Genomic DNA, 57,671 nt, shown 5'->3' with positions numbered 1-57,671 from the left:
CGGCATAGAAACGACCGGTAATGATTTTTCCTTCAAGGAAACTGGTGTCGGCACCGGGTTCACGCAGCAGATTATTGGCGGCGATCATCGCCTTGGCCGTCAGGTAGCCGCCGATGGCAACACCGAACATGCGCAGGTAATTCACGGCACCGGCCGCGACGGCCGTCATGTCCGCCTTGCCGGTGTCCAGCAGCCATTTCGATGCCGTTTCGACGGCGTCGATGGCATCAGTCAGGTTGGCCGCCATGGTGGCAAGGTCATCACCCGGCTGGGCGGCGGCCTCTGCCGCGACGGCACGCATATCCTTGATCAGGGTGAACGCCGCCTCACCCCCGTCACGAAGCACCTTGCGGAAGGCCAGGTCATTGGCCTGGATGCCGTTGGTCCCCTCATAGATGGGGGCGATGCGGGCATCGCGATAATGCTGGGCGGCACCCGTTTCCTCGATGAAACCCATGCCGCCATGGATCTGCACGCCCAGGCTGCTCAATTCCACGCCCAGGTCGGTACACCAGGCCTTGGTGACGGGGGTCAGCAGGTCGTTCAAGGCTGCCGCGGCCTTGCGCGCACCCTCGTCGGGGTTGGTGTGGCCATTGTCCAGGGCTGCCGCCGTGAAATAGACCAGGGCGCGGGCTGCCTCGATCTGGGATTTCATGGTCATCAGCATGCGGCGTACATCGGGATGCTTGATGATGGCCACCGGTGCCGGATCCTTGCCGGTCAGCGCCCGGCTCTGCACGCGGCCCTTGGCATAGTCCACCGCCTGCTGATAGGCGCGCTCGGCGATGGAGACGCCCTGCAGGCCCACGCCCAGGCGGGCATTGTTCATCATCGTGAACATGTACTCGATACCGCGATTCTCCTGACCGACCAGGTAGCCGATGGCACCGCCATTGTCGCCATAGGCCATGACGGCCGTCGGGCTGGCATGGATGCCCATCTTATGTTCCAGGCCGGCGCAGCGCAGATCGTTGCGCTGCCCCAGGCTGCCATCCTCGTTCACCATGAATTTCGGCACGACGAACAGGCTGATGCCCTTCACGCCCGGCGGGGCGGTCGGGGTGCGCGCCAGCACCAGATGGATGATGTTGTCGGTGAAATCATGCTCGCCATAGGTGATGAAGATCTTCTGGCCTGTGATCAGCCAGGTCCCGTCATCCTGCGGCACGGCCTTGGTCCGTACCGCACCCACGTCGGAACCGGCCTGCGGCTCCGTCAGGTTCATCGTGCCCGTCCATTCGCCGCTGATCAGCTTTTCCAGATACAGCTTCTTCTGCTGGTCCGATCCATGGGCCTGCAAAAGTTCAACCGCGCCCTGGTTCAGCATGGGGCACAGCGAAAAGGACATGTTGGAGGAGGCCCACATTTCCTGGATGGGCAGGGCCAGCGTCCAGGGCAGCCCCTGGCCGCCATATTCGGGGTCGAAGGGAACGGCGTTCCACCCACCCTCGGCATATTTCCAATAGGCGTCCTTGAAGCCGCTGGCGGTGCGCACGACGCCATTGTCCAGCTTGGCGCCTTCCTGGTCGCCGACGCGGTTCAGCGGGGCCAGCACATCGCGCGCCAGCTTGGCCGCCTCGTCCAGCACCTGGTCGGCGAGGTCGGGCGTAACCACGTCGAACCCCGGCAGGGTGGCCACCTGCGGCAGGCCGACGACATGGTTCAGGGTGAAACGCATGTCCTGAAGGGGCGCGTTGTAAGCGGTCATTTCGCCTTATCCTCCCAAGAAGGGTTCAACAAACAAGCAGAATCCCGGCAGCGGGCATGGGCACAAGATTGCGCCAAACATCCTTCACGGCAAGCCTTGCCGTTTAATATGTCCGGTCAAAATTAGTTGCGTCCCGCAGCGTGGTTATTTTGGGCATTACGTTAACGTAATAGGAAGCGATTGTCATCGCCTTCCGCGCGTGCAGGCGCCGATCACGCAGGGCCGGGCAGGTTGGCACGCTGATTGCTTTCCCAAACCAGCAACGGCAGATCAGTACCAGTGGAGTTCGCCCCGTGACCAACAGCCTCGCCATCCTGAACCAGGGCCGCCCCGCCGAAACCCAAGGTGCGGCACGCCATGCGCCGGCGCAGGTCGTTCGTGCTGTCCAGCAGGCCAGCGCGGCGACCGGGGTCAATTTTGCCTATCTGATGGACAAGGCGGGGGTTGAAAGCGGCTATCGCACCGATGTGAAGGCCGCCACCAGCAGTGCCACGGGGCTGTTCCAGTTTACCGAAGGAACCTGGCTCAGCATGATCGAACAGCACGGGGCCAAGCACGGCCTGGGTGTCTATGCCGACAAGGTGTCACGCGGTGCCGACGGGCAGGCCCGGGTATCGGACCCGGCCACCCGGCGGGAAATCCTGAACCTGCGCAAGGATCCGCGGCTTTCCGCCATTTTCGCCGCTGAACTGGCCAATGACAACAAGCGCTATCTGGAAGGGGAACTGGGCCGGCCCGTGGGCAATACCGAGCTGTACATGGCCCATTTCCTGGGGGCCGGCGGCGCCTCCCGCTTCCTGAAGGCGCTGGACCGCAATCCCAACCAGCCGGCCGCCAGCCTGCTGCCCGATGCCGCGAAAGCAAACCTGAACGTCTTCTACGACGGCACGCGGCCCAAGTCGGTCGGTCAGATATTCGACCGGTTTGCGGCCAAGTTCGATGACAGCCCGGCACAATTTGCCGATAGCAGCGTGCTTGGCACCATCCAGGCGGCCGATACCTCCTCCCAGCCCTGGCTGACGGGCATGCGGTCGGCCGTGTCGGGCAAGGAACCGATCTCCACGTTCACCATCATGATGCTGGACAGCCTGGCCCTGCCGTCCGAAGACGAGGAGGAGCGCAAGCGGTCCACCGGCAACGGCGCCCGTGGCGGCAACCGGGAAGAGGAGGCCAGGCGCCAGGCCGGCGGCAATTCCCAGGTGGGGCCCAGCATGACGGGTGGCGATCTGGTTGCGGCCTGATTTTAAGCCGCCGGTAAGCGGATCATCACCGCCCGCCAGATTGCGGCCGGACCGGGCGAGGGGCAGCGTCTTTCCGTTGACCGGAAACACGCACTAGACGGCACGACTGCCACCGCCGAACAGGATACCGGACCCCAGGACGAAGCCGGCATCGTACCAAAGCCCGTCATTGGGGAACGCATACATCCTTATATCCAGGAACAGGCTGCCGATGAAGGAAAGCGGCGCCAGGAACCCATGTACGACGCCCCAGAGCAGGCCGGGCAGGGGTTGCACCACGTCCGGGGATGGCTGGTTGGCGCAGGCCGTGACGGACAGGGCCAACAGCAGCAGCATGGCGGCGCGCATCACCGGTTTCGCATCGAATTTCATGGGGTGTGGTCCTTCCTCAGCGCAAGGGGCAATCTTCTCCGGGTAACACCTGCCATTGCCCGGCCGTTCCTTGGGCCCATTTTGGGGACAGGCCCATTTTGGGGACAGGCATGGTGACCGGAAAGCAAAAACCCCCGCCGGTTGACCGGCGGGGGTTTTGGAATGGTGGCACTGGGGTGATTTGAACACCCGACCAAGGGCTTATGAGTCCCCTGCTCTACCGCTGAGCTACAGTGCCTCAGGTCCGTCATCCGGCTTACCGTCGAACGGGAGCCGCTATTTATGAAAATGCGCCGACCCTGTCAACAGCCATTTTCAAGAAATATCGTCGATCCGCATCAGCCGTTCCAATTCCGCGCGGTAGCGGCCCAGCCGCGTGCCGTCATGGCCGGGCCAGCCTGCCCGGCGGGCAGCATCTTCCGCCTCTGGCCGGCCGCGGGCCCAGCAGGACACGGCCGTGACCTTTCCGGTGCCGTCCATCCAGCAGAATTCGTAGAGCGCGGGGGAGGCTTCCGACATGCTTCCTGGGTCTCGTCAACGCAAAGCGCCTGGCAACACAATGCTGTGCCGGGTGGACGCTGTCCACGACCCTAAGGTTGTGCTGTCGGCACATGCCAGTTCTGGTAGGCAAGCGGTGCAGTGACCACAAGACTTTGATAGGTTGCTCACGGTAGAATGGGGTTCCTGTCCATGCCCTGCCGGTTGGTCTTCCATGTTGCGCCTTGTCCTGACACCGCTGCGCTGGTTCTTCCGCTTCGTGCTGTATGGCGTGGCCATTGCCACGCTCCTGATCATGCTGGCCCCTTTCGCCTTCGACATACCGGGACGGGCGGAACGGGTCCTTCAGGCAGTGAATGACAGCGGGCTGCGGGGGATGCGGGTGCATGCCCTGCCAGAGACGGTGCGGGGCTTCCCGCCGGAACTGGAGATACGCAACCTTCGGGTGACGACGCAGTCGGGCACGGCGACGGCCATGACGGCATCGGTGGTGCGTGTGGGTGTGAACCTGATCGAAAGCATCACCCGGGGACGGGTTGTGCTGGTTGCCATGGTGCAGAACCCTGTCATCTTCGCAGACCAGCCATTGAACCTGGGCGCCATCGCTACGGCAATCAGTGCCGCTACGGGCCTGCAAACGCAGATCCAGCTTGTCGGGGGGGAGGTGATCAATCCCGCCAGCCATACTGTTGTCGCCTTGGGTGACGACACCTTGACCAATATCGGCAGGCCCCGTGACGACGACCGGCAGGTGGCGGAACTGGTGGGACAGGATGACCGCGGTGCCGCCTCTGCGCTGGGGGGCGGGGGGGGAACCACGGTCGGCGCCGGCACGGTTGCCGGCATCGCTGCGGGTGTGGGTGGGGTCATCGCCGGCACGACCGGTGGCGGCGGGACGAACCCAGGCGGTGGCACGAACCCCGGCGGCGGGACGGATCCCGGTGGTGGGACGAACCCCGGTGGTGGCACGAATCCCGGCGGTGGGACGAACCCCGGCGGTGGAACGAACCCTGGTGGTGGCACGAACCCTGGCGGTGGCACGAACCCAGGCGGTGGAACGAATCCGGGCGGTGGGACGGACCCCGGTGGTGGAACGAACCCCGGTGGTGGCACGAATCCCGGCGGTGGGACGAACCCCGGCGGTGGAACGAACCCCGGTGGTGGAACGAACCCCGGCGGTGGCACGAACCCCGGTGGCGGGACGAACCCCGGTGGCGGGACGAACCCCGGTGGCGGGACGAACCCCGGTGGCGGGACGAACCCCGGCGGTGGGACGAACCCCGGCGGTGGAACGAACCCCGGTGGCGGGACGGACCCCGGTGGCGGGACGAACCCCGGTGGCGGGACGAACCCCGGTGGTGGCACGAATCCCGGCGGTGGGACGAATCCGGGCGGTGGGACGGACCCCGGTGGTGGAACGAACCCTGGTGGCGGGACGAACCCCGGCGGTGGGACGAACCCCGGTGGCGGGACGGACCCCGGTGGTGAGACGGACCCCGGCGGTGGCACGAACCCCGGTGGTGAGACGAACCCCGGCGGTGGCACGAACCCCGGTGGCGGGACGGACCCCGGTGGCGGGACGGACCCCGGTGGTGAGACGAACCCCGGTGGTGGGACGAACCCCGGTGGTGAGACGGACCCCGGTGGCGGGACGAACCCCGGCGGTGGCACGAACCCCGGTGGCGGGACGAACCCCGGCGGTGGCACGAACCCCGGTGGCGGGACGAATCCGGGCGGTGGTACGAACCCCGGTGGTGGTACGGACCCCGGCGGTGGCACGAATCCCGGTGGTGGTACGAACCCCGGTGGTGAGACGAACCCCGGTGGCGGGACGGACCCCGGTGGCGGGACGGACCCCGGTGGTGAGACGAACCCCGGTGGTGGGACGAATCCGCCTATGTGTACCTGCCCGTGCGGATTCTAGACGTGCATCGCGGCCCTGCCCAACTTTGATGGGCGGGGATCAGGGGGTGCCCCGATGGCGGCGTGCGACACGGTCCAGGAACAGACACAGCGCCACGACGGGAACACCGACGGCCGCCGTCCCCGCAAAGAACAGCGCATAGGCCGACATCTGCCCCACCAAGGGTTCCATCGCTTCCACTGCCTGACCCGAGAAGCCCTTCAGCACCTTGCCCAACACGGTATAGAGCGACGAAAGCAGCGCATATTGCGTGGCCGTGTACCCGATACTGGTCAGACTGGACATATAGGCCGTCAGCGCCACGCCCGCAAAGCCGGTGGCGATGTTGTCGACGATGATGGCCACCGTGAACACGCCGATGTCCGGCCCGGCCATGGCCATGGCCGAGAAGGCGAGGTTGGAGAAGGGACCGAGGATGGCACCCAGGATCAGCGTGCGCCGGAATCCCAGCCTGACCGAGCTGATCCCGCCCAGGGCAATACCGGCAACCGATGCCCAAAGGCCGACCGACGCGCGCACCGTGCCCACCACCTCCTTGGTCAGGCCGAGATCGACATAGAAAGGGTTGATCATGGGGCCGATCAGGAAATCACCCAGCCGGTACAGCATGACGACCGCCAGCATCAGCATGGACAATTGCCCATGTGTGCGCAGGAAACTCGTCAACGGCCCGATGAAGGCATCGACAAACCCGGCCCGCGTCCAGAGCGGGGCGGTGGTGACGCCCCCGGCCGGCACCTGACGCACCGGTTCGGTCGCCATCAGCGTGGCGGCGATGCCCACCGCCATCACGGCCCCGGCAACCCCGTAGGAGGATTGCCAGCCGATCCCGGCTGCCAGCAGCAGGATCAGGCTGTCGGTCGCCAGCATGGCCGCCCGGTAGCCGATCTGATAGGAGGCCGACAACAGGCCCTGTTCCTCGCCATTGGCCGCACTTTCGATGCGCCAGGCATCCACCACGATATCCTGCGTGGAGGAGGCGAAGGCCGCCAGCAGCGCGAATCCGCCCAGTGCCCAGAGGTCGCCCCCGCCCGGCCCCACACTGGCCATGCCCAGCAGGCCGGCACCGATGATGAGCTGGGCCAGCAGCATCCAGCTTCGCCGCCGGCCCAGGCGGCCGGGCAGGGGGGCGTCCATCCGGTCCAGGATGGGTGCCCAGAACATCTTCAGTGAATAGACGATGCCGATCCACGACAGGAACCCGATGGTCGCCAGATCGGCCCCTTCCTCTCGCAGCCAGAATCCCAGCGTATTGCCCGTCAACAGGAACGGCAGACCGGAGGAGAAACCCAGCAGCAGCATCACCAGGACCTTCGGCCGCCCCAGGGCCCGCATCACCTGCCGCCAGCCGGCGGCGGCGGGCGGTGCTTTCGGCGGCGTCTGGGCGCTGGTCATCGGCAAATCCTGCTGGCAGTCGAAGGGCTTCGGCGCGAGTATAGGCAAGCTGCGGTCTGGCCGCGCGGCCTATTTGCGCACGAACATTGCGCAAAACGCAGGTTGATTGGACTGGAAAATACCCCCCCGAGTCGCTTACAAAAGTCGACCCGTGGGTGAGAGCCCATTGCGGGGAACCCAAAATGCTGATGCCCGCCGGCAAGGGAGCCATGGCCGGGACGGGATTAGAGAGAAGGATGAGGTAAGGATCATGCCAACGGATACGCAGAAGGTGGGGACCGCCGGGCGCTGGACGCCTGATAGCTGGCGCGCCAAGCCGATCCGGCAGGTTCCCTCATATCCCGACGAAGCCCGGTTGAAGGCCGCGGAAGCCAAGCTGGCGGCCTATCCGCCGCTGGTTTTTGCGGGCGAGGCGCGGCGCCTGAAGGAACATCTGGGCAAGGTGGCGCGCGGGGAGGCCTTTCTGTTGCAGGGGGGCGACTGCGCGGAAAGCTTCTCTGAATTCCATCCCAACAATATCCGCGACACGTTCCGCGTGCTTTTGCAGATGGCGGTCGTGCTGACCTTTGGCGCCGCCACGCCGGTGGTGAAGGTGGGCCGTCTGGCCGGCCAGTTCGCCAAGCCGCGCTCGGCCGACACCGAGGTGATCGAGGGTGTCGAACTGCCCAGCTATCGCGGCGACATCATCAACGGCTTCGATTTCACGGCCGAGGCCCGCGTGCCCGATCCCGAACGCATGGTCCAGGCCTATAACCAGTCGGCCGCCACGCTGAACCTGCTGCGTGCCTTTGCCCAGGGCGGCTATGCCGACCTGCACAAGGTGCATCAGTGGAACCTCGGCTTTGTGGAGAAGAGCCCGCAGGGCGAGCGCTACCAGGATCTGGCCAACCGGCTGGATGAGGCGCTGTCCTTCATGGCGGCCTGCGGCATCACGGGCGACAACATCTCCCAGATTCGCGAAACGGAACTGTTCACCAGCCATGAGGCGCTGCTGCTACCCTATGAGCAGGCGCTGACCCGCATCGACAGTACCACGGGCGAATGGTACGACGTGTCAGCCCATATGCTGTGGATCGGCGACCGCACCCGCCAGGCCGATGGCGCGCATGTGGAATTCCTGCGCGGGGTGAAGAACCCGGTGGGCCTGAAATGCGGCCCCAGCATGGACGGGGATGACCTGATCCGCCTGATCGACACGCTGAACCCGCTGGACGAGGCGGGGCGCCTGACCCTGATCGTGCGCATGGGGTCCGACAAGGTCGCTGACAAGCTGGCCCCGCTGGTGCGCAGGGTACAGCGCGAGGGGCGGACCGTCGTGTGGTCCTGCGACCCGATGCACGGCAACACCATCAAATCTTCCACCGGTTACAAGACGCGCCCGTTCGACCGGGTGCTGGCCGAGGTCCGTGGCTTCATGGATGTCATCCGGGCGGAGGGGGCGCACCCCGGCGGCGTGCATTTCGAAATGACTGGGCAGGACGTGACGGAATGCACCGGCGGCGCGCAGGCCATCACCGACCATGCGCTGGCCCTGCGTTACCATACGGCCTGTGACCCGCGCCTGAATGCCAGCCAGTCGCTGGAACTGGCCTTCCTGATCGCCGAGGGGTTGAAGGCTGTGCGCATGGGGCAGCCGCGCCCGCGCGTCGCGGCGGAGTAACCCTGACCTTTCGGGAATAGTTGGGGGCGACGGCCTGTCCGGCCGTCGCCCCTTTTCTATTTCAAACCGGCCTTCGCATCGCCAGTTCGGCTGCGCGGTGTCCGGACAGGATGGCGCCCTCTATGGTGGCCGGCAGGCCCGTGGCGGTCCAGTCGCCAGCCAGGATCAGGTTGCGGCCCTGTGCCGGGCCGGGCCGCCGCCGGTTCTGGGCTGGTGTGGCGGCAAAGGTGGCACGCCTTTCCTTGACGATGCGGCAGGGTGGAACCGGTGCCGGCGGAAGGTCCAGGACCCGTGCCGCTTCCGCCCACAGCAGACGGGCGAGATCGTCGTTCGGCCGGTCCATGTGGACGTCGGCGGCGCTGACCGTTGCCGACAGCACATCGCCGCGCGCGAACAGCCATTCCGTCACGCCGCCGACCAGTCCCACCAAAGGCATTCCCGCTGGAAGGCGGACAGGCGCACCCAGGCGAAAATGGGCATTCAGGATCGCATGAAAGGCATCGGGGACCGGAATGTCCGGCAATAATGCGCCCGTGGCATCGGCCGGAAGGGCCAGGATGACACAGTCCGCCCGGTCCAGGGCCACCTGCCGGCCGTCGGTGAAGCGAAGGGCTGCGATCGTTCCATCGCCGGCCCGCTCGACCGCCCGCAGCCGATGGCCGAACCGCACTGCCGCGCCGGACCGGGCCAGCACGGTCAAGGCAGGGCCGACCAGTGCCCCCGACAGGCCGCCGGGCCCGGCGATGAACGGCCGGCAGGCATCGCTTCCCCCAAGCAAAGTGCGGCGGAGGACACCCCATAGCAGACGGGCCGATGCCGTATCCCACGGTGTGTTCAGGATCGAGACAGCCAACGGTTTCCAAAGCCGGCGGGTGATCACATCATCGGCCCGCAACATGTCGGCCACGGTGCGCGACGGCCCTGCCAAGGCCAGTGCCAGGACGCCCAGATGATCGATCGGTCCTGCACCCGCCACCCGCCGCGCCGGGTCGGCAAGCCAGAACGGGATCCGGCCCGCGCCCGGACGTAGGGTCCATGCGCTGCCGTCCGCCAGATCCTGGAACGGCAGCGCCACGGGATCGATAGCCAAAAGCTCGCCAGCCCCGCCAATGCGCGCCAGATAGGTCATGCATTCCTGGTTCGCGCCCAGGATCAGGTGGTTGCCATTGTCGATGATCCTTTCCAGCAGCGTGTCGTGCCAGCTTCGGCAGCGACCGCCGGCGTGGTCCGTCGCCTCGTAAAGGATGACCGTATGACCGGCCGTGGCCAGACGGGTGGCGCAGGCCAGCCCGGACAGGCCGGCCCCGACGACGTGGGTGACGCCGGAAAGGCTCACAGGCGCGGCGAACGGCCCAGGGCGCAGGCCAGGGCCACGCCGATCTTCTCCACCCCGCTCAGACGGGTGCGTTGTCCCAGCACATCCGGCGACCAGCCGCGCTGACGCAGGCGGACCAGCAGCCGGTGATACAGCATCATCATGGCGAACGCCGGCCACAGGCGACGATTCGGTTTGCCGATCAGGGACAGGGCCTGTTCAAAGGCCGCCTGGGTGCGGTCGGCCAGGGCATCGCAGACCACGGGCAGGGCGGGATGGGTCAGCACCGATTGGGGGTCGGCCTGCACCATTTCCACATCGATGCCGGCGTCCTCCAGCATCTCTTCGGGCAGATAGCATCGGCCATCCTTCGCATCCTCTTCCACGTCGCGCAGGATGTTGGTCAGTTGCAGCGCCTCTCCCAGCGCCAGCGCGAAGGCATCGGCGCCGGCATCGCCGCGCCCGAACACACGTATCGACAATAGCCCGACAGCACCCGCCACCCGCCGGCAATACTGGGCCAGCGTGCCAACCGACGGCGCGCGGATGGGACCATCCACATCCATCATCATGCCATCGATCACGGCATGGAATTCGGCCTGGGGCAGGTTGTACCGGCGCATGGCGGCTGCCAGGTCGCGCAGCCGGCCGTGATGGCGGCCAGGGCCAGGCAGCCCGTACATGGCATCGATACGGCGCATCCAGTCGATCAGCGCGCCGCGCTTCACATCCTGCTTTTCCTGGCCGTCGGCGATATCGTCCACGGCGCGGCAGAAGCCGTAGATCGCGAACATGGCACGGCGCCGCCGCTGCCCCAGCAGGCGAAGGGGCCAGTAGAAGGTGGAGGTGCCGCAACTGCCCGCCCTGGCCAGGCTGCTTTCCGGTGTCAGGCGCGGCGGCCGGCGCGACATGCCGCGCAGCACGCCGGTCAGAACGGCGGCCAGCCGGCCCACCGGTCCCACCTGCACCTTGCCGGCCAGCGGGTCGCGGCGGCGCAACTGGCGCGACAGGGCCATGGCCATCTCAACGATCACTGCCGCTTCCAGCCGCAGGCCGGGATTGGCGATCTGGCGGGGCAGGGACCCCGCCCGGCGCAGCAGCGAGTCGACATTGTCCAGCGTGCGATCGATGACGGCGCGTACCGGCGGCGTCGCCTCCATCTCCACCAGATGTTCCACCGACCCGCCGGCTTCCTTGAACCAGTCGGTCGGCAGATAGCAGCGCCCCAGTTCGACCCAGTCGTTCCGGCAATCCTGAATGTGGTTGAGGATTTGCAGGGCTGTGCAGAGCGCATCAGAGGCCGGGGACGCCGTGATCCCCTCGCCGTGCAGTTCAAGCAGGAACCGGCCGACCGGATTGGCCGAATAGCGGCAGTAAAGCACCAGATCCTGCCAGGTCTTGCAATGGCTGCCCATGGCGTCCCGGCGGAAGGCCTGCAGCAACTGGCGCGCATGGACACCGGAGACGCCGGTGGCCGTCAGCGTCGCCTTCAGTGTCAGGGCTGGTGCCAGCCAGGGCTGGTTGCCGATGCCGCTGACCAGCGCCCGTTCCAGCGCGTCCATTTGTGCGATCTTCATGTCGGGTTCGACATGGGGGTCGTCCGCGATGTCGTCGGCCAGCCGGGCGAAGGCATAGAAGGCGAGAACATGTGGCCGGTAGGGGGCCGGGATCAGACGGGAGGCAACCGGGAAATTCTCTCCCTCCATCCCCTTGCGGGCGGTGGGTTCGCCCGGTTTTGCCGGGGTCTGGACGGACAGGTGGAAGTCGGCCATGGGAGGAACGGGCCCTGTCTTCGATCGGGACGATAGTTTGCCACGTCCAGCATAGTTGTAGAAGTGGCGATAATGCGGCAAACGCCCACGCCCCCCGTCATGCCGATCAAAGAAAACCCCGCCAGCGGCCTGCCGGCGGGGTTTTCTGGCACACCAAGGCTTTCCTGCCGGAAGCCCTCATAGCCTGCATCCCGGCGGGCTCGCCCACCGGGATGCAGGCTATCATCAGATGACGGCGCCGGCCTTGATCTTGGCCAGACGGTCGTTCACGGCGTCCCAGCTCACCACGTTCCACCAGGCGGCCAGGTAATCGGCGCGGCGGTTCTGGTACTTCAGGTAATAGGCGTGTTCCCACACGTCATTGCCGAACAGGACCGGTGTGCCGTTGAACAGCGGCGTGTCCTGGTTGGGCTGGGCGACGATGGCCAGCTTGCCGGCGGTGTCGGCCGTGACGAACACCCAGCCGGAGCCGAACTGCTTCGTGCCGGCTTCGTTGAACTTCTTCTTGAAATCCTCGAACGAGCCGAAATCGCGGGTGATGGCCTGCCCCACCTCACCGGTCGGGTCGCCACCGCCGTTCGGCCCCATGATGGACCAGAACATGGAATGGTTGGCGTGGCCGCCGCCATTGTTGCGCACGGCGGTACGGATGCCTTCCGGCAGTTCGCCCAGACGCTTCAGCAGGTCTTCCAGCGACAGGCCCTGCAATTGGCTGTGGTCGGCAAGCGCATTGTTCAGGTTGGTGATGTAGGTCTGATGGTGCTTGCCATGGTGCAGGCCCATGGTCTGTGCGTCGATATGCGGCTCCAGCGCCGCGGTGTCGTATGTCAGTGCCGGCAGGGTGAAGGCCATGGTGATGGCTCCTGTTCTCTCGAAGGGTTGAAGCCGCCCCTGACGCGGGGGCAGCCGGACACGGGGATGAGGAATACGACCGCCAAGGGCACGGGTCAACCCGAACGACCCCTGAATATTCGGTCTACCAACCATATGGAACCGATATGCTTTCCGGCAAAGACAGGAAGGCCTATAAGGCGGCATACCTTTGGATTGGACGAGTATCATGGCGACCCCCGCCTTGTCCGCCTGCGCCGAGGCGGTCCGCAAGCATGACAATGACCGGTTCCTGACCGCGCTGTTCGCCCCCGCCGACCGGCGGGAGGATCTGTTCGCGCTCTATGCCTTCAACCACGAGGTCGCCAAGACCCGAGAGGTGGTGACCGAACCCATGTTGGGCCAAATCCGTCTTCAATGGTGGCGGGAGAGCATCGAAGGAGCATTCCAGGGCGCCCCGCGCCGGCATGAGGTGGTGGAACCGCTGGCCGCCGCCATCGCCCGCCACGATCTTGAACGCCGGCAGTTCGACCTGCTGATCGACGGTCGGGAAGCGGACATGGACGACGAGGCGCCGGCCGACATGGAATGTCTGGTCAATTATGCACAGGTCACGGGTGCCCCCGTGGTGGGGCTGGCCTGCCAGGTGCTGGGCGCCCGCGACCCGGCGGCGATGGAGGCGGCCCGGCTGGTGGGTACCGCCTGGGCGCTGACCGGCATCCTGCGTGCCACGCCCTTCCTGGCGCGGGGACGCCGTTCGCGCCTGCCGATGACGCTGATGATCGATCATGGCGTGACCGAGCCCGCGCTTTTCGAACTGAAACCGGAGCCGGGTCTCGCCAAGGTTGCCGCAGAGGTCGCAGAAAGCGCGCGCGCTCTGCTTGTCCGCGCGCGCGCGTTGCGGCGCGAGGTGCCGAAGGCCGCCCTGCCGGCCCTGTTGCCGGCCATCCTGGCGGATCATTATCTGGGACGGCTGGCCAGGGCCGGCCATGATGTGATGTCTTCCACGCTTCTGCGTCCCACACTGGGCCGTCCCCTGTCGGTGGGGTGGGCCGCAACCGTGGGGCGCTGGTAGGACAGGCGGGCGGGCGCGGGGCTTCCCCCTTTGTAAGCACGCTGCGGCACGAATGACCCGGACCGCCGGGCATGTTATGTCAGGGCCATGATGAACGACGTTGCCGAACAGCCCCACATCCTTGTCGTCGACGATGACACGCGCCTGCGTGAGGCGCTGCGCCGCTATCTGGGCCAGAACGGCTTCCTGGTGACGGCGGCGGCGGATGCGGCGGATGCCCGCGCCCGTCTGGCGGGCCTGGTGTTCGACCTGATCGTGCTGGACGTCATGATGCCGGGGGAAAGCGGGCTGGACCTGTGCCGTCACCTGTCGGCCCAGGGTGATACCCCCATCCTGCTTCTGACCGCCCGTGCGGAGGCGGAGGAGCGCATCCAGGGGCTGGAAGCCGGGGCCGATGATTATCTGGCCAAGCCGTTCGAGCCGCGCGAACTGGTCCTGCGCCTGCACGCCATCCTGCGCCGCCGGGCCCGCCCCGCCCCGGATAGCGGGACGGAGAAAGCCATCCGCCTGGGCCGGTTCCTGTTCGATCCGGCGCGGGAGGAATTGCGGTCGGGGGATGAGGTGGTGCGCCTGACCACGATGGAGGCGGGCCTGCTGCGCGCCCTGGCTGCCGAGCCCGATGTGGTGCTGAGCCGCGAAACGCTGGTGGAAAAGGCGGGGGCGGATGCCGCCAACGCCCGCACGATCGATGTGCAGGTCACCCGCCTGCGCCGCAAGCTGGAGGATGATCCGCGCGAACCGCGTTATCTGCAGACCGTCCGGGGCGAAGGTTACGTGTTGAGGCCTGATTGAGCGAAGCGCTGCGCCGATTTTGGAACCAACGTCCCCGGCCGATGCGGCTGTTGAAGCGCTATGTGCCGGCGACGCTTTTCGCGCGTTCGCTGCTGATCATGATGACGCCCGTCGTGCTGGCCCAGGCCATCGCCACTTTCGTCTTCTATGACCGGCACTGGGATACGATGACGAACCGGCTCGCCAACAGTGTGGCCGGCGAGATCGCCTTCGTCATCGAGCAACTGGGCCGCGACACCGACGAGGTGGCGCAACAACAGACGCTGGCCATGGCGGCCCGCAACACCGACATCCTGTTCACCTGGACGCCGGGGGAGCAGTTGCCCCCGCCCCCGCCGCGCCTGCGCGGCGCGCTGGAGGAGACATTGGGCCAGGCGCTGGACGACCGGGTCCGCCGGCCCTGGCGCATCAACAGCAATGTCGCCCATAAATGGATCGAGATCCGGGTGCAACTGCCCGACGGGGTTCTGTCGGTGCTGTCGCCGGAACGGCGGCTGTACAGCTTCACCAGCTATCTGTTCATCATCTGGATGCTGGGCAGCTCGCTGGTGCTGTTCTCCATCGCCACCTTGTTCATGCGCAACCAGATACGGCCCATCCGCCGGCTGGCCATTGCTGCCGATGCCTTCGGCAAGGGGCGCGACATCCCCGATTTCCGGCCCGAGGGCGCGCTGGAGGTGCGGCAGGCCGCCCATGCCTTCCTTCTGATGCGCGACCGCATCCGGCGCCAGATCGCCCAGCGGACGGAAATGCTGGCCGGCGTCAGCCACGATCTGCGCACCCCCCTGACGCGCATGAAGCTGCAGCTTGCCATGATGCCCGACATGGCGGAGGTGGAGGAATTGAAGGCCGATGTGGCCGAGATGCAGGTGATGATCGACGGCTATCTCTCCTTTGCCCGCGGGGATGGGGAGGAGGAACAGCGCAACATCGACCTGTCGCTGCTGCTGGCCGAGATGGCCAGCAATGCCCGGCGCGAGGGGGCGCGGCTGACGCTGGACCCGATGGTGACACAGGGCGACCCGGTGGTACTGCCCTTGCGGCTTCTGTCGGTGCGGCGCTGCCTGTCCAACCTGATCGGCAATGCCGCGCGCTATGGCCGCCATGTCTGGCTGAGCCTGGAGCGCAAGGGCAGTTTTGTGGAAATCCTCATCGATGATGACGGGCCGGGCATTCCGCAGGAACAGCGCGAGAATGTCTTTCGGCCATTTTACCGGCTGGAGCCGTCGCGCAACCAGAAGACGGGCGGCGTCGGCCTGGGCCTGACCATCGCCCGCGACATTGCGCGCCGGCATGGCGGCGACGTTCTGTTGCGCGACAGCCCGCAGGGTGGCCTGCGCGCCGTGCTGCGACTGCCCCTGTGATGCCCGGCTATATCCCGCTTCCATTCCCGGCTGATCCCCTCTCTGGACGCGGTCCCCCATCCGCCCCTATAAACGGGGGCACAGACTGAACCCCTATCCATCTGGTTTTCCATGCACGATATCCGTTCCATCCGCGACAATCCCGCTGCCTTCGATGCCGGCCTGGCCCGGCGCGGATTGGAACCGCTTTCCTCCCGCATCCTGGAACTGGATCAGGAGCGCCGCGCCTGCCAGACACAGTTCCAGGAATTGCAGGCCCGCCGGAACGAGGCGTCGAAGCTGATCGGCAGCTACAAGAAGGAAGGCAGGGACGCTCAGCCCCTGCTGGACGAGGTCGCCGGCCTGAAGGAGAGCATGCCGCGGATCGAGGAGCGGGAACGCCAGCTTGCCACCGAACTGGACGGCATCCTGGCCGGTATTCCCAACCTGCCGGCCGCCGACGTGCCCGAGGGCAAGGACGAGCATGACAATGTCGAAATCCGCCGCGTCGGCACGCCGGCGGATATCGCCGGCGCGAAGCAGCATTTCGAACTGGGCGAGGCGCTGGGCCTGATGAGCTTCGATGCCGCGGCCAAGCTGTCCGGCGCGCGCTTCACGGTGCTGCGCGGCAAGCTGGCCCGGCTGGAACGGGCGCTGGGCGATTTCATGCTGGACATCCACACGAACGAATACGGGTTCGAGGAGGTGTCGCCGCCGCTGCTGGTGAAGGATGACGCCGCCTTCGGCACCGCCCAGTTGCCGAAATTCGCAGAGGACCTGTTCCAGACCACCAACGGTTTCTGGCTGATCCCCACCGCAGAGGTGCCGCTGACCAATCTGGTCAATGATGCCATCCTGGATGCCGAGGAACTGCCCCTGCGGCTGACGGCCCGCACGCCCTGCTTCCGTTCCGAGGCGGGATCGGCCGGCCGCGACACGCGCGGCATGATCCGCCAGCACCAGTTCTACAAGGTGGAAATGGTTTCCATCACGCGGCCCGACCAGTCGCAGGCCGAGCATGAGCGCATGACGGATGCGGCGGAAACCGTGCTGAAGCGCCTGGGTCTGCCGTTCCGCACCGTCACGCTCTGCACGGGCGACATGGGATTCGCCGCGCAGAAGACCTACGATATCGAGGTCTGGCTGCCGGGGCAGGGGGCCTATCGCGAAATCTCCTCCTGCTCCAACTGCGGGGATTTCCAGGCCCGCCGCATGAAGGGCCGGTTCCGCGCCAGGGGGGAGAAGGCGACGCAGTTCCTGCACACGCTGAACGGGTCGGGCGTGGCGGTCGGTCGCTGCCTGATCGCCGTGCTGGAGAATTACCAGCAGGCCGACGGGTCCATCCTGATCCCCGACGCGCTGGTGCCCTACATGGGCGGGGTGGAGCGGATTTCGGCCCATGGTTGAGCCCTTCGATTTCAGCGATGCCCGCATCCTGATCAGCAATGATGACGGCATCCATGCCCCCGGCCTTGCCGTCCTGGAGAAGATCGCACGCCAACTGACCGATGATGTCTGGGTGGTTGCGCCGGAACTGGAACAGTCGGGGGCCAGTCACAGCCTGACCATGCACCGGCCCCTGCGCCTGCGCGAACTGGGACCCCGGCGGTTCGCCGTCGATGGCACGCCGACCGACTGCGTGCTGCTGGCCATCAACCACCTGCTGGCGGACAAGCGTCCGACCCTGGTCCTGTCCGGCATCAACCATGGCAGCAACCTGGGCGAGGATGTGACCTATTCCGGGACCGTTGCCTGTGCCATGGAGGCGACGCTGCTGGGGGTGCGCGCCATCGCCATGAGCCAGCGCCTGCCCCAGGATGGCCCGCCCAACTGGGCCGTGGCGGAAGCCTATGGCGCCGATGTGGTGCGAAAGATCATGTCGATGGCCGATTGGCCCCGGCTGGTCCTGATGAATGTGAACTATCCCGACCGTGCGGTGGCCGATGTCACGGGTATCCAGGTGGTGCGCCATGGCAACCGCAAGGTCGGGGATGAACTGGACGAGCGGGTCGATCCGCGCGGCCGGCGTTATTTCTGGATTGGCCCCGTGCGGGGGGACGCGGATGTACCCCATGGCACCGATGTGCATGTGGTCAACCATGGCGGCATCGCGGTGACGCCCATCTTCCTGGACCTGACCCATTATGGCTGCCTGGAGGGGCTGAAGGGGGCGTTCGCATGACAAGCGGCGCGGCGCGGAAGATCAGGCTGCTGATGCTCCTGCGCCGCCAGGGGGTGACGGACGTGAATGTGCTGCGGGCGATCGAGCTGGTGCCGCGGGAATTCTTCGTGCCGCGCCCTTTCCGCGATCAGGCCTATGAGGATACGGCGCTGCCCATCGGCAATGGACAGACCATCAGCCAGCCACAGGTTGTGGGCCTGATGACCCAGGCCCTTGAACTGGGCGACCGGCACAAGGTGTTGGAGATCGGAACCGGCAGCGGCTATCAGGCCGCGATCCTGGCCCGGATTGCCCGGCGGGTCTACACGATCGAACGCCATCGCCCGCTGGCGCAGGAGGCCGAACAGCGTTTCACGGCGCTTCGCCTGCACAATATCACGGCGCGGGTCGGCGATGGCATCAAGGGATGGCCGGAGGCCGCCCCGTTCGAGCGGATATTGGTTACCGCCGGTTGCATAGGCAACCCGCCCCCCGATCTTGTGGACCAATTGGCGGTGGGCGGTATTATGGTCATCCCGCTGGGGCCGGATCATCGCGCGTTGAACGTCGTGCGCATCCGGCGCGACGAGACTGGATTGAAGCGAGAGACATTGTGGCCTGTCAGGTTCGTTCCCCTGCTGCCGGAGATCGCTCCGGACCCGGTGTCGGCATGACGGGCCGTCGGCATCGGACATGGTTGCTGGCGGCAATCCTGGCGGGCCTGCCGCTGGCCGGCTGTTCCACCCAGGGGGATTTGCCGACCCCGGCCATGCGCGCCCCCGCCGCGCCCGCCAACAGCATTTTCGTGTCGCGTGGCGATACGCTTTACCGCCTCTCTCAGCAATATGGCGTTCCGCTACGCGACCTGATCGAGGCGAACCGCCTGGCCCCGCCCTATCTTGTCCAGCCCGGTCAGCGTCTGACCCTGCCGGTTCCCCGCACCTATGCCGTGAAGCCCGGCGACACGCTCTATGGCTTGTCGCGGCAATTCCGCGTCGATATGTCGGAAATGGTGCGGATGAATAATATCCAGCCGCCCTATACCCTTCATGTCGGGCAGAATCTGCGGCTGCCGGGGCAGAGCCCCATGCCGGCCGCCCCCGTTGCGGCTCCGCCGCCATCCGTTTCGGCCCCCCCGCCATCCACCACCACGGCCTGGGTTGCCCCGCCACCGCCTGCCCGCAAGCCCGAGCAGCCGCCGGCCACATCCCTTCCTGTCGAACGGTCGCCCCGTCCGGTCGTTACGGCGCCCCCACCGCCCGTTACGACGGCACCGGTTCCCCCCGCCCCGGCACCGGTGACAGGCGCCGGCAGCGCGGCCGGCCGCCGCAGCATCGAGGCGGAGAGCCTGCCCCCGCCCCCCGCCGCCGGTCCGGCAACATCCGTTTCCCCGCCGCCGGCGGCTGCACCGGTCGTGCCCCTGCCTGCCGTGCCCCCGCCTGCCGTGATAGAGGCGCCGCCAACACAGATCGCCGCGGCTCCCACCACGCCGCCGCCCCGTCCCGATACCCCGCCGCCGCGCGCCGGCAGCCGGTTCCTGTGGCCGGTCAAGGGGCCGGTCGTATCGGGTTTCGGGGAGAAGCCGGGCGGCCTGCGCAATGACGGGATCAATATCGGGGCGGCACGCGGCACGGCCGTTGCCGCGGCGGATGCCGGCATCGTCGCTTATGCCGGCAATCAGTTGAAATCCTTCGGTAACCTGGTGCTCATCCGGCATGAGGGCGGCTGGGTCACCGTCTATGCCCATCTGGAGGATGTCGCTGTGGAGCAGGGACAGCGCGTGACGCGCGGGCAGGGGATCGGCACGGTCGGCCAGACCGGCAATGTTCGCTCGCCGCAACTGCATTTCGCCGTGCGCAAGGGCGAACAGGTGCTGAACCCGCTGGATCAGTTGGAACGCTGAAGCGGGGGCTGGCTGATCGGGTGCAGGTGGGGGGCGGTCCGCCCTTTCTTGTACGTCTCAGCCGCGGGGCCGGTATCAGCCCTTTTCGGCAGCGTGACGGATGAACTCGGCAAAGGCGTCGGCGGGCATCGGCCGGGCAAAGAGATAGCCCTGGCCCTCTTCCACCCCCAGCCGTTTCAGGATTTCCCACTGGGCCGGAGTCTCGATGCCTTCTGCGACCACCTTCAGGTCCATGGCCTGGGCCATGGCAACGATGGCTTCCACAATGTGACGGGTGCTCTGGTCCCGCTCCATGTCCATCACGAACTTGCGGTCGACCTTCAGGCAATCCAGCGGCAGTTCGCGCAGATAGGAAAGGGACGAATAGCCCGTGCCGAAATCGTCCAGGGCCAGGGCCACGCCCCGGTCGGCGATCCAGCGCATCTGCTGCAACGCACCTTCCAGGTCGTCGGGCAGGATGGTTTCCGTGATCTCAAGCTGGAGCAGATGTGGCGGAATGCCGCTTTCGGCCAGCAGCACATCGATCAGGGCCGGCAGATGGCCCCAGCGGAATTGCCGTTCCGAGACGTTCACGGCAATCTGGGTGGGGGGATAACCGGCATCCAGCCAATCGCGTATCTGCTTGATCGCCGTGCGCAGCACCCATTCGCCGATGGGTACGATCAGCCCGGTCTCTTCGGCGGTGGGCACGAAGATACCCGGCGCCACCATGCCGCGCCTGGGATGGCGCCAGCGCAGCAGCGCCTCCCCGCCGACGGGCTGTCCGCCCTTGATGGCGACCTTGGGCTGATAATGCAGAAGAAGCTGGTCGTCGCGGATGGCGGCCCGCAACTCATCCTCCAGGTCCAGCCGGTCCTTCAGATCGTCGCGCATCGAGCGCACGAAATGCAGATAATTGGCCGTACCCGATTTCATCGCGCATTCAAGTGCCACACAGGCATTGCGGATCAGGGCAGGCCCATCGGTGGCATCGTTGGGCGACACGGCGACGCCGATCTTTGCCGATACGAAAAGCTGCTGCCCCCCCACGATGATCGGGTCGCCCATTGCATTGGCGATGGCCGATGCCGCGAACAGCGCCTTGCCGGCATGCTCCAGGCCCGGCAGGAACAGCGCGAACTGCGTCTGTGCGAATCGGCAGATCAGGTCGTTGGAACCGCAAATGGGCGTCAGGCGCTTGACCAGCGTGGCCATCGCCTTGTCCAGCGCATCCTGCCCATGGACCCGGAAAAGCTGGGTCATCCGGTCGATCTCGACGACCAGCAGGCCGGCGATCAACTGACCTTCATGGGATTGCAGGATTTCCGTGACGCGGTTTACGAAAGGCCGCATCTCCCACACGCCGGTGACGGCGTCACGGGGGACAGGGTCGGCAGCCAGGATGCCATCCGGCGTCATAATCTGGGGCAATGTCACGACGGCCTAATTCTGTGGTCCCGGCAAAAACTGGATGGATCAACCGGCCAAAGCCGGCTATGCCGCCCCGAACAGGCGACGAAGCACGCATCTTCAGCCACTGGTCCGGCGCTGCACCAGGAGAAGCGCACGCGCTTTCCCAAATGCAAACCCGACAGCACTTGATATGATTGCACAAACCCATCGGACTTGGAACGCATCATTGATGCCACGCGGCATTTTTCACCCCTGTCGAGGGGCGGCCGATCGTTCGTATCTTTTATGTAAATGGGTATTATCTGGGGAAGCCGGTCGATGGATTTCGCGTTTGGAAAGGCACTTGCGGCGTTGACGTCACCGGCCAATCTGCTGCTGCTGTTGGCGTTGGCGGGTGTGCTGGGCATGGGCCGGCGATGGGGGCGGGGGTTGCTGTTCCTGTCGGTGGCCGGCTTCATGACCATTGCGGTGACGCCCTTGGCGACGTGGCTGCTGTTGCCCCTGGAACAGCGTTTCCCGCAGCCTGGCCCGGAGGCGCTGACGGGCATCGATGGCGTCATCGTGCTGGGGGGCGCCATAATGCCGGTGGCCTCTGCCGAGCATGGCAGCCCCCAACTGACGCGCGATGCCGAACGGATGACGGTCCTGCCCGGCCTGATGCGCCAATTGCCGGGAATACCCGTGGTCTTCACCGGGGGCAGCGGTGATCCGCGCCGTCCCGATGCGAGGGAAGCCCCCTTCGCTGCCGCCCTGTTTCGGGACTGGGGGCTCGACGAGGGGCGGCTGTTCTATGAGGGCGCGTCGCGCAACACATGGGAGAATGCCGTGAACAGCCGCCCCCTGGTTGCGGGCGGCCGCTGGCTGCTGGTGACTTCGGCCGCGCACATGCCGCGATCCATGGGCGTCTTCCGGCAGGTGATGCCCGGCGTGACCTTCGTTGCCTTCCCCGTCGGGTATGAGGCGAGCCGGTCGGAGGCCTGGCGTTTCGGGCTCAACCTGTCCCGCAACATCACGGTGATGGAGACGGCCGCCCACGAGTGGCGGGGGTTGCTGGCCTATCGCCTCTCCGGACGGATTGCCACCCTTTTGCCAGCGCCATGAGGCTTGCGGGGGTAAGGGGGCGCATGCCACAAGCGAAGGCAGCGCTGCATCAGGAAAGGCCCCATCGGATATGACGCGACCGTCCCTGAAAATCCGGTTCCGGCACCTGGCGGCCGCCAGCCTTTTGGCCCTGGCCTGGAGCCCGTCAGTCCTGGCTGCCCCGGATTTCCAGCAATGGCTGACCGAATTGCGGGCAGAGGCACGCCGTGAGGGGATAAGCGAGCCCATCATCTCCGCGACCCTGACGGGGGTGGAACCCATCGCCCGCATTCTGGAACTGGATACAAGACAGCCGGAACGGACCGTTACCTTCGACACCTACCTGTCCCGGGCCGTCAATCAGACGCGCATCAACAGGGGGCGGGAAATGATGCGGACCCATCGCGCCCTGCTGGATCGCGTCGCGGCGCATTATGGCGTGCAGCCGCGCTTCATCGTGGCGCTTTGGGGCATGGAGACCGATTTCGGGCGCAACACGGGCGGGTTCAAGGTGGTCGATGCCCTGGCGACGCTTGCCTATGACGGGCGGCGCAGCGCCTTTTTCCGGGGGGAGTTGCTGAAGGCGCTGACCATCCTGGAGCAGGGCCATATCGCACCGGAGGACATGAAGGGATCCTGGGCCGGGGCCATGGGCCAGTGCCAGTTCATGCCCAGCAGCTTCCTGAGCTATGCCCAGGATTTCGACGGTGATGGCCGGCGCGACATCTGGGGCACGCATGCCGATGTCTTCGCGTCGGCGGCCAATTACCTGCGCACTGTGGGATGGAATGCCAACCAGACCTGGGGCCGCGCCGTGCGCCTGCCCAAGGGGGCCGATTCGGCCGCCTGGACCGGTTGGGACAAGCCGCAGCCCCTGTCCGTCTGGTCCCGGCGCGGCGTGCGCAACGCCGATGGCGGACCGCTGCCGCGCGCGGACATGGAGGCTTGGCTGGTCACACCGGATGGGGCGAAAGGCCGGGCCTTCCTGGTCTATGGCAATTACCGCACCATCATGAACTGGAACCGGTCGACCTACTTCGCCACTGCGGTCGGAATTCTTGCCGACCATATTGGCGCGGGCAAATGAGTTGATGTAGGCTGCGGCCACAATCGGTTGGGGTAGGGAAGTATGGCGCGGGCAAATCTTGTTAGAATGGCGGTCCTGGGTCTTGGTATCGCCGGCCTGTCCGGCTGTGCGTCCGCTCCCCCGCCGCCAGCCCCGGCGCCGGCCGCTCCCGCCGCGCCTCAGCAGCCGGCTGCCATCCCCGGCGGCAGCTACAAGGTGGGCAACCCCTATCAGATCAGCGGCGTGTGGTATTATCCGCGCGTCGATTACGGCTACAACGAAACGGGCATCGCCAGTTGGTATGGTCCGGGCTTCCATGCCAAGGTCACGGCCAATGGCGAATTGTATAACGAGAACGAACTGACGGCTGCGCACCAGACGCTGCCAATGCCCAGTCTGGTGCGCGTCACCAACCTGGAGAATGGCCGGTCCATCGTCGTGCGCATCAATGACCGTGGTCCGTTCGTGTCGGGGCGCATCATCGACATGTCGCGGCGCGGTGCCCAGCTTCTGGGCTTCGACCAGCAAGGCACGGCCAAGGTGCGGGTGGAGGTGCTGGCCGATGAAAGCCGTGCCATCGCCGCGGCGGCCATGAATGCCGGCACCCAGGTTGCGGGGTCGCCCGATGGCGGCCCGGTGCCGCAGGCCGCACCACGCCCGTCGGTTACCGTTGAAGGCGTGCCGCCGCCGGCAAGCCCGCCGCCGGCCCGTACCGTGGCACCGCCGACGACGCTGGCCGGCAGCACCTCGCCCGACGGCCGGTTCCTTCCGGCACCCGTGGTGCAGCAACAGGCATTACCCGCCCGGCCCGGCCGCATCTATGTCCAGGCCGGTGCCTTCACGAACTATGACAATGCCAGCCGTCTGCGGGCGAAGTTGAGTTCCATCGCACCGACAGCCGTTTCCGACGCCACGGTCAACGGCCAGCAATTCTATCGCGTGCGGCTGGGCCCGTTCGATCAGGTGGAGCGCGCCGACGCCGTGCTGGCCCAGGTTCTGCAGGTCGGCACCAGCGAGGCGCGCATTCTCATCGACTGACGGCTTGCCCATCGGAGCGTGATGCCGCGCCGGATCCCCGTGTCGGCAAAGGTTGCATTGGCCCCCGCCGCCCTGGAAGAATGGCGATGGTGAGTGTGCCGCTGGTCGCCGGGGCCTTGTTCCCCGTCTGTCCCGTTACTGTAAAGGATTGATTGCTGACATGGATATTCGGATCGCACATCGGATGAAGGGTGCCGCCCGTCGCCTGACGGCGGCCCTGCTGTTCACCGTGGCGGCGCTGCCCGCGACGGCGGCCGATCTGGAGACCATCGCCGCCCAGGCGATCCTGGTCGATGCCGAGACGAATACCGTCCTGTTCGAGAAGAGCGCGGACGACCGGATGCCGACATCTTCCATGTCGAAGGTGGCCACCGCCTACATGGTGTTCGAGCGGCTGAAGGAAGGCCGCCTGTCGCTGGACGACACGTTCCCCGTATCAGAGCGCGCCTGGCGCGTGCAGGGGTCCAAGATGTTCGTCGAACTGGGTAACAGCATCCGGGTGGAGGATCTGATCCGCGGTGTCATCATCCAATCCGGCAATGACGCCTGCGTCGTGCTGGCCGAGGGCCTGTCGGGCACGGAGCCGGCTTTTGCCACGGCGATGACGAAGCGGATGAAGGAAATCGGCCTTCACGGCACCAACCTGATGAATGCATCCGGCTGGCCCGATCCGGACCATTATTCCACGGCCCGGGATCTTTCCCTTCTGGCCCGGCACCTGATCCGCGACTTTCCAGAATTCTACCATTATTATGCGGAAACTGAATTCACCTACCACAACATCAAGCAGGGCAACCGAAATCCCCTTCTTTACCGCAACATGGGTGTGGATGGGATCAAGACGGGGCACACGGAAGCCGCCGGCTATGGCCTGATCGCAAGTGGCGAGCGTGATGGCCGCCGGCTTGTCCTGGTCGTGAATGGTCTGCCGAACATGCAGGCCCGCGCCGATGAAAGTGCGCGGCTGCTGGAATGGGGTTGGCGGGAGTTCGACAATTTCACCCTGTTCAAGGCCGGGGAGACGGTGGACAATCTGCCTGTCTGGCTGGGCACGAGCGAAACCGTGCCCGTGGTCATTCAGGATCAGGTCAAGATCACCATGACCCACGAGCAGCGCCAGAAGATGAAGGTGGCCGTGCTGGCCAATGCGCCCATCCCGGCGCCCGTGGCCAAGGGTGCGCCGGTGGCGACCCTGGTGATCTCCGCGCCCGGCATGCAGAACGTGGAACTCCCCCTTCTGGCGGCCGTGGATGTGGAGGAGAAGGGTCTCTTCGGGCGTGTCGGCGCCGCCTTGTCGAGCATGTTCGGCGGCGGCGCCCCGGCCGCCCCGACGCAGCCATGACCCCCCCGGCGCGCGGGCGCTTCATCACCCTGGAAGGCGGGGAAGGGGCGGGAAAATCCACCCAGATCCGCCTTCTGGCCGATGCGCTGCGCGGGATCGGGATCGATGTTGTGACCACGCGCGAACCGGGCGGATCGCAGGGCGCGGAGGCTGTCCGCAACCTGCTGGTCAATGGTGACCCCGGCCGCTGGCTGCCCGTCAGCGAGGCTTTGCTGTTGTCTGCCGCCCGGCATGACCATGTTGCCCGCACCATACGCCCGGCGCTGGAGGTGGGGAGGTGGGTGCTGTGCGACCGTTTTGCCGACAGCACCATGGCCTACCAGGGTTACGGCCATGGCATGGACCGCGGCGTGCTGGACAGGCTGCGTGACATTGCCATAGGCGACACGGTGCCCGACCTGACCCTGATCCTGGATATCGATCCCGACCAGGGGCTGGCCCGGGCAGCGGCGCGGCGCGGCGGCGAGGACCGGTATGAACGCATGCAGGTGGATTTCCATCGACGCCTGCGCGACGGCTATCGTGCCATTGCGGCGGCCGACCCTGTCCGCTGCGCCGTCATCGATGCCAGCGCAGGGATCGACACCATCCAGGGCCATATCCGTGCCACGCTGGCATTACGGCTGGGGGTGGTGTGGTGAGCGGGGGTGGTTTCGACCCGGAGGTATTCAACCCCCGTCGCAATAACTTTCTGGAAGGCCACGCAACAGCAGAGAAATTACTGCTGGACAGTTGGAATTCCGGCCGTATGCATCATGCTTGGCTGATCGGCGGGCCACCCGGTATCGGCAAGGCGACGCTGGCCTTCCGCATGGCGCGTTTCGTGCTGACCAGGGGGCTGCCGGGAGAGCAGGAGATGGGGTTGTTCGGCCCTCCACCGGACCCGACCAGCCTGACTGTCGATCCGGAAGGGCCTGTCAGCCACCGCGTTGCATCCGGCGGCCATGCCGATCTGCTGACCATCCAGCGCACATGGGATGAAAAGCGCCGGCGCTTCAAGCGTGATCTGGCCGTGGAGGAGGTGCGCAAGATCGCCCCTTTCCTGCGCCTGACCTCGGCGGAGGGCGGGTGGCGGGTCGTCATCGTCGATGGTGCCGACCAATTGAACAGCAGTGGCCAGAATGCCATTCTGAAAATACTTGAGGAACCACCTTCCAAGACATTGATCTTACTGGTTGCGGACAATGTCGGTGCCTTGCTGCCGACCATCCGGTCTCGCACGCGCAAGCTGGCGCTGGAGCCGTTGACGGAGGCGCAGGTGCGCTCCCTGCTGTTCCGTTACCTGCCGGATCTGGACGATGCGGAACGCACGGCCCTGGCGCGTCTGGCGGAGGGCAGCATCGGCCGCGCCATCGAGTTGCACACAGCCGGGGGGCTGGACCTGTATAAGGCCATGCTGGGTGTGTTCGACAGCCTGCCGCGTCTGGACGTCCTGGGTGCCTATGCCTTTGCCGACGCCACGCTGCGCGGCGGGAACGAGGAAGCGAACTGGATTGCCGTCACCGAACTGATCGGCTGGTGGCTGGGCCGCATTGCCCGCGCTGCCGCGCGCGGCACCATCCCGGCCGAAGTGGTGCCGGGGGAAGCCGCCCTTGTCCATCGCCTGATGCAGGGGAGCCACCGGGCCGGTGCCCTTGATCGGTGGGTGGAGGTGTGGGAGAACACCAACCATATGTTTGCCAAGGCGGAATCCGCCAATCTCGACCGCCGGCAGACGCTGATGTCCGCGCTGGCGCGGATCGAGGCGGCTGCCGGCTGATACCAACCGTTCCGTTGCTGCGGAGAAATCTCATGTCCGGGCGCCCGCCCTACTACATCACCACGCCGATCTATTACGTGAATGATGCGCCGCATGTCGGCCACGCCTACACGACGATCGCTTGCGACGTGATGGCCCGCTTCAAGCGGCTGGATGGTTTCGACGTCAAGTTTCTGACCGGCACGGACGAGCATGGCCAGAAAGTGCAGAAATCTGCCGAGAATTTCGGCACGACGCCACAGGCGCTTGCTGATAAGAATTCCCAGAATTTCAGGGACTTGGCGAAACTTCTTAATATCAGCAATGATGACTTCATCCGCACGACGGAACCGCGCCACATTCGCTCGGCGCAGGCCATCTGGCAGAAACTGGTCGAAAACGGCGCCATCTATCTGGGCAGCTATAATGGCTGGTATTCCGTTCGCGACGAAGCTTACTACGGCGAGGACGAACTGAGCGAGCGCGACGGACAGCGCTTCGCCCCGACCGGGGCGCCTGTGGAATGGGTGGAGGAACCCAGCTACTTCTTCCGTCTGTCGGACTATACCGACAAGCTGATGAAGCTCTATGAGGAGCAGCCGCAGTTCATCATGCCGTCTGGCAAGCGGTCGGAGGTCATGGCTTTCGTGAAGCGAGGCCTGAAGGACCTGTCGATCAGCCGCACGACCTTCGACTGGGGGATCAAGGTTCCCGGTGACGAAAAGCATGTCATGTATGTCTGGCTGGATGCGCTGGTGAATTACGTCACTGCCATCGGCTACCCGGACACGGACAATCCCGCCTTCAAGACCTGGTGGCCGGCCGATCTGCACATGGTCGGCAAGGATATCCTGCGCTTCCATACCGTCTATTGGCCCGCCTTCCTGATGGCCGCCGGCCTGCCGCTGCCCAAGCGTGTCTTCGCCCATGGCTGGTGGACCGTGGAGGGGGAGAAGATGTCCAAGTCGCTGGGCAATGTCGTGAAGCCTGGCGACCTGCTGGAAACCTATGGTCTGGACCAGACCCGCTACTTCCTGCTGCGGGAAATCCCGTTCGGCAATGATGGCGACTTCTCCAAGCGCGCGATGGTGCAGCGGATCAATGGCGAATTGGCCAATGATTACGGTAATTTGTGCCAACGTGTTCTGTCGATGATCCAGAAATACCACGAGGGCAGGGTGCCGGTGCCCGATGCCCTGACGGATGCGGATCGTTCCCTTCTGGGTGCCGCCGCCGGCATGCTGGATGCCGTGCGTTCCGAGCTGGACGTGCAGGCCTTCAACAAGGCGTTGGATGCCGTGTGGCGTGTCGTCGGCGATGCCAACCGCTATGTCGACGAGATGGCGCCCTGGACCTTGCGCAAGACGGATCAGACGCGCCTGGGCACGGTGCTGTACAATCTGGCAGAGGTCATCCGCCAACTGGCGATCCTGACCCAGCCCTTCATGCCTGATGCCAGCAACCGTATCCTGGATCAGTTGGTCGTCCCCGCTGATCAGCGGGGCTTCGGCGATCTGGGCGCCCACCCGCTGGTGCCCGGCACGCTGCTGCCGGCCCCGGCCCCGGCCTTCCCGCGCCTTGTGGTGCCGGAGGAGGGGAAATGATGCTGGTCGACAGCCATTGCCATCTGGACTTTCCGGACTTCGCGCCCGAGCGCGATGCCGTGGTGCAGCGGGCCCGTGATGCCGGCGTTGGGCTGATGCTGACCATCTGTACCCATATCAGCCGGTTCGGCCAGGTGCATGACGTGGCCATGGCCTATGACGACGTCTATTGCACCCTGGGTGTCCACCCGCACAATGCGGAGGAGGAGTTTGCGCTTTGCGACGAGGCGGAGCTGCTTCGCCTGGCGCAGCGGCCGAAGGTCGTCGGCATCGGGGAGACGGGGCTGGATTATTTCTATGACAAGTCGCCCCGCGATGTTCAGCAGGAAAGCTTCCGCCGGCATATCCGGGTCTGCCTGGAAACCGACCTGCCCATCATCGTTCATACCCGCGACGCGGACGAAGATACGATCCGCATCCTGAAGGAAGAAGGTCAGGGGCGGTTGCGCGGCCTGCTGCACTGCTTCAGCAGCAGCCGGCAACTGGCTGAACAAGCTTTGGAAATCGGCTTTTACATTTCCCTGTCCGGTATCGTGACCTTCAAGAAGTCGGAGGATCTGCGGGAAACCGCGGCAATCGTCCCCATGGATCGGCTGCTGGTGGAAACCGATGCGCCCTATCTGGCGCCCGTGCCCATGCGGGGCAAGCGAAACGAGCCCGCGTTCGTGGCCCATACGGCCCGGCATCTGGCCGCCGTGAAGGGGGTTGATGCAGCCGTGATGGCCCAGGTGTCGACCGGCAATTTCTTGCGCCTTTTCAACAAGGTGCCCCAATCAGCGGTGAAGGCGGCCTAAGCGATTGGACCTGCGTGTCACGATATTGGGTTGCGGCGGTTCCGGCGGGGTGCCGCTGGTCGGCAATGTCTGGGGCGATGCCGATCCGGCTGAACCGCGCAACCGCCGCCGCCGCCCGTCCATCCTGGTCCAGAACCACGACACGACCATCCTGGTCGATACCGGTCCCGATATGCGGGAGCAGTTGAATGATGCCGGCGTTTCCCGGCTGGACGGGGTGCTGTACACCCATGCTCATGCCGACCATGCGCATGGTATCGATGATCTGCGCGCCGTGAACTGGCTGCAGAATGCACCGGTCCATCTTTATGGTGACGCCGCGACGATGGAAATCCTGACCCGGCGGTTCGATTACTGCTTCGATCCGGTGCCGGCAAAGCCGCCGCACTATCCGCGCCCCGTGCTGGTGCCGAACATCATCAATGGGCCCTTATCCATTGGTTCCATTGATATTCTTCCCTTCTCTCAGGATCACGGCTATTCCCGGAGCTTAGGATTCCGCTTCGGGCCCATCGGTTATTCCACCGACGTGGTGCATCTGGATGACACGGCTTTCGCTGTCCTGGAGGGGGTAGATACCTGGATCGTTGACTGCGTGCGGCTGGCGCCCCCACATCCGGTCCACGCGCATTGGGAGATCACGCGCGGTTGGATCGAACGATTGCGCCCGCGTCGCGCCATTCTGACCCATATGAACCAGACGATGGACTATGCCACGCTGCGCACCCTGTTGCCGGCGGGCGTGGAACCGGGCCATGATGGAATGGTCATCGTGCCGGGCGGGCGGGGGGATTGACGTTTCCGGACAGTATCGGCCTATAAATTATTGTTCTGAAAGGACATTGAAATGGGATCGATACGCACCGCACTCGTCGGGTTCGGGTATGCCGGGCAGACCTTCCATGCCCCGTTGATCGCCGCGACGGCCGGTTTGGAACTGGCCGCCATCGTGTCGGGAAACCCGGCAAAGGTGGCACCGTACTGGCCCAGGGTTCCCGTCAGGGCGCAGATTGGCGAGGTGCTGGCCGATCCCACCATCGATCTGGTTGTCATCGCCACGCCGAACAGCCTTCATGCCGAACAGGCAAGCTTGGCGCTGGCCGCCGGCAAGCATGTTGTCGTGGACAAGCCGTTCACCGTAGCGCTGGCCGATGCACAGGCCCTGGAACGACAGGCGGGCGCCAGCGGCCGGGTGCTTTCAATTTTCCATAATCGTCGGTGGGACGCGGATTTTCTCGCCCTGTCGGCACTGATCCGGCAGGGTGCCCTGGGCCGGGTGACACAGTTTGAAAGCCATTTCGACCGGTTCCGGTCCGAACGGCGTGATCGTTGGCGGGAACGGGCCGATGTGGCGGGCGCCGGCCTCTGGTACGATCTGGGATCGCACCTGTTGGACCAGGCCTTGTTCCTGTTCGGGCTGCCACTTTCCATCTTCGTCGACATCGCGACCCAGCGCGCGGGCGATGGGGCCGCGGATTATTTTCATGCCTTGATGCGCTATCCTGATGGCTTGCGCATCATTCTGCACGGCAGCATGCTGATCCCCGACAGCGGGCTGCGCTTTGCCGTGCATGGCGATGGCGGCAGCTTCATCAAACATGGGTTGGACCGGCAGGAAGACCAGTTGAAGGCGGGGCTTCCGCCCGGGTGTGACGATTGGGGCGTCGATCCCCTGCCGGCCTGTTTGACACGCCCGGCACCGGATGGTCTGCGGTCCGGTCCGCATGCGGGGCCGGCTGGCGATTATCGCCGGTACTATGCCGGGGTGCGCGACGCGATAACGGGCGACGGCCCCAACCCGGTAACCGCCGCGGAAGCCATCCAGGTCATGCAGCTTCTGGCGCTGGGGATCGAAAGTGCCGGGCAACGGCGGGAAATCGACCTGTCGGAACCGGTCTGAGCAGATAATGCCCGTCATCCGATGGGCACCACCATGGGGTTGTCCACCCCCTCGGCATGCCATTCGGCGATGATGCCGCCATCGTCGCGTCCGGTCAGCGTCAGATAGTTGCGGGCAGCCAGCAGGCAGCGGTCGGTGCCGGGCATGGGCAGCATGGACAGGTGCAGCCGGTCGAACAGGTCCTCCTGCTTGCGCGTGAGCCTTTCCATCATCTCCACCGCCAGCATGGCAGGCGGCGGATGCACGATGCCTGAACTGACCAATTGATGGATATCGACACCGGGTCCGGTAAGCTGACCGTGCGCCGCCAGATGCACCTCCCCCGACAGGATCGTGACGCGGGTCTCTGTCCGGCCGGCGAAATCGACCAGATGGCGCAGCATGGTCTGCCATTGTGCGTGGTGTGCCGGGCTGCGCCATTGGTCGCGGAGATCATCCTCCATCGCCTGGCGGCCGGGCAGCAGGTTCAGCAGCCGCTCTGCCAGCGCGAAGCTGGGGAACAGCAGCGGCACGCTCGACATGACCAGAAGGTGGGCGCAGGGTGCGAAATCCGCCAGCCATTCCGGCAGCTTGTCGAGGGTAGCCGGGTCCATCACGCGGTCCAGCCGCCGCTCGCTGCGCAGGTCGGGGGCAAAGATGCCGATGCCGTTCAGGCGCATGCCCAGGGTGAAGGAGGGCGGCTGGTCGGAAAGCAGCGTGTCGGCCGGGTCGTCGTCGGTCATGCCGATCTGGAACAGCCGGAAGGCCCGGCGGGCCGCGGCATAGATGGCCTTATAAACGGGACTGTCCAGCATCTCCGCCGGGTGGGAGCCCCAGCCATCGATGATGTCATGGTCGTCCCACATGCGAAGGCCGGGGACAGAGGCCAGCATGGCCGCTGTTTCCGGCTGGTTCCAGCCGTGGCGGTAGCTGGCGATGAACCAGGCGTCGAGCTGCCGTTCCAAATCCGGCTCGGCGATGGCAGCCGACCGTTTCATCGGCTTCAGTTCGGTGGCGGGACGCAGGGCGGGCACCCGTTCCCACAAACCGTCGGCATAGATCTGGTCGCCCCCCATCAGCATCAGGTGCTGCGGCGTGGCGCGATGACGGCTCAACAGCCGGGCCCAAAGGCTGTTGCGCTTCAGGCCCGCCTCTTCGATATGCGCTTCATCCTCGCAGCCGCCGCAGGCCGTGTAGGCGATGCGGGGCGGGATGGCGATGCCCGGTACGCAGACCTGCCAGCGCCGTTCATCCCCTGTGAAGCCATAGGCGATGCGTCCATCCTGCAATCCGCGCGGCACGGCGAAATCATAACGCCACAGGCGCAGCAGACCGCCGGGACAGGGCTCCCCCACCGGGCCGACGGGGGGCAGGTCGCGCCATTCCTGCATGAAACGCGGGGGAACAGGCAGGCTGACGCCCGCCACCTGCAGGTCCGGCGGCTCCTGTTCTCCCCCCAGCAGGAAGACGGCGGACAGGCGCCAGCGTGGTCCTGACCCCGTCGGCCCCTGTGCGCCGCGGGCATGCAGGATGGGGCCGAGCAGAATTTGGGGCGGGGCCACTTTCTGCCGGGGTCTGGACTTGCGTCTGGCAATGGATCGGTCGGTCATCGGGGGATGGTAAGTGTTTTGCCTGTCCTGCCGCAATTTCCGGAAACGCCTATGCCGTCCGGGGTGGAGGAATAGCCGGAACCTTATCGGCAGGTTTTCATATTTTCATTGCCAATTGGGCATTGTCAGGGCGGAATGACAAGCTTTACGGCCTTTGATTGCAGTGAAAGCCCTTCCCCCATGGATGCCCGCTACCGTTCCCGTGACCTCGGCCGCAAGGCCGTCGATGTCGATGCACTGAAACGCTCCTTCCTGGAATGGCTGGTCTATTCGGTGGGCAAGGATTCCAAGACGGCGACGCGGCGCGACTGGTTCGCCAGCGGTGCCCTGTCGGTACGCGACCGGGTCGTGGACCGCTGGATGGATACGACACGTGGTGTCTATGCCAGCGATGCCAAGCGCATCTACTATTTCTCGATGGAATTTCTGATCGGCCGGCTGTTGTCCAACAACCTGGCCAATCTGGGCCTGACGGACGCCTGCCGGGAGGCGGTGGACCGGCTGGGCCTGCGGCTGGAAGAGGTGCTGGAGGCGGAACCCGATCCCGCATTGGGCAATGGCGGGCTGGGACGGCTGGCCGCCTGTTTCCTGGACAGCATGGCGACCCGCAACCTGCCCGCCTACGGCTATGGCATCCGCTATGAATATGGCCTGTTCGAGCAGCGCTTCGACCAGGGCTGGCAGGTCGAGTTCCCCGACAACTGGTTGCGCTTCGGCAATCCGTGGGAGTTCGCGCGGCCGGAGGTTCTCTATCCCATCCATTTCCACGGACGGGTTGAGAATTTCATCGACACCAAAGGCCAGGAGCGACGGCGCTGGGTGGATACCGAAACCGTCCATGCCATGGCGTTCGACACGCCGGTGGTCGGTTTCGGTGGCGAAACGATCAATACGCTGCGCCTCTGGTCGGCCCGCGCCACCAGCGATTTCGATTTCCACCACTTCAACGACGGCGACTATATGAAGGCGGTGGAAAGCAAGGTCCTGTCGGAGAACCTGTCGCGCGTGCTGTACCCCAACGACGCGACGGCGGTCGGGCGGGAGCTTCGCTTCAAGCAGGAATATTTCTTCACCAGTGCCAGCTTGCAGGACATCCTGCGCCGCTATATGCAGCATCACCAGAATTTCGATGCGCTGCCGGAGAAGGCGGCCATCCAGCTCAACGACACGCATCCGGCCATCGGCATCGCCGAGCTGATGCGCATCCTTCTGGACATTCACGGGCTTGATTGGGACAAGGCCTGGGACCTGACGCGGCGTACCTTCAGCTATACCAACCATACATTGCTGCCGGAAGCACTTGAGACATGGCCCGTTTCGATGCTGGAGCGGGTTCTGCCGCGCCACATGCAGATCATCTATGATATCAACGCCAGGTTCCTGGAGCAGTCCTGGGGTCGGTACGACATGGAAACGATCCGCCGTCTGTCTCTTATCGATGAGAATGGGGAACGGCGGGTGCGCATGGGCGGGCTGGCCTTTCTGGGCAGCCACAAGGTCAATGGCGTATCCGCCCTGCATACCGACCTGATGAAGCGGACCGTGTTCGCGGATTATCATCGGGAATTCCCCGACCGCATCACCAACAAGACCAATGGCATCACGCCGCGCCGTTGGCTGCACCAGGCCAATCCGGCCCTGTCCCGGCTGATCACCAGCCGCATCGGGGAAGGGTGGATCACCGACCTTGAACAATTGGCCAGCCTGCGCGATCGCGTGGATGACGAGGTGTTCGTGGAGGAGTTCCGCCGTGCCAAGCGGCAGAACAAGAAACGGCTGGCGGCCTACATCGCCCGGCATCTGCGGATCGATGTCGATGTGGACAGTCTGTTCGATGTGCAGGTGAAGCGCATCCATGAATATAAGCGGCAATTGCTCAATCTTCTGCAGACGGTCGCCCTCTACAACCAGATCCGCGACAATCCCCTGGGGGAGTTCGTTCCCGTCACGAAGATCCTGGCGGGCAAGGCGGCCCCGGCCTATCATCAGGCCAAGCTGATTATCAAGCTGGCCAACGACATTGCCGGCGTGATCAACAATGATCCGCAGGTGCGCGGGCGCCTGAAGCTGGTGATGCTGCCCAACTACAATGTCAGTCAGGCGGAAATCATCATGCCGGCGGCCGACCTGTCGGAACAGATTTCCACGGCGGGGATGGAGGCATCGGGCACCGGCAACATGAAGCTGGCCCTGAACGGTGCCCTGACCATCGGCACCCTGGACGGCGCCAATGTCGAAATCCGCGAGCATGTGGGAGCCGACAATATCTTCATCTTCGGCCTGACCGCGGCCGAGGTGCAGGATCTTCGGCAGGGCGGCGCGTTCGATCCCCGTCAGGTCGTGGCGGCCAATCCGCATTTGAAGCGCGCCCTGGACATGATCGCCACCGGTGCCTTTTCCCCCGACGATCCCGGCCGTTTCCGTCCCATCGTGGACAGCCTGCTGAATGGCGACCATTTCCTGGTCACCGCCGATTTCGAGGATTACCGCAACGCGCATGCCGCCGCCGCCGCCCTTTATCGCACCCCCCGCGACTGGGCCGAGAAGGCCATCTTGAATGTGGCGGGCATGGGCTGGTTCTCCTCCGACCGCACCATCATGGAATATGCCCGCGACATCTGGAACGTATCGCCGGTGCTGCCGATGGCGGGCGAAGCGGATTGATACCAACTTGCGATGAGTTCTACTCATCGCAAGTTGGTTCGGCGGCGACCGCCACAGCACCGCTCGTGCGGCGTCGCCAAGCCAACGAATGATGGCGCCGGCGATTGAGGGCAGTGATCAGAACCAATAGGTTCTGATCACCGCAAAATAGTATGATACCTGTCCCGAGTGAGTTCGAATCGCCGGGACAAGGCATGACGCCCGCCGGGCCAGCCTTTTTACGCCAGCCACCATCGCCCTGATATTCCGTGGATTTTCCCCAGAGGCGCGGAGCGCGCCCGGGGCCCCCATGCTTTCCACTCCAATTTTCGACGCCAACGCGGCTGGTGACAGTGCGCGACCGGTACCCCCGTGCCTGCGACCGGAATGCGCAAAGGGCCGTGCTTGGGACCGTTGACTTCCCGCATTACAGTGAATTAATATTCAATGAGCAAAAATTCAATATGGCAGGGAGCCGTAAAAATGCGTGGCTTAGGAAACATGAGCGGGAATGGTCGGTGTGGGCATCTGCGGTGGGCGGCCAGCCTGGTGGTCCTGGCGCTGGCACCGGCGGCCGTGGCGACGGCGCAGCCGGTCACTGGCGATGGTGGCCGCCTGGTGCTGGAAGAGATCATCGTGACGGCGCAGAAGCGGCAGCAGCCCCTGCAGGCAGTGCCGCTGCCCATCTCCGCCGTCGCGGCCGAAACGCTGGAAAAGCGCGGCATGGATGAATTCACGGACTATGCCCGTGCCGTGCCGGGCCTGTCCTTCGTCGATCGTGGCGCGGGCAAGAACAAGGTGACGCTGCGTGGCATCTCCACCGGCGTCGACCAGAACCATCAATCGCCCGTCGGCATCTATATCGACGAGACGCCCGTGTCCTATCCCAGCAACGAACCCGATCTGCGCCTGTTTGACGTGGAACGGGTGGAGGTGCTGCGCGGGCCGCAGGGGACGCTGTATGGTGCGGGGTCGATGGGCGGCACGATCAAGATCATCACGGCCAAGCCGGATCTGACCAGGGTCGCGGGCGCCGCATCGGTCCAACTGTCCAGCACGCGCAAGGGCGGCGAGAATTATGCCCTGAACGGCATGGTGAATGTGCCGCTGGCCCAGGACAAGGCCGCCATCCGCATCGTCGGGTATTACCGGAACGAGGATGGCTTCATCGACAATGCGCAATTGTCCAGCAGGGATGTGAACGACAACGAGACCTGGGGCACCCGTGCCGCTGCGAAATTCGCCCTGTCGGAACGGTTCGCGGCGACGGCCAGCCTGTTGATCCAGCGCACCGATGTGGGCGGCAGCCAGGAGATCAACCCCGCCCTGCCGGGCCTGACCCAGAGCCGGGCCGTGCCGGAGGTGCGCAACGACGATCTGGATCTCTACAGTTTGGGCCTGACCTATGATCTGGATTGGGCGGAACTGTCCTCCTCCACCTCCTATCTGGACCGCATATTCGATGATGTGCGCGACGTAATGGCCTTCCTGGGCGCTCCGGCGCCGGTCTGGCTGAACAATGTCGTGCCCGATCGCAATTTCGTGCAGGAGATCCGTCTGGCCTCGGCCCCGTCCGACAGCGTGGAATGGATTGCCGGCCTTTTCTATTCCCGTCGCAAGAGCGTGCTGAACCAATATGCATGGCATGGCGGCGTGTTTGGTGTGCCGGTGGGTACGCCCTTGCTGGACAGCACCATCCGCAGCCGGCTGACGCAGAAGGCCGCGTTCGGCGAACTGACCGTATACCTGGACGACCGGTTGAAGGTGACGGGTGGTTTGCGGGCCTTCCAGGTGAAGGAAAAGGTCTTCAAGCTATCCGATGGCCTGATCGCCGGCGGTTATTCCACTGATATGAGCGACAGTTCGGAAAAGAAGATCAATCCGAAGGTCAACCTCTCTTTCCAGGCCACACCAGACATCCTGCTCTATACCCAGGCGGCGCAGGGCTTTCGCGTGGGCGGACCCAATTCAACCCTGCCGCCGCTGAACGGCGTGGCGGCGCCATCCTCGTTCGACAGCGACAGCCTGTGGAACTATGAGGTCGGTTTCAAGTCCACCTTGTGGAACGGTCGCGCCACGCTGAACCTTTCCGCTTTCTATATCGACTGGACGGACATCCAGGTGACGGTGACGCGCGCCGACGGCTTCTCCTACGTTACCAACGGTGACAAGGCGGTCAGCAAGGGGCTGGAAGGCGAATTCTCCGTCAGGCCCATGGCGGGTCTGGAAATCGGGGTGGCTGCCGCCTATACCGATGCCTATCTGTCAGCCGACAGCCGCAGTGGTGCCGGCCGGAAGGGCGACCGGATTCCCGCGGTGCCGCGCTTCACCTATGATTTGTTCGGCCGGTACGAATGGGACATGACGGCGGGCTGGTCGGCCTATACCCAGGCCAATCTTCAGCATGTGGGCGCCAGCTATAACGGCTTCACCAGCCGCGTGCCGGCCCCCGACCGGCAGCGCGGCTATGAACTGGCCAACGCCAAGGTCGGCGTGATCTATGGCGAAACGGACATCAGCCTGTTCGCCAACAATCTGTTCGACAAGCGGGCCGAACTGTTCGTGGATCGCACGCTGGGCGATGCCCGCGTCAATGTTAACCGTCCGCGGACGATCGGCGTGAATGTCATGCGCAAGTTCTGACCATGCCCGAGGCGGGCCGGTGCCGGGCGCAGGTGCCCCGCACCGGCCGGTGACCTGGGGTCAGGGGGCTGGCACAGTGCCCGGTACGGCCAGCAGTTCCTTCGTGGCAGCCAGCTTTTCCGGGGGCGGGTTGGTCAGGAACACCGCGCGATAGGTCAGGACGGCCAGCATTTCCGACAGCGCATCGATGGATGGGGTGCAGGCCAGCAGGTCGGGATTGCGCTGCACATAATATTCCTGCAGCACCCCGTCGGACATGGAGCCCAGGCAGTAGGCCATCATGGTCAGGGTGGCGTCGTCCAGCCGTGCCGGCTTGCAGCATTCCCCCAGATAGCGCGCAAAGCTGGCAGTCCATTGGCGGTTGGAACTGTCCCATATCTGCCCGAATTCGGGGATCTCGTCGGATGCCTGCAGCATGCAGCGTACCAGGCCGGGATGTTCTTCGAAATGGCCGATCAGAATCTTGTACTGCTCGTAAAGCGTGTCGAACAGGTCGCCACCCTGTGGGATCTGGCGGGCTTTTTGCGTCATGCCCGCCATGAAGTCGGAAAGAACCTCTGCCGTAATGGCCTTCAGGTCTGGGAAGTAATGGTAGAACAGGCCAACAGCAACGCCCGCCTCCGTCGTGATATCGGCAATGCGCATCTGGCGGTATCCGATGCGACCCAGCACGGACCTTGTCGCATCCTTCAGCCGCGCGCGGGTTTGCTGTGCTTGTTCCTTGCGGCTTTTTGCCGGTGCCCGGGCAGTGCGCGGCGTTCCCTTTTCGGACATCGTCAAATTCCCTGTGATTGCGGTATCGCCATTTTTCTCCCGCTAATAGCTAGGGTATCCTGAACTCAGGTTCAATGAATTTCTGCGTCGACCCCTTTTGGTTATTGACAGGAGATTGGTTATGAATTCTAACTCATTGAATATTAATTCATCCAAATAAGGGCGATGAACCATGCGTGTTCCCTTGGCTTTCCGCGTGGCGCTGACCGGCCTGCTGTGCCTGCCCGTCCTGTCGGCCCGGGCGGACGCGCCGATGGCGCCCATGTCCCCAACCGCTGTGACCGATCCCCGTCCTGATGCCGCAACGGTGGCTGCCTGGGCCGATGACCTGTTCGGTCCGGCACTGGCGGCGCGCCGGTTCTCGGGGGCGGAGATCGTGGTGGTGAAGGACGGGGAGGTGTTGGTCGCCAGGGGATACGGCCTGGCCGACCCTGCCACGGGCCGGGCCATGGACCCGGCGACAACAGAAGTGCGGATCGGATCGACCACCAAGTCCGTGACGGCCACGGCCATCGCCCAGTTGCTGGAGCAGGGCCGCATCGCATCGCTGGACGATGACGCCAACATCTATCTTAAGCGGGTGCAACTGCCCTCCTGGCAGGGGCGGGAGATCACGGTACGCGACCTGCTGACCCATCGTGCGGGGTTCGAGGATTTCGCCTTCTCGCTGGGGACCGATCGGGTTGTGGCACATCCGGTGGATGCCGACCTGATCCGTCGGTACATGCCCGACCTGGTGCGCCCGCCTGGTGCCACCATCGTCTATTCCAATTTCGGCACGGCCGTGCTGGGCCTGATCGTGGAAGACGTGTCGGGACAGCCGATCGATGCCTATTTCAAGGCTCACATCTTCGATCCGCTGGGCATGGCCGACAGCCGCCTGGATTTGCGCATGCAGCCGTCCGAACGGATGGCCATCCCATATGCGGCATTGCCCAACGGGGATTGGCAGAAGATCGGCTTCATCCCCATGCATCCGTTCATCGCGCCGGCGGGCGGCATCACGACCACGGGCCTGGACATGGCGCGTTTCATGAATGCCCACATCGCCGGGGAGGGAGGAAAGGCGGGCATCCTGACGCCGGAAGGTTTCCGCCGCATGCATGCGCGCGATGCGACCAACCATCCCGCCGTCAGTGGCGTCGGCATGGTGTTCCTGGAAAGCCTTTGGAACGGCGCCCATGTGGTCGAACATGGCGGTGGCTGGCCCGGCTTTCAGACGGTCATGCTGATGGTCCCTGAACGCGGCATGGGTGTCTTCGCGTCCATCGTCGGGGAGGGACCTGTCGTGGGGCTGGAGGAACAGCTTGCCACACTGGTCACCCGCACCCGCCTGACCCCCGATCCTAAGGTCACCACGCAACCGGTCCTCTCCTCCTCCGTGGTGCGGGAAGAGGCGCTGGCCCTGCTGCTGGGCGCCTACCGGCCCGTGGCGGGCGCGGAAGGGCCGGCGGCGTCCCTGTTCGCCGGTTCCTATTGCCGGCAGCGCCGGTCGCACAGCACGATCGAGGCGGTCTTCGATTTCTTCAATGCCGGCTATGGCGTCCACAAGGTGGCGGCCGGCGCCGACGGAACGCTGACCATCCGGGGCGTGGCCGGTTACCGGCAGGTGGCGCCGGGCGTTTTCTGGAACCCGGCGGCGACGCCCGCCCGCCAGGGCGACCCCGATGTCTCCGCCGTTTACGCCTTCACCATCGCCGATGGCCGGGCAGTCGCCCTGGCCCCGCAATTGTCGGTCGACAGTTGGGAGCGCTGTGGCGATGTCTGGAACCCGGCCACGGCCGGGCTGGGCCTGCCGCCGGCATTGCTGCTGTTCCTGGGCGGCGCATGGTGCCTGTTCTGGCGCACGGGGCGCAGCCGTGCCGAACGGGCCGCGCGGGTGATGCCTGTGGCCCTGCTGGCGACCATGGTGGCGCTGCCCTTTGCTCTTCTGGGCTTCTACGGTCCGGACGACGGGTTGATGTACCATCTGCTGGAAGGCCGGCCGGCCCGGTTCGTCACCACCATCCTGATCGCAAATCTGGCCGGCATGCTGGCGCTGGGCATCATCGCGGCATCGGTCCTGGCCTGGCGCGGGGACTGGTGGGGGCAGGGGCGCGGCGGACTGGTCCGGCGCGGCTTCTACAGCCTGATCGCCGTCGCGTCCCTTTACCTTCTGGCCTTTCTGGGCACTTTCAACCTGCTCGGGGTGCATCTGCCATGACCGCGCCCGTGATACGCCGTTCCCATTACATCGCGATGCCTGATGGGGTGCGGCTGGCCCTGGATGTCTGGCTGCCGATTGAGATGGACGGGCGTCTTCCGGCTTTCCTGCTGTCCACCCGTTACTGGCGGGCCTTCGATCTGGTCGAAGGGGATCCGCAATACCAGCCGGCATTCGCGATGGCGGGCCATTTGGCGGCCCGTGGCTATGCCCTGGTGGAGGTGGACAGCCGCGGGTCCGGCGCATCATTCGGACAGCGGGCTTGCGAATGGTCGCCGCAGGAACGCGACGACCTGGGTCTTGTCATCGACTGGATCGCGTCTCGCGACTGGTCGGATGGCCGCATCGTGGCGACCGGCTATTCCTATGGCGGGAACACCGCCTTCATGGCGGCGTCCACGGGGCGCAAGGCTCTGGTGCTGACAGCACCGCAATTTGCCGATTTTGACATCTATCGCCACAACCTGTTTCCCGGCGGGGTCGCCAATATCTTCCTGAACGACCGCTGGGCGGCCCTGACGGCCGCGCAGGACCGGGGCGACGTGGAAGGCGTGGCCGACCAGTTGCCCGGCATCGACAAGGCACTGTTCCGCCGGCTCGTGCGGGGTCCGGCCCCCGTGGGGGGCGAGGACCCGGCGCGTGCCATCGCCGGGCATGCCGGCAATTTCAACATCGGTGCCACGGCCCGCAGCGTCACCTTCATCGATGATGCCGCACGGCTGAACGCGGGCTGGGACACCGACCTTGTGATGGACAGCGAGAAACTGTCCATCCATGCCCTGCGCCCGGCCATGGAGGCGGCGGGCACGCCCATTGCCTATTGGGCCGGCTGGTTCGACGCCGGCACGGCGGAAGGGGCGCTGGAACTGTTCAACAGCGTCGACGGCCCGATGGAGGTCTTCATCGGGCCCTGGAGCCATGGAAGGCGCTGGCATCAGGACCCGTTCGCCATCGGACAGACACCCCGTTCCCTGCCGGCATCGGAAAACCTGGACGACCTGCTGTCTGCCGCCGCCTGTCCGCCGACGGCCAGGCGGCTTCATTACTACACGCTGGGGGCCGATCAATGGCGGACCACGACGGTCTGGCCGCCCGACGGTCAGCAATCGTGCCGGTTGTTTCTGGCAGGCGACGGGCTTCTGTCCGAAGTGCCGCCCGTCGATGGCGGGGCGGATGTCCACGCCGTCCGGGCCGATGCCAGCACCGGCCGGCAGAACCGCTGGTGGACACAGATCGGCTGCGCACCTGTCCATCATCCCGATCGCGCGCCGGCCGACGCGCTGCTGCAAACCTATGACAGCGCACCGCTGGACAGGGCGGTGGAGATCACGGGCGCGCCCGTGCTGCACCTGTGGATGGCCTGTGACCGGCCGGACGCCGCCCTGTTCGCGTATCTGGAGATGGTGGACAGCCAGGGCCGCGTCGCGCTGCTGACCGAGGGGGTGCTGCGCCTGATGCACCGAAGGGTCCTGCCGCCCGGCGAGCATTCGTTCCAGGCCGATCCCGCCCACGGCTACCGCGCATGCGATGCGCTGCCCGTCATGCCGGGGGAGGTGATGCAGGTCGTGGTCCGGCTGCTTCCCATCTCCATCCGCATTCCCGCCGGCTTCCGCCTGCGCCTGGCACTGGCCGGGGCCGATGCCGACACGTTCGCACCTGTCACCGGTTCCGACGGTGCACATTTCACCTTTCATCGCGACGATATCCATGCCTCCGCGCTGGAACTGCCGCTGATCGGTCTTTGAGGAGACGCCGGCCCCGACCGGGGCCGGACCCATGACAAGAGAAAAAGACAATGCAAGACAAGATTGGCCAGAAGCTTGGCACCTCCCGCTGGTTCGACGTGACGCAGGGCCTGATCAACCAGTTCTCCGCCTCGACGCTGGACGAGGATCCGATGCACCTGGACCCCGACTGGACACGCGCCAACACGCCGTTCGACGGGTCCATCGCCGCCGGTTTCTGGACCACTTCCATGCTGATCACGATGTCGCACGATATCGGCTTCATCGAGGCGTTCGGCGAGCAGACCGGCCGGCATTTCTATGCCCTGAATTATGGTTTCAACCGCCACCGGCTGATAACCCCCGTGCCCGTGGGCAAGCGCATCCGTTCGCACATGAGTTTGAGGGATTTCGCCGACAAGGGGGCCGGCAAGTACCTGCTGACCATCGATGTGGAGGTGGAGATCGAAGGGGAGGACAAGCCGGCCCTGATTGCCGAATGGCTGGCCATGGTGGTGGTGCAGGAGTGACAGCCCGGCGCATGAGGACGGCATCGATCAGGACCTACGGTCCTGATCGATGCCGATACGTATTAAAACAGCACAGGTCAATGAAGCCACGGCCGTCAGGGCCGTCAGTGAAAGGACAGCCATGACGGCGTCAGGAGAACCGATCGAGGCGGCCCCCGTGCTGTCCCGCATCAGTGACTATGTCGGCGCACACGCCACCCGCTTTCCCGACCGTGAGGCTGTGGTCGCGGGTGCCAGGCGGCTGACCTATGCCGATCTGGAGGCGCTGGTGACGCGCTGTGCCCGCGCCCTGGTTGCGGCGGGGGTGGAGAAGGGGGACCGTGTGGCGCTGCTGGGCAACGCCACGCCCGAATATCTGGTGGTATTCCTGGCCACGGCCAGCATCGGCGGCATCTGGATGGGCCTGTCGCCCCGCTACAAGATCGATGAATACCGCTATCTGCTGGGTGATGCGCGCCCGTCAGTCGTCTTTTCCATCCGCGAGTTCGAGGGGCGGGACTATCGTGCCGACCTGGACCGGCTGGCCGGGGAATTTGGCTGCGTGCGGACCTGGGTCGACCTGGACGCCGATGGCGGCTTCGACGATTTCCTGGCATCGGGGGACGGGGTTCCCGACGCGGCGCTGACGGCACGGCGGGACGCGGTGGGCCGGTTCGATCCGGCGCTGGTCGTCTATACTTCCGGTTCCTCCGGCAAGCCCAAGGGGGCGCTTCTGTCCCATCACGGGCTTTGCTTCGGCAATGCCATCCAGGGGCGGGCCTTCGGCGTGGACGTGCCGCGCGCCGTCTGTCCGTTTCCCATCAACCATGTGGCCTGCGTGGGCGATACCTGCTGCACCACCCTGATCCGGGGTGGTACGCTGGTGCTGCTGCCGCGTTTCGACGCGGGCACGGTCCTGGACACGATCGAGGCGGAACGCATCAATCTGTGGATCGGGGTGCCGACCATGTTCATCCTCGCCGCCGACCGGCCGGATTTCGACGCACGCGACCTGTCCAGCCTGCGGTCCGTGGTCTGGGGCGGGGCGGCCATGCCGCGTGACTACATCGCGCGTTACCGGCGGCTGGGGGTGCGGCTGGTCACGCTCTATGGCCTGACGGAAACCACGACGGACACCACCTTCACCGGCCCGGACGCCAGCAACGATGAACTGGCGGAAACCGTGGGCAGGCCCTGCCCGGAATATCCGTGCCGCATCGTCGACGAGGACGGAAACACCGTGCCGCCGGGTGAACAGGGGGAAATCCAGTTCAAGGGCGACTACGTCATGCTGGGCTATTTCAACCGCCCCGAGGCCACGCGGGATGCGTTCACGCCCGATGGCTGGCTGAGATCGGGCGATATCGGCTGGTTCCGGCCCGATGGCAACCTGGTCTTCGTGTCCCGCAAGTCGGAGATGTTCAAGTCCGGCGGCTTCAACGTCTACCCGCGCGAGATCGAGGACGTGATCGAGGCCCATCCCGACGTAGCGCTCGCCGGGGTGATCGGCGTGCCCGACCCGCTTTTCCGCGAGGTCGGCGAAGCCCATGTCCTGCGCCGGCCCGGCAGTGCCCTGACGGCGGACGAGATCGCCGCCTGGTGCCGGGAGCGCCTGGCCAACTACAAGGTGCCCAAGCGGTTCCATGTCCGGGACAGCCTGCCGATGCTGCCCGTGGGCAAGATCGACAAGCCGGCCCTGAAGCGGGAAGCCGCCAATGGATAGGCGTGGCTTCATCACCGGCACGGGCGGGTTGCTGCTGCTGGCGGGCTGTGGCGGCGACCGGGCAGCGGTTGCCAGGCGCACGCTGGTCATCGGCAAGGCCGGCGATCTCTCCGGCATGGACCCGGCCGTGACGGTGCAGGCCAACGATTTCGCGCCCATCGGCCTGGCCTATGAACGGCTGCTGCGGTTCCGGATGCAGGACGGACAGCCTACGGGCGGGCTGGACGGCGAACTGGCGGCCGACTGGCAGGGGGAGGATGGGGGCCGGTCCTGGCTGTTCGCCCTTTCGCCCGGCCATGCCTTCGATGATGGTACACAGGTGACGGCCGAGGCCGTGCGGTTTTCATTCGACCGCGCGCTGCGCATCGGGCGCGGCGTGGCCCAGGCGCTGGACGGGCTGGACAGGGTGGAGGCCCTGAACGACATGCGGGTGCGTTTCACCCTGCGGGGCCCCAACCCGGTATTCCCCTATATCCTAGCCCTGCTGCCCATGGCCGTCATCAACCCGGCGGTGATGGCGCATGAACGCGGTGGCGATCTGGCGCGCGGCTATCTGTCCGAACGGACCGCCGGCAGCGGCCCCTATCGCGTGAAAAGCTGGACGCGCGGACAGCGCGTGGTCCTGACCGCCAACCCTTACAGCCTCCGCCCCCCGCGTCATTTCGATCGCGTGGTCATCAAGGTGGTGAAGGACGAGGCGGCCTGGCGCACGCAGTTGCGCAAGGGCGACCTGGACATTTTCGACAATGTGGCCCCCGATGCCGCGGCGCCCGTGTCCCGCCTGGACGGTGTGACGCTGCTGTCACGGCCGACGCCGGCCGTCATCGCCCTGATCCCCAACAATGAACGCGCGCCGCTGGACAGGCCGGCCGTGCGCCGCGCGCTGGCGCTTGCGGTCGATGCGCCGCGCATCGCCGATACCATCATGGCGGGTCGCGCCTCGCCCATCCACGGGCTGCTTCCCGATGGCGTGCCGGGCCAGGACAGCAGCATTCCTGTCATCATGCGCGACGTGGCGGCGGCCCGCGCCCTGCTGGACGCCGAGGGGGTCGGGCCAGGACTGCGCCTGACCCTGTCGTATGTGCAGGCTTCGGCGGCCAGCGACGCCGTGGCGCTGGCCCTGCAAAGCCAACTGGCGGAAGCGGGTATCGACCTGCGGCTGGAAGTGCTGGCCCCCAGCGCCATGGCCAAGGTGGTGAAGGGGGATTTCGACCTGACCATCTTCAGCTGGTACGCCGATTTTCCCGATCCCTGGCCCATCCTGAAGTTCGCGCTGCATTCCGCCAACAAGGGGGAGGGGCTGAACCTCGCGCGCTATGCCAACCCGGCCGTGGACGCGCTGCTGGAACAGGCGGAAGCCACGATGGAACAGGCCCCGCGCGTGGCGCTTTACGGCCAGGCCCAGCGCCTGGCCATCATGGACCAGCCGTTCGTGCCGCTGTTCGCGCCGCATGGGCTGATGGCCCATCGCCGCGACCTGTCCGGGCTGGAATACAGTTTCTGGCAGCCCGGTCTTTATAATGCCGCCCGCATGGGCCGGCTGCGGGGAGGTGCGGCATGAGGGTTCATCCCGTTATCAAACGCCTGATCGGGCTGGTCGCGGTGGTGCTGGGCGTCACCATGGTGACCTTCATCATCTCCCGCCTGATCCCCGGCGACCCGGCACAGATGCTGGCCGGTCCGCGCGCCAGTGCCGAGGCCATCGCCCGCATCCGCGATACGCTGGGCCTGGATCAGCCGATGCTTATCCAATATGGACGCTACCTGGCCGATCTGCTGCGCGGCGATTTCGGGACGTCGATCGTGACGGGAAGGTCCGTGGGCGCCGATCTGGCCGCCGTCTTCCCGGCCACCATCGAACTGGTGCTGGTGGCCCTGGCCCTGTCGACGACGGCGGGCATCATGCTGGGTACGCTGGCGGCCGTGTTCCGCGAGGGTCCTTTCGATTATGCCGTGCGGCTGGTCGCATCGGCTTCGATCTCCATGCCGTCCTTCTGGCTGGCCCTGGTCATGCTGTTGCTGTTCTACGGGCAATTCGATCTGCTGCCCGGTGACGAGCGGATCGGGGTGGATTTCGATCCGCCGCCGACCGTCACGGGCTTCTTCCTGGTCGATGCGCTGACCACGGGGGATTTCCGCCTGTTCTGCGACGTGCTGCGGCATCTGGCGCTGCCGGCGGCGACGCTGGCCCTGGTGTCGGTGGGAAGCATGATCCGGGTTTCCCGCACTGCGATGATCGAAGTGCTGCATCAGGATTACATCCGCACCGCCGTGGCCGGCGGCCTGTCCTGGGGGCAGGTGGTGTTCAACCACGCCCTGCGCAACGCGCTCGTCCCCGTCGTCACCCTGCTGGGGATGGAGGCGGCGGGCCTGCTGTTCGGTGCCGTCATCGTGGAAAGCGTCTTCGTCTGGCCGGGTGCCGGCTCCTACGTGCTGAACGCCATCTTCACCCTGGATTTTCCCGTGATCATGGGTTTCACGGTCATCGTCTCGGTTGCCTATGTGATGATCAACGCCCTGACCGACCTGGCCTACCGCTGGTTGAACCCCCGGATGGCGGAGGTGGGGTGATGAACAGGTTTCCGCTTTCCCTGCATCTGGGTGGCGCCATCGTGGCGCTGGTGCTGCTGGCGGCCCTGGCCGGGCCGTGGCTGGCCCCGCATCCCCCCGATGTCATCGCGCTGGACATGCGTCTGCTGCCGCCCGGTCCCGGCCATTGGGCGGGGACCGACGAGGTGGGGCGGGACATCCTGTCCCGCATGCTGTGGGGCCTGCGCGCCTCGCTGCTGGCCGGGCTTTCCATCGTGCTGGCGGCCAGCCTGACGGGAACGCTGATCGGCGCCGTTTCCGGCACGCTGGGCAGGAACGTCGACATGGTCCTGATGCGGGCCATGGATATGGTGATGTCGCTGCCAGGCCTGGTCGTGGCCATGGCCCTGACGGCGGCGCTGGGCGCCAGCCTGGGCAATGCCGTGCTGGCCCTGGCGGTCCTCTCGGTGCCCTATTATGCCCGTGTGGCCCGTGCCCAGGCCATGGAGGTGGCATCCATGAACTATGTCAGGGCGTCGGCCACCATGGGCGCAGGCCTGGGCCGTCAGTTGCGCATCAACATCCTGCCCAATATCGCGGCGCAGGTGCTGGTGGTCATGACCCTGCATATCGGGTCGTCCATCCTGGCCGTGGCGGCGCTGGGCTTCATCGGGCTGGGCGCCCAGCCGCCGATGGCGGAACTGGGCATGCTGGTCAATGCGGGGCGGCGCTTCATCCTGGAACAATGGTGGTACTCGGTCCTGCCGGGACTGCTGATCATGGTGGCCGTCCTGGGCTTCAACCTGCTGGGGGACGGGCTGCGCGACCTGCTGGACCCCAAGGCCCGCAACCGTTCGCTGGTGAGCTGACCCATGACAGACGCCCTGTTGCGCTATCGGAATTTCAGCCTGGAATTCCCCTCGCCGGACGGCCCGCGCCGCGTGCTGGACGGCATCGACCTGGAACTCCGCCCCAACGAGATCGTCGGGCTGGTCGGGGAGTCCGGTTCCGGCAAGTCGGTGGCCGCCATGTCGGCTCTGCGCCTGCTGCCGCGCGGCTCCTTCCATGTGGCCGGCGGCTCGCTGGAGGTACTGGGTCGCGACGTGATGAGCCTGAAGCAGGCCGAACTGGCGACCCTGCGCGGCGGGCAGGTGGCCATGGTGTTCCAGGAGCCCATGAACGCGCTGAACCCGTCGATCCGCGTCGGGCGGCAGGTGGCCGGCATCATCCGCCGCCATCGGCCCGGCATGGACAAGGCGGCGGTGACGGCCGATGTGCTGCGGCTTCTGTCGGACATGCGCATCGATGATCCAGCCCGCGTGGCCGGGCTTTATCCTTCCGCCCTGTCCGGGGGCATGCGCCAGCGGGTCCTGCTGGCCATGGCATTCGCCTGCCGTCCGCGCATCCTGATCGCCGACGAGCCCACCACCGCGCTGGACGTGACGGTGCAGGCCCAGGTGCTGGACCTGATCCGCGACCATGCCAGGGCGACGGGCACCGCCGTGCTGTTCATCAGCCACGACCTGGCCGTGGTCGGGCAATTGTGCGACCGGCTTTATGTGCTGCACCGGGGCGTGATAAAGGAAAACGGCCCGGCCCGGCAGATATTGTCCCGGCCGGCCGCCCCCTATACGGCGGCGCTGCTGGCGGCCCTGCCGGACGGCAAGCCGCCGCGCAGCCCCTTGCCCGTCATCGGGGCGGAGCCGGTCTGCGATGGCGAAGCCCTCCCGGCACCCGCGCGGGCTGCCGGGGAAGCGATCCGTGTCGCCGGGCTGACGCTGCACTATCCCGGCCGGGCAACCCCCGTCGTGGATGGGGTCGACCTGTCGGTTGCGGCCGGCAGCACGCTGGGCATCGTGGGGGAGTCCGGATCGGGCAAGAGTACGCTGGCCCAGGCGCTGGTGGGGCTGTTGCCCCCCAGTGCCGGACGGATCGTCTTTTATGGAAGCCCGCTGGTGCCGCCCCGACGCTGGTCATGGGGCCAGCCGCCGGTACCACCGGCCCAGATCGTCTTCCAGGACCCGCAGAGCGCCTTGAACCCGCGTCTGCGGACCTGGGATCTTGTCACCGAACCGCTGGCCATCCGCGGGGTGGACCGGGCCGGTCGCCGGGCCGGGGCGGTCGGGCTGCTGCGGCAGGTGGGTCTGGCGGCGGAACATCTGGACCGTTTCCCGCACGAATTCTCCGGTGGGCAGCGGCAACGCCTGGCCATTGCCCGCGCGCTGGCCGCCGATCCGTCCATCCTGATCCTGGACGAACCGACATCGGCGCTGGATGTGTCGGTGCAGGCGCAGGTGTTGAACCTGCTGCTCGACCTGCAGCGCCGCCATGGCCTGACCTATGTCTTCATCAGCCACAATATCAGCGTTGTCCGGCACATGTGCGACCATGTGGCGGTGATGCGCGGCGGCCGGCTGGTGGAACAGGGGGCGGCGGACAAAGTGCTGTCCGCCCCCACCCATCCCTATACCCGATCCCTGCTTGCGGCGGCGCCGGTGCTGCCCCTGGAAGGTGCTGCATGACGTTCCTGACCGGAAACCACCCGCTGCTGAGCGTGGCCGTGACCCGCGGCGGCTGCATCGAAAGCAGGCACCGCGTCGCCGTGTCGCTTGTCGGCCCGTCCGGGCCGGTCGCCGCCTGGGGTGATGTCGATGCCCCCGTCTACAGCCGGTCCGCGCTGAAGCCGCTGCAGGCGCTGGCCCTGCTGGACCACCAGCCCGACCTGGACCGGCGGCGGCTGGCGCTGGCCTGCGCCTCGCACAATGGCGAAGCGGTGCATACCGAACTGGCGCTGGCCTGGCTGGCCGATCTCGGGCTGGGTGCCGGGGCCCTGGAATGCGGCGCGCACGACCCGATCGACACCCCGACCGCCCGCGCGCTGGACGCGGCGGGCTGTGCATGCGGGCGCCAGCACAATAATTGCTCGGGCAAGCATTGCGGCTTCCTGGCCCTGGCCCGGCATCTGGGCGTGGATCCTGCCGGATATACGCACCAGGACCATCCGGTGCAGGTGGCCATGCGGCGGGCGGCGGAACCGTTCCTGGGCCTGGACCTGGAAGCGGTTCCCTGGGGCATCGACGGCTGCGGGGCGCCGAACCCGGCCGTGCCGCTGCGGACCCTGGCCGGCGCCTTCGCCCGGCTGGCGTCGCAGGGAAACGGGCCATCCCGCCGCATCTTCGACGCCATGGCCGGAGAACCCTATCTGGTGGCCGGGCGCGACCGGTTCGATACCGCCGCCATGCAGGCATGGCCGGGCCGGGTGATCGTCAAGGGCGGGGCCGAAGGTGTCTGGGTCGCCGGCATCGCCGGCACGGGCCTGGGCCTTGCCCTGAAAGTGGAGGATGGCGCCAAGCGTGCCGCCGAGGTGGCTATCGCGGGGCTTCTGTCCCGGTTGATGGCTGATCTGGACGCGCTGCACGACTGGTCGCACCCATCCGTGAAGAATGCCGAAGGGCGGCAGGTCGGCGATATCCGCCTGCTGTGGGAGGAGACACCATGAAGATCAGTTTCGAGGCAGGGGACGCACGCCGTACCCTGGTCCTGGCCCTGTTCGCGGACAAGGATGTCCAGGGCGTGACCCCCGACATTGCCGAACCGCTGGCCCCGCTACTGGCAAGCCGGGACAAGGACCAGCCGGTCGATCTGCTGCTGCCGACCGAGGGCGGAATGCGCCGTATCATCGTCCTGAGGGCGGACAGCGCGACGCCCCTGGCGGCAGAGGCGCTGGGTGCGCGCATCGCGGGGCTGCCGGTCGCCGCGGGGGCGGATGTCCTCGACCTGCTGGTTCCGGCTTGCCCTGTGTTGGCCGGTCATGTGGCACTGGGGGCGCGGCTGTCCGCCTACCGCTATACCCGGTTCCGGACCAGCCCGCCCAAGGGTCCCGCCCGGCCGGCCGGATTGAACCTGCCGCATGGCGATGCCGCCGCGTTCGAGGGGCTGGCGGCCCTTGCCGAGGGCGTGGAATGGGCACGCGACCTGTCCAATGCCCCGCCCAATGCCATGGTGCCGGCCCTGTTCGTCCAGGAATGCCGCGCCCTGGCCGATCTGGGGGTGACGGTGGAAGTGCTGGAGGAGGCGGAACTGCGCCGTCTTGGCATGGGGGCGCTGTTGGGGGTGGGGCAGGGCAGTGCGGCCCCGCCCGCCATCGCCATCCTGCGCTGGCAGGGTGTGGCGGATGGAGGTGCCCCGCTGGTCCTGGCCGGAAAGGGAGTGACGTTCGACAGCGGCGGCCTGCTGCCCAAGCAGGCGGAGGAAATGTGGGACATGAAGTATGACCGCGCCGGTGCCGCCGCCGTGGCCGGCGCGATCCGTGCGCTGGCGCTGCGCCGGTCGCCCGTGGACGTGGTCGGCATCGTGGGCCTGGCGGAGAATATGCCGTCCGGCGGCGCGCAACGGCCGGGCGACATCGTCACCAGCCATGCCGGGCTGACGGTGGAGGTGCTGCATACCGACGCGGAGGGGCGGCTTCTGCTGGCCGATGTGCTGAGCTATGCCATCGACCGGTTCAATCCGCGCGCGATCATCGATATCGCCACGCTGACGGGCGGACTGACATCGGTGCTGACCGACCGGTTCGGCGGGCTTTATGCCAATGACGATGAACTGGCCGCGCGCCTGACACGGCTGGGTGACGGAGTGGGGGAACGACTGTGGCGCCTGCCGCTGGACCCGGCGTTCACCCGCATGCTGGACAGTCCCGTCGCCGACCTGGGCAATATCTGCAAGACGCGCTGGGGCGGCACGGCCACGGCCGCCGCCTTCCTGCACCGGTTCGTGGGGGGCGTGCCCTGGGCACACCTGGATATTTTCGGGCCGGCGTGGAACCGGGGCTCTGCTGGTGTTCCAGGCGCTACCGGCTATGGCGTGCGCCTGCTGACGGCGCTGGCGGAGGCGGGCTGACGCCCTCCCACACACGCCGGGCACCGCCTTCCGGCGGGCTGGCATCGGTCCAGCTTCGACCTTCCATCCCTTCCACGTCCAGGACGCGGGGAGAAAGCCATCATGCATCTGGCAACAGCGATCGAGAACTGGCCCTTCAAGGAACCGATCCGCATCACGGGCTATACCTTTACGGGCTTCGACTTCCTGGTCGCCCGCCTGTCTCGCCATGGCCGCACGGGCCGGGGGGAGGCGACGGGCGTCTATTACCGTCAGGACACCCCCCCCAAGGCTGCCGCCCAACTGTCGGCATTGACGCAGGCCCTGGGCGACGGGCTGACACGGCAGCGGCTGCGGGAATTGTTGCCACCCGGCTGCGCACGCAATGCGCTGGACGCCGCCCTGTGGGAATTGCTGTCGCTGGAAAGCGGGCGCCCGGTCTGGGAACTGGCGGGGCTGGCGGCACCACGGCCCCTTGTCACCACCCACACGCTGGGGGCGGAGCGGCCGGAGGTGATCGTCGCCACCACGCTGCGGGATTATCCCCACGCCAGGGCCTTGAAGCTGAAACTGACGGGGGAGCCGATCGACGCGGATCGGGTGCGGGCCATCCGCCATGTGCGGCCCGATGCCTGGATCGGCGTGGATGCCAACCAGGGGTTCACACCGGCCAGCCTGGGCGCCCTGCTGCCCACGCTGCTGGAATGCGGGGTCGGGCTGATCGAACAGCCGTTTCCCATCGGGCGGGAGGCCGACCTGGAGGGACTGGACCTGCCCATCCCGGTGGCCGCCGATGAAAGCGTTCAGTCGCTGGCCGACCTGCCTTCCATGCCCGGCCGCTTCGACATCATCAACATCAAGCTGGACAAGTGCGGCGGCATGACCGAAGGGCTGCTGATGGCGGCCGAGGCGCGGCGGCTGGGGCTGGGCGTCATGGTCGGCAACATGGTCGGGACGACGCTGGCCATGGCGCCGGCCTTCCTGCTGGGCCAGCTTTGCGACTTCTGCGACCTGGACGGGCCGCTGGCCCTGGCCGGGGATCGCGATCCCGCCGCAATCTATGAGGACGGACACATATTTGTGCCTGAAGCCTCCTGGGGGGCGTCGCGCAACTGACCGGATGCGTGGCGGCCTTGCGGTGCGGTCATCATGGTGCCGTTCCTGTCAAAGCCCCCATAAGGGGACGTTGTTCCAGGACCTTCTTCAGGCAGATGCGCGTGGAGAAGGAGCGGACCCCCGGCAGCCGCCCCATCTCCGACCGCAAGAGCCTGTCCAGCGCCGCCACGTCGGCCGCGACCACGCGCAGCATGTAATCGAACTCCCCGGCTGTGGTGTAGCAGTCCAGCACGGCCGGGACAGTGGCCACGGCCTGTTCGAATTCATCATGCCGCCCAAGGTCGATGGTGACGCTGACGAAGGCCAGAATGGACAATCCAAGCCGTTCCCGGTCCAGCCGCGCGCCATAGCCTTGGATCAGCCCCGCCTTTTCCAGCCCCTGCAGACGGTTCCAGCAGGCGGTCTTGGACATCGCAGCAGCTCCGGCGATATCGGCGAAGGAGGCGCGCCCGTCCCGTTCCACCAGGGACAACAGGCGCCGGTCGGTCTGATCCATCGAAGACGTTCCTATATATTACGATTTAGAGGAACATTGTTCCAAAAATCCGGCCAATGGCAAGCCAAAATCCGACAATGTTCGGGCCGATCCCTGATATCATGCACAATGTCTGAAGGGAGGGGTCTGAAGGGAGGGACCATGACCATTACCCGTGCCATGCTGGAAACCCTGGACAGGGACGATATGCTGGCTCCGTTCCGGGCGGAATTCGACCTGCCGCCGGACACGATCTATCTGGATGGCAACTCGCTGGGTGTGCTGCCCGTTGCCGCCAAGGCGCGCCTGCGCCGGGTGGTGGAGGATGAATGGGGCAGGGGCCTGATCCGGTCTTGGAACGATGCCGGCTGGATCGATCTGCCGTCGCGTGTGGGCGGCATGATCGCCGGCCTGGTCGGGGCCGCGGCAGATGAGGTGACCGTTGCCGACAGCACATCGGTCAACCTCTTCAAGCTGGCCGCCGCCGCCGTGCGCATGCGCCCCGGCCGCCGGGTGATCCTGTCGGAACCCGGCAATTTCCCGACCGACCTTTACATGCTGCAGGGCCTGTCCGGCCTGCTTGGCGGCGCAATTGAACTGCGCACCGTTCCGGCCGATGCCATGGCGGACGCGCTGACGGACGAGGTGGCGCTGCTGCTGCTGACCCAGGTCCATTACAAGACGGGTCATGTGCATGACATGGCGGCATTGACGGCACGGGCCCATGCCGTGGGGGCATTGACCCTGTGGGACCTGTCGCACAGTGCTGGCGCCCTGGCGGTCGACCTGAATGGTGCCGGGGTCGATTTCGCCGTCGGCTGCGGTTACAAGTACCTGAATGGCGGCCCGGGGGCGCCGGCCTTCCTGTTCGTGGCCCGCCGGCATCAGGATCAGGCGGTGCAGCCCCTGTCGGGCTGGATGGGGCATGCCGCACCCTTCGCCTTCGGCGATGATTACAGGCCCGCCCCCGGCATCCGCCGCCACCTGTGCGGCACGCCGCCCATCCTGGGCCTATCCGCGCTGGAAGAAGGCGTGGCCGTGATGGCCAGGGCCGACATGGGCCGTATCCGGGAGAAATCATCCCGGATGGGCGACCTGTTCCTGGCTCTGGTGGAGCAGATGTGCGGACCCGATTGTTTCGGGGTGATCAGCCCGCGGGATGCCCGCATCCGTGGCAGCCATGTCAGCCTGTCCCATCCCGACGGCTATGCCATCATGCAGGCGCTGATCGCGCGCGGCGTCATCGGTGATTTCCGCGCGCCCGACGCGCTGCGCTTCGGCTTCACCCCGCTTTACCTGCGCCATGCCGACCTGTGGGACGCGGTGGCGCATCTGGCGGATATCATGCGGACCGGTGAATACCGGCAGGAACGTTTCCAGACCAAGACGGCCGTGACATGAGCGAACAGGAAAAAGGCAATCCCGATGGCGTGACGGCCGGTGGCGACAGATTCCATGCCCGCCCGGACATATCCTATGGCCAATATCTGGGCCTGGACCGTTTGCTGTCGGCACAGCATCCGCTGTCGCCCGAACATGACGAACTGTTGTTCATCATCATCCACCAGGCCAGCGAATTGTGGATGATGCTGTGCGTGCATGAACTGAAGGCGGCGCGCGAGCAGATCCGCAAGGACGAACTGGGCCCCGCTTTCAAGATGATCTCCCGCGTGGCGCAGGTGCAGCGGCAGATGATCCAGAGCTGGGACGTGCTGACCACCATGACGCCGGCCGACTATGCCCGCATCCGGCCGCATCTGGGCCAGTCCAGCGGCTTCCAGTCCTGGCAGTACCGCCTGCTGGAATTCATGCTGGGCAACAAGAATGCCAGCATGATCGAGGTGCATCGCGCCGACCCGCCGGCCTATGCCGCGCTGGCCGCCGCACTGGCGGAGCCGTCGCTTTACGATGAAAGCCTGCGCCTGCTGGCGCGCCGCGGCTTTTCCCTGCCCGATGAGTGCCTGGAACGTGATTTCAGCCGGCCCTATCAGCCGCACCCGGAGGTGGAGGCGGCATGGCGCGCGGTCTATCGCGATACCGGCCGGCACTGGGACCTGTACGAACTGGCCGAAAAGCTGGTCGATCTGGAAACCCGGTTCCAGCAATGGCGGTTCAGCCATATGAAGACGGTGGAGCGCATCATCGGCTACCGGTCGGGAACCGGCGGCACCAGCGGTGTCAAATATCTGGTGAAGGCACTGGATATCGGCTTCTTCCCCGAGCTGTTGAGCCTGAGGACATCGCTGTGAGGCGGATCTATGACATCACCCAGCCCGTCCGGACGGGTATTCCCGTCTGGCCGGGGGACACGGCCTATGGGGAGGAAAGGGTCTGGACCATCGATCCGCCCTGTCCCGTCAATGTCAGCCGGCTGACCCTGTCCACCCATACGGGCACACATGCCGACGCGCCGCTGCATTACGATGCGGGGGGCGTGCCCATCGGTGACGTGGGGCTGGAAACCTATATGGGGCCGGCGCTGGTCCTGCATCTGCCATCCGGCCTGGAACGGGTGGAGGTGGAACATCTGGCGGGCCGGGTGCCGGCGGACACGCGGCGCGTGCTGCTGCGGACCTATGACCGGTTTCCGCATGAGGCCTGGGACAGCCGCTTCACCGCCATGGCAGCGGACGCGATCGACTGGCTGGCCGGGCAGGGCATCGGTCTGATCGGCACCGACGCCCCCTCCCTGGACCCCGAGACCAGCAAGACGCTGGATGCCCACATGGCTGTGCGTCGCCATGGCATGGCCATCCTGGAAGGGCTGGTGCTGGACGGGGTACCGGAGGGTGTGTTCGAACTGATCGCCCTGCCGCTGCGCCTGTCCACGGCCGATGCGTCGCCCGTGCGCGCGGTGCTGAGAAGCATCGGGGAGGCGTGATACCAACTTCCGGTGATCGCAACCGATCACCGGCCTCAGG

At 65.9% G+C, this 57,671-nt stretch carries 47 protein-coding genes and 1 tRNA gene (1 of these 48 running past the window's edge); 36 read left to right on the top strand and 12 right to left on the bottom strand.

The window, feature by feature from the left end; genetic code table 11:
* On the bottom strand, positions 1-1,708 hold the 5' portion of the coding sequence (locus ACM9LZ_RS19765) for an acyl-CoA dehydrogenase (protein WP_416621237.1). Its footprint begins 89 nt before the window's first position; 1,708 of the gene's 1,797 nt are visible here — the first part of the coding sequence; the start codon lies at positions 1,706-1,708; its stop codon lies beyond the left edge, outside the window.
* Positions 1,709-2,001: 293 nt separating this feature from the next.
* Between ACM9LZ_RS19765 and ACM9LZ_RS19760 the strand changes: the two genes are divergently transcribed.
* Positions 2,002-2,949, top strand: coding sequence for a hypothetical protein (locus ACM9LZ_RS19760; protein WP_416621236.1), 948 nt, complete (start codon positions 2,002-2,004; stop codon positions 2,947-2,949).
* A 93-nt stretch (positions 2,950-3,042) separates the two neighbouring features.
* Here the strand turns inward: ACM9LZ_RS19760 and ACM9LZ_RS19755 are convergent, their stop codons facing one another.
* From ACM9LZ_RS19755 to ACM9LZ_RS19745, 3 genes are all read right to left on the bottom strand, one after another.
* Positions 3,043-3,321, bottom strand: coding sequence for a hypothetical protein (locus tag ACM9LZ_RS19755; RefSeq protein ID WP_416621235.1), 279 nt, complete (start codon positions 3,319-3,321; stop codon positions 3,043-3,045).
* 163 nt (positions 3,322-3,484) lie between these two features.
* Positions 3,485-3,559, bottom strand: a tRNA-Met gene (locus ACM9LZ_RS19750).
* A 77-nt stretch (positions 3,560-3,636) separates the two neighbouring features.
* On the bottom strand, positions 3,637-3,840 hold the full coding sequence (locus ACM9LZ_RS19745) for a hypothetical protein (protein ID WP_416621234.1): 204 nt from the start codon (positions 3,838-3,840) through the stop codon (positions 3,637-3,639).
* Between the two features lie 193 nt (positions 3,841-4,033).
* Between ACM9LZ_RS19745 and ACM9LZ_RS19740 the strand changes: the two genes are divergently transcribed.
* Positions 4,034-5,743 (top strand): hypothetical protein, encoded by a 1,710-nt coding sequence (locus ACM9LZ_RS19740; protein WP_416621233.1) that lies wholly within the window; start codon positions 4,034-4,036, stop codon positions 5,741-5,743.
* A 39-nt stretch (positions 5,744-5,782) separates the two neighbouring features.
* Here ACM9LZ_RS19740 and ACM9LZ_RS19735 read toward each other — a convergent pair whose 3' ends face one another.
* On the bottom strand, positions 5,783-7,138 hold the full coding sequence (locus ACM9LZ_RS19735; protein WP_416621232.1) for an AmpG family muropeptide MFS transporter: 1,356 nt from the start codon (positions 7,136-7,138) through the stop codon (positions 5,783-5,785).
* A 250-nt stretch (positions 7,139-7,388) separates the two neighbouring features.
* Here ACM9LZ_RS19735 and ACM9LZ_RS19730 point away from each other — a divergent pair, with 250 nt between their 5' ends.
* Positions 7,389-8,798 carry a class II 3-deoxy-7-phosphoheptulonate synthase gene (locus ACM9LZ_RS19730; RefSeq protein ID WP_416621231.1) on the top strand — a complete coding sequence of 470 codons (1,410 nt, stop codon included), beginning with the start codon at positions 7,389-7,391 and terminating at the stop codon, positions 8,796-8,798.
* A 61-nt stretch (positions 8,799-8,859) separates the two neighbouring features.
* Here the strand turns inward: ACM9LZ_RS19730 and hpnE are convergent, their stop codons facing one another.
* The 3 genes from hpnE to ACM9LZ_RS19715 form a co-directional block, all read right to left on the bottom strand.
* Complete coding sequence (hpnE, locus tag ACM9LZ_RS19725) at positions 8,860-10,134, bottom strand: hydroxysqualene dehydroxylase HpnE (protein WP_416621230.1); 1,275 nt, start codon at positions 10,132-10,134, stop codon at positions 8,860-8,862.
* Positions 10,131-11,885, bottom strand: coding sequence for a squalene/phytoene synthase family protein (locus ACM9LZ_RS19720; RefSeq protein WP_416621229.1), 1,755 nt, complete (start codon positions 11,883-11,885; stop codon positions 10,131-10,133). Before ACM9LZ_RS19720 ends, hpnE begins: the two co-directional genes overlap by 4 nt.
* Before the next feature lie 225 nt (positions 11,886-12,110).
* Positions 12,111-12,737 (bottom strand): superoxide dismutase, encoded by a 627-nt coding sequence (locus ACM9LZ_RS19715; RefSeq protein ID WP_416621228.1) that lies wholly within the window; start codon positions 12,735-12,737, stop codon positions 12,111-12,113.
* A 208-nt stretch (positions 12,738-12,945) separates the two neighbouring features.
* Here ACM9LZ_RS19715 and ACM9LZ_RS19710 point away from each other — a divergent pair, with 208 nt between their 5' ends.
* From ACM9LZ_RS19710 to ACM9LZ_RS19680, 7 genes are all read left to right on the top strand, one after another.
* The gene (locus ACM9LZ_RS19710) at positions 12,946-13,791 is read left to right on the top strand and encodes a phytoene/squalene synthase family protein (RefSeq protein WP_416621227.1); all 846 of its coding nucleotides are present in this window, start codon (positions 12,946-12,948) and stop codon (positions 13,789-13,791) included.
* Between the two features lie 87 nt (positions 13,792-13,878).
* Positions 13,879-14,583, top strand: coding sequence for a response regulator (locus ACM9LZ_RS19705; protein ID WP_416621226.1), 705 nt, complete (start codon positions 13,879-13,881; stop codon positions 14,581-14,583).
* A 41-nt stretch (positions 14,584-14,624) separates the two neighbouring features.
* Positions 14,625-15,947 (top strand): ATP-binding protein, encoded by a 1,323-nt coding sequence (locus ACM9LZ_RS19700; protein WP_416621225.1) that lies wholly within the window; start codon positions 14,625-14,627, stop codon positions 15,945-15,947.
* 111 nt (positions 15,948-16,058) lie between these two features.
* Positions 16,059-17,333, top strand: a complete 1,275-nt coding sequence (gene serS, locus ACM9LZ_RS19695; RefSeq protein WP_416621224.1) for a serine--tRNA ligase — start codon at positions 16,059-16,061, stop codon at positions 17,331-17,333.
* Complete coding sequence (surE, locus tag ACM9LZ_RS19690) at positions 17,326-18,108, top strand: 5'/3'-nucleotidase SurE (RefSeq protein ID WP_416621223.1); 783 nt, start codon at positions 17,326-17,328, stop codon at positions 18,106-18,108. The genes serS and surE overlap by 8 nt, the downstream gene beginning before the upstream one ends.
* The gene (locus ACM9LZ_RS19685; RefSeq protein WP_416621222.1) at positions 18,105-18,761 is read left to right on the top strand and encodes a protein-L-isoaspartate(D-aspartate) O-methyltransferase; all 657 of its coding nucleotides are present in this window, start codon (positions 18,105-18,107) and stop codon (positions 18,759-18,761) included. Before surE ends, ACM9LZ_RS19685 begins: the two co-directional genes overlap by 4 nt.
* Positions 18,758-19,990: a peptidoglycan DD-metalloendopeptidase family protein gene (locus ACM9LZ_RS19680; protein ID WP_416621221.1), complete on the top strand. Its 1,233-nt coding sequence runs from the start codon at positions 18,758-18,760 to the stop codon at positions 19,988-19,990. Before ACM9LZ_RS19685 ends, ACM9LZ_RS19680 begins: the two co-directional genes overlap by 4 nt.
* Positions 19,991-20,065: 75 nt before the next feature.
* Here the strand turns inward: ACM9LZ_RS19680 and ACM9LZ_RS19675 are convergent, their stop codons facing one another.
* Positions 20,066-21,406 carry a putative bifunctional diguanylate cyclase/phosphodiesterase gene (locus ACM9LZ_RS19675; RefSeq protein WP_416621220.1) on the bottom strand — a complete coding sequence of 447 codons (1,341 nt, stop codon included), beginning with the start codon at positions 21,404-21,406 and terminating at the stop codon, positions 20,066-20,068.
* Positions 21,407-21,700: 294 nt separating this feature from the next.
* Between ACM9LZ_RS19675 and ACM9LZ_RS19670 the strand changes: the two genes are divergently transcribed.
* The 10 genes from ACM9LZ_RS19670 (at position 21,701) to ACM9LZ_RS19625 (ending at position 31,944) form a co-directional block, all read left to right on the top strand.
* Positions 21,701-22,483 (top strand): YdcF family protein, encoded by a 783-nt coding sequence (locus ACM9LZ_RS19670; RefSeq protein WP_416621219.1) that lies wholly within the window; start codon positions 21,701-21,703, stop codon positions 22,481-22,483.
* A 70-nt stretch (positions 22,484-22,553) separates the two neighbouring features.
* Positions 22,554-23,549 (top strand): lytic murein transglycosylase, encoded by a 996-nt coding sequence (locus ACM9LZ_RS19665; protein ID WP_416621218.1) that lies wholly within the window; start codon positions 22,554-22,556, stop codon positions 23,547-23,549.
* A 66-nt stretch (positions 23,550-23,615) separates the two neighbouring features.
* Entirely contained in the window at positions 23,616-24,566 is a 951-nt protein-coding gene (locus ACM9LZ_RS19660) for a septal ring lytic transglycosylase RlpA family protein (RefSeq protein WP_416621217.1), read from the top strand.
* Positions 24,567-24,726: 160 nt separating this feature from the next.
* Complete coding sequence (locus tag ACM9LZ_RS19655) at positions 24,727-25,908, top strand: D-alanyl-D-alanine carboxypeptidase family protein (RefSeq protein WP_416621216.1); 1,182 nt, start codon at positions 24,727-24,729, stop codon at positions 25,906-25,908.
* Positions 25,905-26,549 (top strand): dTMP kinase, encoded by a 645-nt coding sequence (gene tmk / locus ACM9LZ_RS19650; RefSeq protein WP_416621215.1) that lies wholly within the window; start codon positions 25,905-25,907, stop codon positions 26,547-26,549. Before ACM9LZ_RS19655 ends, tmk begins: the two co-directional genes overlap by 4 nt.
* Positions 26,543-27,667: a DNA polymerase III subunit delta' gene (locus ACM9LZ_RS19645; RefSeq protein WP_416621214.1), complete on the top strand. Its 1,125-nt coding sequence runs from the start codon at positions 26,543-26,545 to the stop codon at positions 27,665-27,667. Before tmk ends, ACM9LZ_RS19645 begins: the two co-directional genes overlap by 7 nt.
* A gap of 32 nt (positions 27,668-27,699) precedes the next feature.
* Positions 27,700-29,250 carry a methionine--tRNA ligase gene (gene metG, locus ACM9LZ_RS19640; RefSeq protein ID WP_416621213.1) on the top strand — a complete coding sequence of 517 codons (1,551 nt, stop codon included), beginning with the start codon at positions 27,700-27,702 and terminating at the stop codon, positions 29,248-29,250.
* Entirely contained in the window at positions 29,250-30,044 is a 795-nt protein-coding gene (locus tag ACM9LZ_RS19635; protein ID WP_416621246.1) for a TatD family hydrolase, read from the top strand. Before metG ends, ACM9LZ_RS19635 begins: the two co-directional genes overlap by 1 nt.
* A 4-nt stretch (positions 30,045-30,048) precedes the next feature.
* Entirely contained in the window at positions 30,049-30,840 is a 792-nt protein-coding gene (locus tag ACM9LZ_RS19630) for an MBL fold metallo-hydrolase (protein ID WP_416621212.1), read from the top strand.
* Between the two features lie 51 nt (positions 30,841-30,891).
* Positions 30,892-31,944, top strand: coding sequence for an oxidoreductase (locus ACM9LZ_RS19625; RefSeq protein ID WP_416621211.1), 1,053 nt, complete (start codon positions 30,892-30,894; stop codon positions 31,942-31,944).
* A 14-nt stretch (positions 31,945-31,958) separates the two neighbouring features.
* Here the strand turns inward: ACM9LZ_RS19625 and ACM9LZ_RS19620 are convergent, their stop codons facing one another.
* Complete coding sequence (locus ACM9LZ_RS19620; RefSeq protein WP_416621210.1) at positions 31,959-33,485, bottom strand: alkaline phosphatase D family protein; 1,527 nt, start codon at positions 33,483-33,485, stop codon at positions 31,959-31,961.
* Between the two features lie 228 nt (positions 33,486-33,713).
* On the opposite strand from ACM9LZ_RS19620, the gene ACM9LZ_RS19615 reads away from it, so the two are divergent.
* Both ACM9LZ_RS19615 and ACM9LZ_RS19610 read left to right on the top strand, forming a co-directional pair.
* Positions 33,714-36,197 (top strand): glycogen/starch/alpha-glucan phosphorylase, encoded by a 2,484-nt coding sequence (locus ACM9LZ_RS19615; RefSeq protein WP_416621209.1) that lies wholly within the window; start codon positions 33,714-33,716, stop codon positions 36,195-36,197.
* A 480-nt stretch (positions 36,198-36,677) separates the two neighbouring features.
* Positions 36,678-38,819: a TonB-dependent receptor gene (locus ACM9LZ_RS19610; protein ID WP_416621208.1), complete on the top strand. Its 2,142-nt coding sequence runs from the start codon at positions 36,678-36,680 to the stop codon at positions 38,817-38,819.
* A gap of 60 nt (positions 38,820-38,879) precedes the next feature.
* Here the strand turns inward: ACM9LZ_RS19610 and ACM9LZ_RS19605 are convergent, their stop codons facing one another.
* Complete coding sequence (locus ACM9LZ_RS19605; RefSeq protein WP_416621207.1) at positions 38,880-39,593, bottom strand: TetR/AcrR family transcriptional regulator; 714 nt, start codon at positions 39,591-39,593, stop codon at positions 38,880-38,882.
* Between the two features lie 172 nt (positions 39,594-39,765).
* Between ACM9LZ_RS19605 and ACM9LZ_RS19600 the strand changes: the two genes are divergently transcribed.
* The 11 genes from ACM9LZ_RS19600 (at position 39,766) to ACM9LZ_RS19550 (ending at position 54,275) form a co-directional block, all read left to right on the top strand.
* The gene (locus ACM9LZ_RS19600; protein ID WP_416621206.1) at positions 39,766-41,796 is read left to right on the top strand and encodes a serine hydrolase domain-containing protein; all 2,031 of its coding nucleotides are present in this window, start codon (positions 39,766-39,768) and stop codon (positions 41,794-41,796) included.
* A complete protein-coding gene (locus ACM9LZ_RS19595) occupies positions 41,793-43,541 on the top strand; it encodes a CocE/NonD family hydrolase (protein WP_416621205.1) in 1,749 nt (582 codons plus the stop codon). The genes ACM9LZ_RS19600 and ACM9LZ_RS19595 overlap by 4 nt, the downstream gene beginning before the upstream one ends.
* Positions 43,542-43,591: 50 nt before the next feature.
* The gene (locus tag ACM9LZ_RS19590; RefSeq protein ID WP_416621204.1) at positions 43,592-44,050 is read left to right on the top strand and encodes a MaoC/PaaZ C-terminal domain-containing protein; all 459 of its coding nucleotides are present in this window, start codon (positions 43,592-43,594) and stop codon (positions 44,048-44,050) included.
* A gap of 121 nt (positions 44,051-44,171) precedes the next feature.
* Positions 44,172-45,752 (top strand): class I adenylate-forming enzyme family protein, encoded by a 1,581-nt coding sequence (locus tag ACM9LZ_RS19585; protein WP_416621203.1) that lies wholly within the window; start codon positions 44,172-44,174, stop codon positions 45,750-45,752.
* The gene (locus tag ACM9LZ_RS19580) at positions 45,745-47,313 is read left to right on the top strand and encodes an ABC transporter substrate-binding protein (RefSeq protein WP_416621202.1); all 1,569 of its coding nucleotides are present in this window, start codon (positions 45,745-45,747) and stop codon (positions 47,311-47,313) included. The genes ACM9LZ_RS19585 and ACM9LZ_RS19580 overlap by 8 nt, the downstream gene beginning before the upstream one ends.
* Complete coding sequence (locus ACM9LZ_RS19575) at positions 47,310-48,323, top strand: ABC transporter permease (protein ID WP_416621201.1); 1,014 nt, start codon at positions 47,310-47,312, stop codon at positions 48,321-48,323. Before ACM9LZ_RS19580 ends, ACM9LZ_RS19575 begins: the two co-directional genes overlap by 4 nt.
* Positions 48,323-49,150 (top strand): ABC transporter permease, encoded by an 828-nt coding sequence (locus ACM9LZ_RS19570; RefSeq protein ID WP_416621200.1) that lies wholly within the window; start codon positions 48,323-48,325, stop codon positions 49,148-49,150. The genes ACM9LZ_RS19575 and ACM9LZ_RS19570 overlap by 1 nt, the downstream gene beginning before the upstream one ends.
* Before the next feature lie 3 nt (positions 49,151-49,153).
* On the top strand, positions 49,154-50,803 hold the full coding sequence (locus ACM9LZ_RS19565; RefSeq protein ID WP_416621199.1) for a dipeptide ABC transporter ATP-binding protein: 1,650 nt from the start codon (positions 49,154-49,156) through the stop codon (positions 50,801-50,803).
* Positions 50,800-51,780: an asparaginase gene (locus ACM9LZ_RS19560; RefSeq protein ID WP_416621198.1), complete on the top strand. Its 981-nt coding sequence runs from the start codon at positions 50,800-50,802 to the stop codon at positions 51,778-51,780. The genes ACM9LZ_RS19565 and ACM9LZ_RS19560 overlap by 4 nt, the downstream gene beginning before the upstream one ends.
* Positions 51,777-53,180: a leucyl aminopeptidase family protein gene (locus ACM9LZ_RS19555; RefSeq protein ID WP_416621197.1), complete on the top strand. Its 1,404-nt coding sequence runs from the start codon at positions 51,777-51,779 to the stop codon at positions 53,178-53,180. The genes ACM9LZ_RS19560 and ACM9LZ_RS19555 overlap by 4 nt, the downstream gene beginning before the upstream one ends.
* A gap of 102 nt (positions 53,181-53,282) precedes the next feature.
* A complete protein-coding gene (locus ACM9LZ_RS19550; protein WP_416621196.1) occupies positions 53,283-54,275 on the top strand; it encodes a dipeptide epimerase in 993 nt (330 codons plus the stop codon).
* A 31-nt stretch (positions 54,276-54,306) separates the two neighbouring features.
* Here the strand turns inward: ACM9LZ_RS19550 and ACM9LZ_RS19545 are convergent, their stop codons facing one another.
* Positions 54,307-54,771, bottom strand: coding sequence for an Lrp/AsnC family transcriptional regulator (locus ACM9LZ_RS19545; RefSeq protein ID WP_416621195.1), 465 nt, complete (start codon positions 54,769-54,771; stop codon positions 54,307-54,309).
* Between the two features lie 141 nt (positions 54,772-54,912).
* Here ACM9LZ_RS19545 and kynU point away from each other — a divergent pair, with 141 nt between their 5' ends.
* The 3 genes from kynU to kynB are packed head-to-tail and all read left to right on the top strand — an operon-like array spanning position 54,913 to position 57,631.
* Complete coding sequence (gene kynU, locus ACM9LZ_RS19540) at positions 54,913-56,151, top strand: kynureninase (protein WP_416621194.1); 1,239 nt, start codon at positions 54,913-54,915, stop codon at positions 56,149-56,151.
* On the top strand, positions 56,148-56,999 hold the full coding sequence (gene kynA / locus ACM9LZ_RS19535; RefSeq protein WP_416621193.1) for a tryptophan 2,3-dioxygenase: 852 nt from the start codon (positions 56,148-56,150) through the stop codon (positions 56,997-56,999). Before kynU ends, kynA begins: the two co-directional genes overlap by 4 nt.
* Positions 56,996-57,631 (top strand): arylformamidase, encoded by a 636-nt coding sequence (gene kynB / locus ACM9LZ_RS19530; protein WP_416621192.1) that lies wholly within the window; start codon positions 56,996-56,998, stop codon positions 57,629-57,631. Before kynA ends, kynB begins: the two co-directional genes overlap by 4 nt.
* The last annotated feature ends 40 nt before the right edge of the window (positions 57,632-57,671 follow it).

The organism is Niveispirillum fermenti, assembly GCF_048066175.1.
In the GTDB taxonomy this organism is placed as follows: Bacteria; Pseudomonadota; Alphaproteobacteria; order Azospirillales; family Azospirillaceae; genus Niveispirillum; species Niveispirillum fermenti.
Note: the sequence above shows the minus strand (reverse complement) of the source record. Positions and strands in the feature narration are given on the sequence as shown.

Excerpts from the sequence above, each read along its gene's own strand:
- ACM9LZ_RS19665 (WP_416621218.1), top strand. The coding sequence starts at position 22,554 with ATGACGCGACCGTCCCTGAAAATCCGGTTCCGGCACCTGGCGGCCGCC.
- ACM9LZ_RS19575 (WP_416621201.1), top strand. The coding sequence starts at position 47,310 with ATGAGGGTTCATCCCGTTATCAAACGCCTGATCGGGCTGGTCGCGGTG.
- ACM9LZ_RS19755 (WP_416621235.1), bottom strand. The coding sequence starts at position 3,321 with ATGAAATTCGATGCGAAACCGGTGATGCGCGCCGCCATGCTGCTGCTG.
- ACM9LZ_RS19615 (WP_416621209.1), top strand. The coding sequence starts at position 33,714 with ATGGATGCCCGCTACCGTTCCCGTGACCTCGGCCGCAAGGCCGTCGAT.
- ACM9LZ_RS19670 (WP_416621219.1), top strand. The coding sequence starts at position 21,701 with ATGGATTTCGCGTTTGGAAAGGCACTTGCGGCGTTGACGTCACCGGCC.
- ACM9LZ_RS19600 (WP_416621206.1), top strand. The coding sequence starts at position 39,766 with ATGCGTGTTCCCTTGGCTTTCCGCGTGGCGCTGACCGGCCTGCTGTGC.
- ACM9LZ_RS19585 (WP_416621203.1), top strand. The coding sequence starts at position 44,172 with ATGACGGCGTCAGGAGAACCGATCGAGGCGGCCCCCGTGCTGTCCCGC.
- ACM9LZ_RS19700 (WP_416621225.1), top strand. The coding sequence starts at position 14,625 with ATGCGGCTGTTGAAGCGCTATGTGCCGGCGACGCTTTTCGCGCGTTCG.
- ACM9LZ_RS19740 (WP_416621233.1), top strand. The coding sequence starts at position 4,034 with ATGTTGCGCCTTGTCCTGACACCGCTGCGCTGGTTCTTCCGCTTCGTG.
- ACM9LZ_RS19710 (WP_416621227.1), top strand. The coding sequence starts at position 12,946 with ATGGCGACCCCCGCCTTGTCCGCCTGCGCCGAGGCGGTCCGCAAGCAT.
- ACM9LZ_RS19555 (WP_416621197.1), top strand. The coding sequence starts at position 51,777 with ATGAAGATCAGTTTCGAGGCAGGGGACGCACGCCGTACCCTGGTCCTG.
- surE (WP_416621223.1), top strand. The coding sequence starts at position 17,326 with ATGGTTGAGCCCTTCGATTTCAGCGATGCCCGCATCCTGATCAGCAAT.
- ACM9LZ_RS19590 (WP_416621204.1), top strand. The coding sequence starts at position 43,592 with ATGCAAGACAAGATTGGCCAGAAGCTTGGCACCTCCCGCTGGTTCGAC.
- ACM9LZ_RS19685 (WP_416621222.1), top strand. The coding sequence starts at position 18,105 with ATGACAAGCGGCGCGGCGCGGAAGATCAGGCTGCTGATGCTCCTGCGC.
- ACM9LZ_RS19595 (WP_416621205.1), top strand. The coding sequence starts at position 41,793 with ATGACCGCGCCCGTGATACGCCGTTCCCATTACATCGCGATGCCTGAT.
- ACM9LZ_RS19705 (WP_416621226.1), top strand. The coding sequence starts at position 13,879 with ATGATGAACGACGTTGCCGAACAGCCCCACATCCTTGTCGTCGACGAT.
- kynU (WP_416621194.1), top strand. The coding sequence starts at position 54,913 with ATGACCATTACCCGTGCCATGCTGGAAACCCTGGACAGGGACGATATG.
- ACM9LZ_RS19550 (WP_416621196.1), top strand. The coding sequence starts at position 53,283 with ATGCATCTGGCAACAGCGATCGAGAACTGGCCCTTCAAGGAACCGATC.
- ACM9LZ_RS19560 (WP_416621198.1), top strand. The coding sequence starts at position 50,800 with ATGACGTTCCTGACCGGAAACCACCCGCTGCTGAGCGTGGCCGTGACC.
- ACM9LZ_RS19570 (WP_416621200.1), top strand. The coding sequence starts at position 48,323 with ATGAACAGGTTTCCGCTTTCCCTGCATCTGGGTGGCGCCATCGTGGCG.
- ACM9LZ_RS19565 (WP_416621199.1), top strand. The coding sequence starts at position 49,154 with ATGACAGACGCCCTGTTGCGCTATCGGAATTTCAGCCTGGAATTCCCC.
- ACM9LZ_RS19635 (WP_416621246.1), top strand. The coding sequence starts at position 29,250 with ATGCTGGTCGACAGCCATTGCCATCTGGACTTTCCGGACTTCGCGCCC.
- ACM9LZ_RS19580 (WP_416621202.1), top strand. The coding sequence starts at position 45,745 with ATGGATAGGCGTGGCTTCATCACCGGCACGGGCGGGTTGCTGCTGCTG.
- ACM9LZ_RS19745 (WP_416621234.1), bottom strand. The coding sequence starts at position 3,840 with ATGTCGGAAGCCTCCCCCGCGCTCTACGAATTCTGCTGGATGGACGGC.
- ACM9LZ_RS19660 (WP_416621217.1), top strand. The coding sequence starts at position 23,616 with ATGGCGGTCCTGGGTCTTGGTATCGCCGGCCTGTCCGGCTGTGCGTCC.
- ACM9LZ_RS19715 (WP_416621228.1), bottom strand. The coding sequence starts at position 12,737 with ATGGCCTTCACCCTGCCGGCACTGACATACGACACCGCGGCGCTGGAG.
- serS (WP_416621224.1), top strand. The coding sequence starts at position 16,059 with ATGCACGATATCCGTTCCATCCGCGACAATCCCGCTGCCTTCGATGCC.
- ACM9LZ_RS19730 (WP_416621231.1), top strand. The coding sequence starts at position 7,389 with ATGCCAACGGATACGCAGAAGGTGGGGACCGCCGGGCGCTGGACGCCT.
- metG (WP_416621213.1), top strand. The coding sequence starts at position 27,700 with ATGTCCGGGCGCCCGCCCTACTACATCACCACGCCGATCTATTACGTG.
- ACM9LZ_RS19735 (WP_416621232.1), bottom strand. The coding sequence starts at position 7,138 with ATGACCAGCGCCCAGACGCCGCCGAAAGCACCGCCCGCCGCCGCCGGC.
- tmk (WP_416621215.1), top strand. The coding sequence starts at position 25,905 with ATGACCCCCCCGGCGCGCGGGCGCTTCATCACCCTGGAAGGCGGGGAA.
- ACM9LZ_RS19680 (WP_416621221.1), top strand. The coding sequence starts at position 18,758 with ATGACGGGCCGTCGGCATCGGACATGGTTGCTGGCGGCAATCCTGGCG.
- ACM9LZ_RS19545 (WP_416621195.1), bottom strand. The coding sequence starts at position 54,771 with ATGGATCAGACCGACCGGCGCCTGTTGTCCCTGGTGGAACGGGACGGG.
- ACM9LZ_RS19625 (WP_416621211.1), top strand. The coding sequence starts at position 30,892 with ATGGGATCGATACGCACCGCACTCGTCGGGTTCGGGTATGCCGGGCAG.
- ACM9LZ_RS19610 (WP_416621208.1), top strand. The coding sequence starts at position 36,678 with ATGAGCGGGAATGGTCGGTGTGGGCATCTGCGGTGGGCGGCCAGCCTG.
- kynA (WP_416621193.1), top strand. The coding sequence starts at position 56,148 with ATGAGCGAACAGGAAAAAGGCAATCCCGATGGCGTGACGGCCGGTGGC.
- ACM9LZ_RS19605 (WP_416621207.1), bottom strand. The coding sequence starts at position 39,593 with ATGTCCGAAAAGGGAACGCCGCGCACTGCCCGGGCACCGGCAAAAAGC.
- ACM9LZ_RS19720 (WP_416621229.1), bottom strand. The coding sequence starts at position 11,885 with ATGGCCGACTTCCACCTGTCCGTCCAGACCCCGGCAAAACCGGGCGAA.
- ACM9LZ_RS19655 (WP_416621216.1), top strand. The coding sequence starts at position 24,727 with ATGGATATTCGGATCGCACATCGGATGAAGGGTGCCGCCCGTCGCCTG.